General features: G+C 45.5%; 38 protein-coding genes and 1 other RNA gene. 8 read left to right on the plus strand and 31 right to left on the minus strand.

The annotated features are described in order from the left end of the window. On the minus strand, nucleotides 1-1,394 hold a 1,394-nt coding region (locus R7P67_RS20170), incomplete at its 3' end, for a DEAD/DEAH box helicase (RefSeq protein WP_411912812.1). Nucleotides 1,395-1,801: 407 nt separating this feature from the next. Between R7P67_RS20170 and R7P67_RS20175 the strand changes: the two genes are divergently transcribed. Further along, entirely contained in the window at nucleotides 1,802-2,260 is a 459-nt protein-coding gene (locus R7P67_RS20175) for a DUF721 domain-containing protein (RefSeq protein ID WP_033906094.1), read from the plus strand. A 113-nt stretch (nucleotides 2,261-2,373) separates the two neighbouring features. Here R7P67_RS20175 and lpxC read toward each other — a convergent pair whose 3' ends face one another. From lpxC to rsmI, 16 genes are all read right to left on the minus strand, one after another. Then, nucleotides 2,374-3,291 (minus strand): UDP-3-O-acyl-N-acetylglucosamine deacetylase, encoded by a 918-nt coding sequence (lpxC, locus tag R7P67_RS20180; RefSeq protein ID WP_005381871.1) that lies wholly within the window; start codon nucleotides 3,289-3,291, stop codon nucleotides 2,374-2,376. Nucleotides 3,292-3,392: 101 nt separating this feature from the next. After that, nucleotides 3,393-4,631, minus strand: coding sequence for a cell division protein FtsZ (ftsZ, locus tag R7P67_RS20185; RefSeq protein WP_017633617.1), 1,239 nt, complete (start codon nucleotides 4,629-4,631; stop codon nucleotides 3,393-3,395). A gap of 30 nt (nucleotides 4,632-4,661) precedes the next feature. Next, a complete protein-coding gene (gene ftsA / locus R7P67_RS20190; RefSeq protein ID WP_005372946.1) occupies nucleotides 4,662-5,924 on the minus strand; it encodes a cell division protein FtsA in 1,263 nt (420 codons plus the stop codon). Continuing rightward, a complete protein-coding gene (locus tag R7P67_RS20195) occupies nucleotides 5,917-6,699 on the minus strand; it encodes a cell division protein FtsQ/DivIB (RefSeq protein ID WP_005387393.1) in 783 nt (260 codons plus the stop codon). Before R7P67_RS20195 ends, ftsA begins: the two co-directional genes overlap by 8 nt. 192 nt (nucleotides 6,700-6,891) lie before the next feature. Next, nucleotides 6,892-8,349, minus strand: a complete 1,458-nt coding sequence (gene murC / locus R7P67_RS20200; RefSeq protein WP_005387395.1) for a UDP-N-acetylmuramate--L-alanine ligase — start codon at nucleotides 8,347-8,349, stop codon at nucleotides 6,892-6,894. Between the two features lie 23 nt (nucleotides 8,350-8,372). Then, nucleotides 8,373-9,440, minus strand: coding sequence for an undecaprenyldiphospho-muramoylpentapeptide beta-N-acetylglucosaminyltransferase (gene murG / locus R7P67_RS20205; RefSeq protein WP_031781122.1), 1,068 nt, complete (start codon nucleotides 9,438-9,440; stop codon nucleotides 8,373-8,375). Next, on the minus strand, nucleotides 9,427-10,623 hold the full coding sequence (gene ftsW / locus R7P67_RS20210) for a cell division protein FtsW (RefSeq protein ID WP_005372933.1): 1,197 nt from the start codon (nucleotides 10,621-10,623) through the stop codon (nucleotides 9,427-9,429). Before ftsW ends, murG begins: the two co-directional genes overlap by 14 nt. Nucleotides 10,624-10,641: 18 nt before the next feature. After that, on the minus strand, nucleotides 10,642-11,955 hold the full coding sequence (gene murD / locus R7P67_RS20215; protein WP_262652805.1) for a UDP-N-acetylmuramoyl-L-alanine--D-glutamate ligase: 1,314 nt from the start codon (nucleotides 11,953-11,955) through the stop codon (nucleotides 10,642-10,644). 39 nt (nucleotides 11,956-11,994) lie between these two features. Further along, nucleotides 11,995-13,077, minus strand: a complete 1,083-nt coding sequence (gene mraY, locus R7P67_RS20220; RefSeq protein WP_005372931.1) for a phospho-N-acetylmuramoyl-pentapeptide-transferase — start codon at nucleotides 13,075-13,077, stop codon at nucleotides 11,995-11,997. Beyond that, on the minus strand, nucleotides 13,077-14,441 hold the full coding sequence (locus R7P67_RS20225; protein WP_262652806.1) for a UDP-N-acetylmuramoyl-tripeptide--D-alanyl-D-alanine ligase: 1,365 nt from the start codon (nucleotides 14,439-14,441) through the stop codon (nucleotides 13,077-13,079). The genes mraY and R7P67_RS20225 overlap by 1 nt, the downstream gene beginning before the upstream one ends. Then, a complete protein-coding gene (gene murE / locus R7P67_RS20230) occupies nucleotides 14,438-15,919 on the minus strand; it encodes a UDP-N-acetylmuramoyl-L-alanyl-D-glutamate--2,6-diaminopimelate ligase (RefSeq protein ID WP_053306874.1) in 1,482 nt (493 codons plus the stop codon). The genes R7P67_RS20225 and murE overlap by 4 nt, the downstream gene beginning before the upstream one ends. Nucleotides 15,920-15,981: 62 nt before the next feature. Next, nucleotides 15,982-17,775: a penicillin-binding transpeptidase domain-containing protein gene (locus R7P67_RS20235; protein WP_005372922.1), complete on the minus strand. Its 1,794-nt coding sequence runs from the start codon at nucleotides 17,773-17,775 to the stop codon at nucleotides 15,982-15,984. Further along, nucleotides 17,772-18,089, minus strand: coding sequence for a cell division protein FtsL (gene ftsL, locus R7P67_RS20240; protein ID WP_005372920.1), 318 nt, complete (start codon nucleotides 18,087-18,089; stop codon nucleotides 17,772-17,774). Before ftsL ends, R7P67_RS20235 begins: the two co-directional genes overlap by 4 nt. A gap of 5 nt (nucleotides 18,090-18,094) precedes the next feature. Continuing rightward, entirely contained in the window at nucleotides 18,095-19,045 is a 951-nt protein-coding gene (gene rsmH, locus R7P67_RS20245) for a 16S rRNA (cytosine(1402)-N(4))-methyltransferase RsmH (protein ID WP_005372918.1), read from the minus strand. 175 nt (nucleotides 19,046-19,220) lie between these two features. After that, an RNA gene (gene rnpB, locus R7P67_RS20250) (RNase P RNA component class A) lies at nucleotides 19,221-19,602 on the minus strand. Nucleotides 19,603-19,769: 167 nt separating this feature from the next. Then, nucleotides 19,770-20,633, minus strand: a complete 864-nt coding sequence (gene rsmI, locus R7P67_RS20255; RefSeq protein WP_005372907.1) for a 16S rRNA (cytidine(1402)-2'-O)-methyltransferase — start codon at nucleotides 20,631-20,633, stop codon at nucleotides 19,770-19,772. A 68-nt stretch (nucleotides 20,634-20,701) separates the two neighbouring features. Between rsmI and R7P67_RS20260 the strand changes: the two genes are divergently transcribed. The 4 genes from R7P67_RS20260 to R7P67_RS20275 are packed head-to-tail and all read left to right on the plus strand — an operon-like array spanning nucleotide 20,702 to nucleotide 24,152. Then, nucleotides 20,702-22,513, plus strand: coding sequence for a penicillin-binding protein activator (locus R7P67_RS20260; protein ID WP_005372905.1), 1,812 nt, complete (start codon nucleotides 20,702-20,704; stop codon nucleotides 22,511-22,513). Continuing rightward, nucleotides 22,500-22,868 (plus strand): YraN family protein, encoded by a 369-nt coding sequence (locus R7P67_RS20265; RefSeq protein ID WP_005372903.1) that lies wholly within the window; start codon nucleotides 22,500-22,502, stop codon nucleotides 22,866-22,868. The genes R7P67_RS20260 and R7P67_RS20265 overlap by 14 nt, the downstream gene beginning before the upstream one ends. Nucleotides 22,869-22,871: 3 nt before the next feature. Further along, complete coding sequence (locus R7P67_RS20270; protein ID WP_005372901.1) at nucleotides 22,872-23,462, plus strand: phosphoheptose isomerase; 591 nt, start codon at nucleotides 22,872-22,874, stop codon at nucleotides 23,460-23,462. A gap of 21 nt (nucleotides 23,463-23,483) precedes the next feature. Continuing rightward, nucleotides 23,484-24,152 carry a BON domain-containing protein gene (locus tag R7P67_RS20275; protein WP_213868527.1) on the plus strand — a complete coding sequence of 223 codons (669 nt, stop codon included), beginning with the start codon at nucleotides 23,484-23,486 and terminating at the stop codon, nucleotides 24,150-24,152. A 71-nt stretch (nucleotides 24,153-24,223) separates the two neighbouring features. Here the strand turns inward: R7P67_RS20275 and sspB are convergent, their stop codons facing one another. The 8 genes from sspB to zapE all read right to left on the minus strand — a co-directional run bounded on the left by sspB (nucleotide 24,224) and on the right by zapE (nucleotide 30,933). Next, nucleotides 24,224-24,709: a ClpXP protease specificity-enhancing factor gene (gene sspB, locus R7P67_RS20280; RefSeq protein ID WP_262652810.1), complete on the minus strand. Its 486-nt coding sequence runs from the start codon at nucleotides 24,707-24,709 to the stop codon at nucleotides 24,224-24,226. A gap of 17 nt (nucleotides 24,710-24,726) precedes the next feature. Beyond that, entirely contained in the window at nucleotides 24,727-25,362 is a 636-nt protein-coding gene (gene sspA, locus R7P67_RS20285; protein WP_005372897.1) for a stringent starvation protein SspA, read from the minus strand. Between the two features lie 96 nt (nucleotides 25,363-25,458). Next, nucleotides 25,459-26,196: a cytochrome c1 gene (locus tag R7P67_RS20290; RefSeq protein ID WP_005372881.1), complete on the minus strand. Its 738-nt coding sequence runs from the start codon at nucleotides 26,194-26,196 to the stop codon at nucleotides 25,459-25,461. Beyond that, nucleotides 26,193-27,458 carry a cytochrome b gene (locus tag R7P67_RS20295; protein ID WP_005372880.1) on the minus strand — a complete coding sequence of 422 codons (1,266 nt, stop codon included), beginning with the start codon at nucleotides 27,456-27,458 and terminating at the stop codon, nucleotides 26,193-26,195. The genes R7P67_RS20290 and R7P67_RS20295 overlap by 4 nt, the downstream gene beginning before the upstream one ends. Next, on the minus strand, nucleotides 27,458-28,048 hold the full coding sequence (petA, locus tag R7P67_RS20300) for a ubiquinol-cytochrome c reductase iron-sulfur subunit (protein ID WP_005372877.1): 591 nt from the start codon (nucleotides 28,046-28,048) through the stop codon (nucleotides 27,458-27,460). Before petA ends, R7P67_RS20295 begins: the two co-directional genes overlap by 1 nt. Nucleotides 28,049-28,741: 693 nt before the next feature. Then, nucleotides 28,742-29,134: a 30S ribosomal protein S9 gene (gene rpsI, locus R7P67_RS20305; protein WP_005372876.1), complete on the minus strand. Its 393-nt coding sequence runs from the start codon at nucleotides 29,132-29,134 to the stop codon at nucleotides 28,742-28,744. 15 nt (nucleotides 29,135-29,149) lie between these two features. Continuing rightward, nucleotides 29,150-29,578, minus strand: coding sequence for a 50S ribosomal protein L13 (gene rplM / locus R7P67_RS20310; protein WP_005372872.1), 429 nt, complete (start codon nucleotides 29,576-29,578; stop codon nucleotides 29,150-29,152). Nucleotides 29,579-29,829: 251 nt separating this feature from the next. Continuing rightward, nucleotides 29,830-30,933 (minus strand): cell division protein ZapE, encoded by a 1,104-nt coding sequence (gene zapE / locus R7P67_RS20315; RefSeq protein WP_137281704.1) that lies wholly within the window; start codon nucleotides 30,931-30,933, stop codon nucleotides 29,830-29,832. A gap of 195 nt (nucleotides 30,934-31,128) precedes the next feature. Here zapE and zapG point away from each other — a divergent pair, with 195 nt between their 5' ends. The 3 genes from zapG to degS all read left to right on the plus strand — a co-directional run bounded on the left by zapG (nucleotide 31,129) and on the right by degS (nucleotide 34,395). Then, nucleotides 31,129-31,572 (plus strand): Z-ring associated protein ZapG, encoded by a 444-nt coding sequence (gene zapG / locus R7P67_RS20320; protein ID WP_005379861.1) that lies wholly within the window; start codon nucleotides 31,129-31,131, stop codon nucleotides 31,570-31,572. Between the two features lie 200 nt (nucleotides 31,573-31,772). Continuing rightward, the gene (locus tag R7P67_RS20325) at nucleotides 31,773-33,140 is read left to right on the plus strand and encodes a Do family serine endopeptidase (protein ID WP_025768400.1); all 1,368 of its coding nucleotides are present in this window, start codon (nucleotides 31,773-31,775) and stop codon (nucleotides 33,138-33,140) included. A gap of 190 nt (nucleotides 33,141-33,330) precedes the next feature. Beyond that, entirely contained in the window at nucleotides 33,331-34,395 is a 1,065-nt protein-coding gene (gene degS, locus R7P67_RS20330) for an outer membrane-stress sensor serine endopeptidase DegS (protein WP_017633606.1), read from the plus strand. Nucleotides 34,396-34,432: 37 nt separating this feature from the next. On the opposite strand, the gene parC is transcribed toward degS, so the two are convergent. The 6 genes from parC to nudF form a co-directional block, all read right to left on the minus strand. Further along, nucleotides 34,433-36,718: a DNA topoisomerase IV subunit A gene (gene parC, locus R7P67_RS20335; protein WP_262652812.1), complete on the minus strand. Its 2,286-nt coding sequence runs from the start codon at nucleotides 36,716-36,718 to the stop codon at nucleotides 34,433-34,435. 3 nt (nucleotides 36,719-36,721) lie between these two features. Continuing rightward, a complete protein-coding gene (gene parE, locus R7P67_RS20340) occupies nucleotides 36,722-38,602 on the minus strand; it encodes a DNA topoisomerase IV subunit B (RefSeq protein WP_005387417.1) in 1,881 nt (626 codons plus the stop codon). Between the two features lie 249 nt (nucleotides 38,603-38,851). Beyond that, nucleotides 38,852-39,436, minus strand: a complete 585-nt coding sequence (yqiA, locus tag R7P67_RS20345; protein WP_005379875.1) for an esterase YqiA — start codon at nucleotides 39,434-39,436, stop codon at nucleotides 38,852-38,854. A gap of 47 nt (nucleotides 39,437-39,483) precedes the next feature. Next, nucleotides 39,484-40,290, minus strand: a complete 807-nt coding sequence (gene cpdA / locus R7P67_RS20350; protein ID WP_005387419.1) for a 3',5'-cyclic-AMP phosphodiesterase — start codon at nucleotides 40,288-40,290, stop codon at nucleotides 39,484-39,486. A 61-nt stretch (nucleotides 40,291-40,351) separates the two neighbouring features. Next, the gene (locus tag R7P67_RS20355; protein WP_017633603.1) at nucleotides 40,352-40,795 is read right to left on the minus strand and encodes a DUF1249 family protein; all 444 of its coding nucleotides are present in this window, start codon (nucleotides 40,793-40,795) and stop codon (nucleotides 40,352-40,354) included. Continuing rightward, nucleotides 40,795-41,445, minus strand: coding sequence for an ADP-ribose diphosphatase (gene nudF, locus R7P67_RS20360; protein ID WP_258461151.1), 651 nt, complete (start codon nucleotides 41,443-41,445; stop codon nucleotides 40,795-40,797). Before nudF ends, R7P67_RS20355 begins: the two co-directional genes overlap by 1 nt. Between the last annotated feature and the right edge of the window lie 271 nt (nucleotides 41,446-41,716).

Here is a 41,716-nt window from a genome sequence, read left to right on the forward strand (position 1 = left end):
AGTTCTGATTTTTCAATCGATACTGTACCAACCAATGTTGGCTGACCTTTCGCAACGCGCTCTTTGATATCTTCAATGATTGCAGCAAACTTCTCAGCTTCGGTACGGTACACCACATCCGGCATATCGTTACGAATCATTGGTTTGTTGGTTGGGATAACCACCGTTTCCAAGCCATAAATAGATTGGAACTCAAACGCTTCAGTATCCGCAGTACCTGTCATACCAGACAGTTTTTCGTATAAGCGGAAGTAGTTCTGGAAGGTAATCGAAGCCAAAGTTTGGTTTTCGTTTTGAATCTTAACGCCTTCTTTCGCTTCTACTGCTTGGTGAAGACCTTCAGACCAACGACGACCTGGCATTGTACGACCAGTATGTTCATCAACAATTACTACTTCACCTTCGTCAGTAACGATGTAATCAACGTTGCGCTCAAACAACACATGAGCACGCAAAGCGGCATTCACGTGATGTAACATGCTGATGTTAGTCGGAGAGTAAAGTGTGTCACCCTCTTCCATAAGACCATTTTTCACCAACAGTTCTTCAACGTACTCTTGGCCCGTTTCTGTGAGGTATACTTGCTTTGATTTCTCATCAACAGTGTAGTGACCATCACCACGATATTCTTCAGAGTCTTCTTTGTCTTGCTTTTTAAGATGCGGGATCAAAAGGTTGATTCGGGTGTATAGCTCAGAGCTATCTTCAGCAGGACCAGAAATGATTAAAGGGGTACGAGCTTCATCAATTAGGATTGAGTCCACCTCATCGACAACTGCAAAGAAGCGTTCACGTTGTACGCGATCTTCGCTACGGAAAGCCATATTGTCACGAAGGTAGTCAAAACCAAATTCATTGTTGGTTCCGTATAGAATGTCAGCTTGGTACGCTTCTTTTTTCTCTTGAGGAGGCATGTTTGGCACGTTTACGCCAACAGTCATACCTAAAAATTCAAATAGAGGGCGGTTTGTCTCTGCATCACGTTTAGCTAGATAATCGTTCACTGTTACAATATGAACGCCTTTACCAGCTAGGGCATTTAGGTAAGCAGGAAGCGTTGCCGTCAGCGTTTTACCTTCACCCGTACGCATTTCAGCGATTTGACCCGCATTTAGAACCATACCACCGATAAGCTGGACGTCGAAGTGGCGCATACCGTAGACACGCTTAGATGCTTCACGAACCGTAGCAAAAGCTTCTGGAAGTAGTTTATCAAGAGTTTCACCCTTCTCTAGGCGCTCACGGAATTCAACCGTCTTTGCTTTTAGCTCTTCGTCACTTAGAGCCTCGAATGTTGGCTCATAGTTATTAATTTCTTTTACAATTTTTCTAAGGCGGCGCAGTGTTCGGTCGTTGCGACTGCCAATCACTTTTGTCAGTAGCTTAGTTATCATTTTTCGTGAATCTCTCTTTATTCAGACCGTTCCCGATCTACTCATAATGCCTTCAGTCTCTGCCAGTTTGGAACTAAGAATACTGAGATAAATCATTTATCAAAGATATTGAGTTCAAACATCCATATTTCAAGGCTAAGTTTTGAAACAATGTGGCTTAGTGTAAGGATTTTTAATCGATACAACCATAAATAGACGTATTTGTTTGAAGCACTCTGAAGTTTTTACTTAAAGTGGTGACTGATTAGCCGATATTGCATACCGCAATATGTGTAATCCATCCAGAGCAAACTTTGCTTTTTACCTTGCTACATTGTAAAACTGAAGCTAAAGACGTTAATGTAAACTATACCTTGATAGAAAGCTGCTCTAGAATAGCTATATCTCAACAAAATTAGATTTTACCTATGCGTGATCACCGTCCAACCTCGACTGAAGATGTTATTGCTGAGTCACAGTTCAAGCAGATTCAAGAACATGCTGGAGAAATCTTACAGCTTAACCAAGCTTTGCAAGAGGTCTTACCCACGGGGACGGCCGATCATTGCCGAGTAGCGAATGTTCGTAACGGCCATCTATTGATCGATGTCTCTAGTGCCGCGATCAAAATGAAGATCGATTACGATCGCCTCATGATCCTAAATAAACTTCGTACTCAAGGCTTTGCCAAGCTGATGAGCGTTGAAGTGAGGATCAATCCTTCACTATATCGAAACCGCTTTCAACAAGACGACAGACCTAAGCGTCCACCACTAACCGAATCTGCAGCAAAGTCATTAATGACGATTGCCGACATGGCGCCACCGAAAATTCAAGAGCGTTTAAAACGATTAGCCGATATGGCAGAAAAGGAAGATCGTAAGTGAACGTTATTTCAATATGCTGAAAGCTTGAATGTTATTGATAAATCCAGGATTAAAGCCAAATAGCAAAAAACCAGGCATAAGCCTGGTTTTTTATTAATTCTAATGCCAAGTATTTACGCAAGCACCATATTTGGTTCTGCGAATGCTACTGGTGAGCCGACTTCTTCTTCGAATGTAGTCCACTCCCACGCTTCCTGATCTGCAAGAACAGCACGTAACAGTTGGTTATTTAAACCGTGGCCAGATTTAAAGGCACGGAATTCACCAATGATTGGGTGGCCACACATGTAAAGGTCACCAATCGCATCCAACACTTTGTGAGTCACAAACTCATTTTCAAAGCGTAGACCTTCTTCATTAAGAATACGGTAATCATCCAAAACGATAGCATTGTCAAAACTACCACCCAAAACTAGGTTTTGAGATTGTAGATATTCGATATCACGCATAAAGCCAAACGTACGTGCTCGAGAAATCTCACGAACAAAGCCTTTTGACGAGAAATCAAACAGCAAACGTTGCTCGTCTGATTCAATCGCTGGGTGATTAAACTCAATTTCGAAGTCCATACGGAAGCCGTTAAATGGTACAAATTCTGCCCATTTATCACCATCTTCAAAACGAACTGGCTTTTTGATGCGGATGAAGCGTTTTGGCGCATTTTGCGTTTCGATACCTGCTTGTTGTAGCAAGTATACAAATGGGCTTGCACTACCATCCATGATCGGAATTTCAGGTGCGTCTACTTCGACAACAATGTTATCGATGCCCATACCAGCAAGTGCCGCATTCAAGTGCTCAACAGTTGAAATACGCACACCTTCATCGTTTACCAATGCAGTACAAAGCATGGTGTCACGAACCGAAGCTGGATCAGCTGGAAAATCTACAGGTGGATTTACATCTGTACGACGGTAAATGATACCTGTATTTGCAGCAGCCGGGCGCAGAGTAAGTGTGACTTTACGACCAGAGTGGAGACCCACACCAGTTGTTTTCACTATTTCTTTCAGAGTACGTTGTCTGATCATCTGCTTGCCTCTCAAAAATTTGCTACAAAACACGGCCGTCTGTAACGTCGACCGTGAATGCTACCATAATTTTGAGCCATGTCAAATTTATGGGTTAAAGATTAATCAGCCTGACGACGCAAAAATGCCGGTATATCTAAATAACCACTTTCCTTTTCTTGCTTTGGAGCCGCAGAACTTTGGCTCGACGAAGCTGGAGAAGAAGGAGCAGTGTTTGTCGGCTGAGGAGTTACCTGTGGCTTCTCTTGCACTTGATTATTTTGCAAGGTCTGTGCCGGTTTTTCTTCAGCTTGCGTTGCCGCTGCTTGTTGCTGTGGTTGAGCTTGCGGCGTCGGTGCCACTTTAGCTTTACCACCCGCAACTAGCGTGATATCTGGCTTTTTCTCATTACCAATACCTGTCGCTACAACTGTTACGCGGATTTCGTCAGTCATATCAGGGTCTAGAGAAGTACCGATAACAACAGTCGCATTGTCAGAAGCGAATGCCTTCACTGTATTACCAACCGTCTCAAACTCGTCAAGACGCATATCCAGACCAGCAGTAATATTGACAAGAACACCACGAGCGCCCGCTAGATCGATGTCTTCCAGAAGTGGGCTAGAAATTGCCATTTCAGCCGCTTCTTCAGCTCGGTCTTCACCTTTGGCGATGCCGCTACCCATCATTGCGTGACCCATTTCAGACATTACAGTTCTTACGTCCGCAAAGTCGACGTTGATCATGCCAGGGCGAGTAATTAGCTCAGCAATACCTTGAACGGCATTCTTAAGAACATCGTTAGCGCTTGCAAAAGCTTCTAGTAGTGTTACACCACGACCAAGTACTTTAAGTAGCTTTTCGTTTGGAATCGTGATCAAAGAGTCAACATGCTTAGACAGCTCATCGATACCTTGCTCAGCAAATGCCAAACGCTTTTTACCTTCAAAACTAAACGGTTTAGTTACTACCGCTACTGTTAGAATGCCAAGCTCTTTAGCCACTTCAGCAATAACAGGCGCTGCACCAGTACCGGTACCGCCACCCATACCAGCTGCGATAAACACCATATCGGCGCCAGTCAGGGAATCTTTAATTCGATCTCTGTCTTCGAGAGCTGCGTCACGGCCAACCTGTGGATTAGCACCTGCACCCAGACCTTTAGTGATATCACCACCGATCTGAATAACATTGCCAACGCTTGTCTTACGAAGTGCTTGCGCATCAGTGTTGACGCTGATGAATTCCACACCTTCGATGGATTCACGCACCATGTGTTCAACGGCGTTACCACCGCCGCCACCAACCCCAACGACCTTGATTACTGCATCGTCAGACATTTCCATCATCGGTTCAAACATGTGTTGTCTCCGTTTATCCTGCAACTCAGGTTAAAACTCTTTTTGTATCCAGTTACGCAATTTATCGAAAAAGCCAGTTACAGATGAGCGTTTAGGTTCATTATAATCGCTATCGTCGCTAGACTGCATGTCTCTTGCGTAATGAAGTAATCCAACTGCCGTAGAATGGTACGGCTCTTTTACATAGTCAGTTAATCCGCTGACTTCGAGCGGTTTGCCGACCCTTACTTGATTGCGGAATACGCGTTCCGCACATTCTACCACTCCGTCCATTTGCGCAGCACCGCCGGTGAGTACAACTCCCGCAGCCAGATGGTGCTTGATACCCTCTTCGCGCAATTTTGCTTGTACAGAGTCGATAGTTTGGTTAACCAGTCCCATAAGCTCAGAGTAGCGTGGCTCAATCACTTCTGACAACGTTTGACGTTGCAGGCTACGTGATGGTCGTCCACCTACGCTTGGTACATTAACCGTGTCATCCTTACTGACCAGTTCACTCAAAGCACAGCCATATTTGACTTTTATTTCTTCAGCATCGCTCACTGGCGTGCCAAAAGCAAAAGCAATATCACTGGTTACAGCATTTCCTGCGTACGAAAATACTTCTGTGTGACGTAACGCACCGCCAGTCCAGATGGCCACATCCATCGTGCCGGCACCAATATCAACCACACAAACTCCAAGCTCTCTTTCATCCTCGGTGATTACTGCATTACTAGCAGCAAGCCCAGAAAATACGAGTTGTTCTACTTTAAGGCCGCAGCGTTCTACCGCCTTAATAATGTTGCGTGCCATGTCATTATGGCATGAGATAAGGTGGACACTCACTTCCATTCTTACCCCAGATAAACCAAGCGGATTTTTGATTCCTTCTTGGTAATCAATGGTGAACTCTTGCGGGATCACATGAAGAATTCGCTGTTCATCACCGATTTTAATCGATTTTGCGGTATGGATAGCGCGATCCATGTCTTCTTGAGACACCTCTTCATCAGAAATCGTGCCCATACCTTTTTCAATTCGGCTTGCGATATGCTTACCAGACAACGAAATGAAGACTCGGCTGATCTGGCACTCTGCCATTAATTCAGCTTGATCAATTGCACGTTGTACTGATTTTACAACCGACTCCAAATCATTCACGCCACCTTTATCCATGCCGCGTGAGGGGCTACTACCTGCGCCAATAATATTAATTTGACCGTCTGGTAAAACCTCACCCACTAGAGCCGATACGGTTGCAGTGCCTATATCAAGACCAACAATAATGTTGTCATCAGCGGCCTTAGTCATCTGTACTCTCTTCTAACTCTTGTTCAGGAAACCAACCAACTGCGGCTCCTGTATCGTACCTAAGATCGATATAACTGATTCTTTGCGTGTCACTGCCAAGCTTGTTATAGAGCTTAAAAAAGCGCTCTATACGCTCAAGAAGAGACTCTTTTCCGAGCTCTAATCGAATACCGTTATCAAGGATGATTTGCCAAGCTCGTCGCTCGTTTAATACCAGAGACGATATCGCTAAACCCAATTGCTGAAACTTAGGACTCAAATCACGGTAAGTCTGTAAGACTTCCGGTCCGCTATCTTTGGGTCCGTACAGCTTCACTTTTTCTTCTTGCAACAGAGCAACATCTCCATCAAAAACGAACCCGTTTTTATCTAACAGTTCGTTGCCATTCCAAATGGCTTCTGGTTGATGCTCCGTCAAAAAAACTTTTACTGTATCCGGCCACTGCTTTCGGATTGCGGCATGCGCTACCCATGGCAGAGCTTCGACACTTTGCTGTAATACATCAATATCCTGAGACATAAATGTACCGATGTGATCAATTCGACTAAATGCAGCCTGCACATCGTCAGCTTGGACATACTCCAGTTTCCCCTGAAGTACTATTTTGGAGAGAGGTAACCTTTGGTCATCCCACATCCAACTGATCGCCGCGTACAAAACAGAACTAATTAAAGTCACAACCACAACGAAAAATAACGCACCCAAGATTTTTTCTTGGCGACCACGGTTGTTACCCGTGTTTGGTCGCTCGTCATTCAGTGCAATATTCAACAACGTCTTCGTTTCCTGACTTTTGTCGTGTACTTTTTACCCATATAATTACGCAGAGGTAAAAGTCTTGACTTTAACCTTGGGATTATACTGAGCTCTTGTAAACTATCAAACACTGATAGCAATAAATCACAATGATATTGACGCAAAATCGAGATCTGAGTCTTTATCTGTCCTTCGCGTCAACAATATGTGTCAGCCAAGCATCTTGTTTATATTCAATTTAAGACCTGCCAGCTGTTTCGCCACTTTACCAATATCACCCGCACCTTGCGTTAAGATTAGGTCGCCGTCTTGTATAACGTTAGCTAAAACTGAAGGTAATTGCTCGATTTCTGGAACAAAAATCGGATCTACCTTGCCTCGGCTGCGAATTGTGCGACATAAAGCGCGCCCATCAGCCCCTGCAATCGGCTTTTCACCCGCTGCGTAAACATCCAGCATGATCAATACATCTACCTGTTCAAGCACATTCGCGAAATCATCGTATAAATCACGAGTACGGCTATAACGGTGCGGTTGGAAAATCATCACCAAACGCTTGTCTTGCCAACCACTGCGTGCTGCATTAATGGTTACATCCACTTCTGTGGGATGATGGCCGTAATCATCAACAAGCATTGCATGGCCGTTGCCAGTATCAAACTCGCCAAGGTGATCAAAACGTCTTCCCGTACCTTGCGTACCAGCCATTGCCTTTAGGATCGCATCGTCTTCAATGTCATCTTCAGTAGCAACCGCAATCGCAGCAGACGCATTCAATGCATTGTGACGACCTGGAATATTCAGCGTGATATCTAAGTTAGCTCGCCCTTTACGTACTACCGTAAATTTGCCTTGCTGCCCCTCTTGACGATAATCTTCAATACGTACGTCGGCATCTTCAGAAAAACCGTAAGTTATCACTTGACGACTAATACGTGGGATTAACTCTCGAACCACAGGATCGTCAATGCAAACAATTGCTTGGCCGTAAAACGGTAGATTATGAAGGAAATCGATGAAGGTTTGCTTTAAGGTTTCAAAGTCACCACCATAGGTATCCATATGATCGGCTTCGATATTGGTAACAATGCTCACCATTGGTTGCAAGTGCAGGAATGACGCGTCACTTTCATCTGCCTCTGCAATTAGAATACGACTCGAGCCTAGACGCGCATTTGTACCTGCGCTTTTCACCAAACCGCCATTCACAAACGTTGGATCAAGACCGGCTTCAGAATAGATTTGAGTAACAAGAGCGGTCGTCGTGGTTTTACCGTGTGTACCCGCAACGGCAATACCGTGACGGAATCGCATCAATTCAGCCAACATCTCTGCGCGGCGTACAATAGGGATGCGTAATTCACGTGCCGCCATCACTTCTGGGTTTTCTTCGTTGATCGCCGTTGACACAACAACCACACTGGCTTTTTCTACATTACTGGCTTGATGACCAATAAATACCGTCGCACCTTTTGATACCAAACGCTCTGTCACAGCGTTCTCTGATAGATCAGAACCTGTGATTTGGTAGCCTTCGTTCAACAGCACTTCTGCAATGCCGCTCATGCCCGCACCACCAATACCGATGAAGTGGATGGATTTCACGCGGCGCATCTCTGGCACCATTGCGCGAATCTGAGCTAAGTCTTGTGTATGTTGGATTGTCATCAATTCTATTCTCAATAATTCGGTTAACGCTTTTCGGTCAAAGCGACAATGGCTTGTGCGACAACTCGGTCAGCATTCAATTTTGCAGCGCCACGCGCTTGCTCAGCCATTGTAAGTAAAGCTTGGCGATCCAATTGTTGGATCTGCAGAGTCAGAGACTCAACGGTTAAATCTGGTTGTTCAATCATTTTCGCCGCGCCGCAATCCACCAAGTGGTCTGCATTAAGTGCTTGCTGGCGGTCTTTGTGCATGAATGGAACAAAAATAGCGCCTACACCTGCCGCCGAGACTTCAGATACGGTTAACGCTCCAGAGCGACAAACTAAAAGGTCAGCCCATGCGTAAGCTTCTGCAACGTCATCAATGAATTCCATTACTTCTGCATTTACCACACCATTAGCTTGGTATGCTGCATTCACTTCTTCGGCGGCACCTTTACCCGCTTGATGACGAATACAGTAATCTTCGCCCAATTTCGACATCACTTCTGGCAGAGTTTGGTTAAGAATACGTGCGCCTTGGCTGCCACCCATCACCAAAATGCGAATTGGACCTTGGCGCTCTTGCATGCGCTCAGTTGGCGCTGCTAATTGAGTCACGTCTTCACGAACTGGGTTCCCAACCACTTCGGCATTTGGAAAAGCGCCTGGGAAAGCCTGAAAAACCTTCTTAGCGATTTTCGATAACCATTGGTTCGTTAAACCTGCTACTGCATTTTGTTCATGCAGAACAACAGGAATACCACTCATCCAAGCGGCAATACCACCCGGGCCGCTAACATAACCGCCCATACCAAGCACTGCGTCTGGCTGCCAGCGTTTCATGTGAGCACGAGCCTGCATAATGGCATTGATAATTTGAAATGGTGCTGCAAGAAGACGTTTAACGCCTTGACCTCGTAACCCTTTCACTTTGATAAAGTCGATTTCAATGCCATGTTTTGGCACCAAATCCGCTTCCATTCGATCCGCCGTACCTAACCAACGGATCTCCCAACCTTGTTCTTGAAGCTGTTTTGCTACCGCCAAACCTGGGAATACGTGACCGCCAGTACCACCAGCCATCACCATCAAACGTTTATTTTGTTTCATTAGCTTGTTGTTCTGATTGTTGTTGCTCGCGTTTCAAGCGGCATTCGTAATCGATACGCAGTAGTATGGACACTGCGACGGACATAATTATTAGACTAGAACCACCATAACTGATGAGTGGAAGTGTTAAACCTTTAGTTGGAACAATACCGGCGGCAGCTCCAACATTAACCAAGGTTTGAAACGCAAACCAAATACCAATTCCGAAAGCCAGATAACCTCCGAACATTTCGCCTTCTTCAAATGCACGCTTGCCGATGTAAACCGCTTTTAGCACCAAGCTAAAAATCAGCATTAAGACCAGCACTACGCCTACGAAACCAAGCTCTTCAGCAAGTACGGCAAACACAAAGTCGGTATGCGCTTCCGGTAGATATTCCAGTTTTTGAATTGAATTACCGAGACCTTGTCCGAACCATTCACCACGACCAAACGCCATCAAAGACTGAGTCAACTGATAGCCACTGCCAAATGGATCTTCCCACGGGTCAAGGAAGGAGGTTACTCGTCGCATACGGTATGGCTCGACGAGAATCAAACCTACCACAGCGCCGATACCTGCCACCATCAAGGCGAGAAACTGGGTTAGTTTTGCACCTGCGATAAAAAGCATGCCAAACAGCGTGACCAGCATCACGACCACCGTCCCCAAGTCTGGCTGACCAAGTAGTAATACTGCGAAGAAGGCAAACACCATGATTGGCTTCATAAAGCCACCAAAGAACGTTTGTCTTACTTCGTCTTGCTTTCGAACTAAGTAACCAGACATGAAGATAAACAGCGATAGCTTCGCGACTTCCGCTGGCTGAAGGTTAAACAGCCCGAGGGGAATCCAACGAGACGCACCATTAACCGACTTACCCGCCAAGAGCACGATGATCAACAGTGCGAAAGAAGCCCAAAGTAAGTAATGGCTCTTCTTAAACCACTCTTGCAAAGGCACTTGCAAAATAACAGCGGAGGTCCCTAACGCCAGCACGAGAAACGTCGCATGACGAAACATAAAGTGGAACGGCTGTTCCGTTAATCGAGAGCTGATTGGAAATGATGCAGAGGTTACCATGACCAAACCAGTCAACATCAAACCCAGTGCAATCCACACTAACTGACGATCAAACATCGCCTCTGGGGCTGGATGCTTGAGCCAATTGCCAATACTGCGTTTAACGTTACCTAAACCCACGAAGTGTGTAACCTTTAATTATGCATATTTCTGAGCAAGAGCAGCGAAAGCATCACCTCTTGCCATAAAGTTGTCGAATTGATCAAAGCTAGCACATGCAGGAGACAGCATCACCATATCACCTGGTTTTAACTGCGAAGATACTTGTTGAATCACATCTTCCATAGTGTTGAAACGTATTGCAGATTCATGCAGTGGCATAAATTCATCGCCATCAGCGCCAAAGCAACACAGTTGCAAGTTAAGCGTCGCGAAGATCGGTTTTAATGGCGAGAAGTCAGCACCTTTGCCAACACCACCAACGAGTAAGTAGAGCTTGCCTGTCGATTCCAAACCAGATAGCGCAGCCATAGTGCTGGCAATATTAGTTGCTTTAGAGTCATTCACCCATTTGACGCCTTGATTATCCGCAACCACCTGGCATCGGTGTGTCAGTCCCGTGTAATTTTTAAGTGCATTCAATGCGTTGTGATAGTTTACGTCCGCAGCTTTTAATAGCGCTAAAGCAACCAGAGCGTTAGATAAGTTGTGCTTACCAACCAACTTAAGCTCATCACTTGCGACAACTCGTTGACCGTGATCGAGCAGCCAAGTACGGTTGCCATCCACCTCGAGACCAAAGTCCTGATTGTCGCTGCCAAATGTCACCAATGGCATCTCTGCGTCTGGGAAGGTTTCTTGATCATCACGGTTCACGACTGCAAGAGCAGCATGGTTAAAAATACGCAACTTAGCTTGTCGATAGTCAGACATGCCTTGATAACGATCCATATGATCTTCAGAAAGATTCAGAAACGCAGCGGCTTTGAGCTTTAAGCTTGACGTCGTTTCTAACTGGAAGCTCGAGAGTTCGAGTACATATAGGTCTGCGTCTTGTTCTAACAAATCCAGAGCAGGCACACCGATGTTACCACCAACGCCAACATCCAAACCTGCAGCCTTAGCCATCACACCTGTGAGGTCGGTTACTGTGCTCTTACCGTTTGAGCCCGTAATCGCAATCACCGGTTTCTGCACCGCCCAAGCGAATAACTCGATATCACCTACTACTGCCGTACCTTTTGCTAATACGGCTTGGATCTCTGGTGTCGCTAGCGCAATACCAGGGTTGGTCACGATAAGATCCGCGTCAGAAAGCCAGTCTGTATTCCAACCACCACTATGCAGTTGAACATCTTCCGGCAAGCGCTCTGCACCCGGAGGGTTTACGCGAGTATCAATGACTTTGACCACAAGCTGTGGCTGATTTTTTCTTAGGTGTTTAACGACAGAGAGCCCGGTAATACCGAGCCCTACGACGACAACACTATGTATGTTTTGCCAACGTTCCATATTTGATCACACTGTAAATCTTGTTCTTGGAAAGTGCGATTAACGCACTTTCAATGTCGCAAGACCAATCAGAACAAGAACCATAGAAATAATCCAGAAACGCACGATTACGCGAGGTTCTGGCCAACCTTTCAATTCGTAGTGGTGGTGAATCGGTGCCATACGAAAAATGCGCTGACCACGCAGTTTGTATGAACCCACCTGTAGAATTACCGACAGCGTTTCCATCACAAACACACCGCCCATGATCACCAACACCAACTCTTGACGAACGAGAACAGCAATAGTGCCTAACGCGCCGCCAAGCGCTAGTGAGCCGACATCACCCATGAACACTTGTGCTGGATACGTGTTAAACCACAAGAAACCAAGGCCTGCACCGACGATTGCTGTACATACGACAACCAACTCAGAAGCATGTGGTAAGTATGGTATATGAAGGTATTCAGAGAAGTTAACGTTACCGGTCGCCCATGCAATAACCGCGAAGCCTGCTGCAACAAGAACCGTTGGCATGATTGCCAAACCGTCTAGACCATCAGTCAGGTTAACCGCGTTACTTGTACCTACAATGACAAAGTAAGTCAGAATGATATACATCAAACCAAGCTGCGGCATGATGTCTTTAAAGAATGGCACCACTAGCTGAGTTGCTGCTGTGTCTTTACCGTAAGCATACAATGCGAAAGCGACGACAAACGCGATCAACGACTGCCAGAAGTACTTCCAACGCGCAATCAAGCCATCGGTATTTTTACGTACCACTTTACGATAATCATCAACAAATCCGACCGCACCGTAGCCAAGTAAGACCGTAAGTACCGCCCATACGTAAGGGTTGGATAAGTCTGTCCATAGCAAAATCGTGATTGAGATGGCCGCTAAGATCATGATACCGCCCATTGTTGGGGTACCACGCTTACTAAAGTGAGATTCAGGACCTTCGTTACGCACTACCTGACCAATTTGCAGCATTTGCAAACGCTTGATCATGATTGGTCCCATCCATAATGACAGACCTAGAGCGGTTAATACGCTTAGGATTGCTCGAAAAGACAAGTATTCAAACAATCGGAAAAAAGACAGGTATGGCTGTAGCAGCTCGGCAAGCCAAATAATCATTAATAATACTCCTTCAAAGCAGCAGCGACTTCAAACATACGTGCACCGTTCGCTCCTTTCACCAATATCGTATGGTTTTCAGGAACGGCTTGGTCTAGATGCTGCTTGATGTATTCAATCATCTCTTGGTGCGTCTCAAAATGAATGCCTTGGCAAAGATCACTGATCACCTTGGCGTCTGCACCATATGTGAGAACATGTTCAAATTTTTGTGGGGCAGCATGTTCCCCGACTTGACGATGAAGTGCAAGACTTTCCTCGCCCAATTCCGCCATATTACCTAAAATCAGCCAGCGTTGACCTAGGAAAGCGGCCAATAAATCAACTGCCGCTTTCATGGCTGGCACGCTCGCGTTGTAGCTGTCGTCAATCAATTTTATCTTTTCGCTCAGCGCTTCAACCTCGACGCGACCTTTCACTTTGTTCAAATGTTTAAGGCCAGCACGAACCTCTTCTAATGTGGCGCCCATTTGTAACGCAATAATAGAAGCAGCGATCGCATTCGCAACGTTGTGTTGACCTATAATACCCAGAGACAGTTCAATTTCTTGTGAGCTTGCTGCGATATGTAAGTCAAAGCTTGCTTCACCTGCGGCGTTCAATACGATGTTAGAAGCGAAGAAGTCTGCATCAGTATTACTTTGTGAAAAAGTAATGACTTTCTTATCTGCTAACACTTCATCCCACTTGGCTTCACCATTGCTGTCTAGGTTAACAATCGCAATACCACCAGCTGAAAGGCCTTGGTAGATTTCACCTTTGGCTTGTTTCACGCCATCAATAGAACCAAAGCCTTCAAGGTGAGCGGCGGCTACATTGTTCACTAACGCGATATCTGGTTTTACTAACTGAGTCGTGTAAGCAATTTCACCTATATGGTTAGCACCAAGCTCAATCACGGCATAATCATCATCCTGCTGTGAGCGCAATAATGTCAACGGAACACCAATATCATTATTGAAGTTACCCGCCGTGAATAACACTTTGCCTTTCAATTGCAGGATACTCGCAACCATTTCTTTTACGGTCGTTTTACCGCAACTTCCGGTGATGGCAACGGTAGGTGTTTTGCATGCTTGATGCACCCAAGAAGCAAACTCACCCAATGCAAGTTTGGTATCCGACACCACAATTTGCGGCACATTCACATCTAAGCGTTTTTCTACGAGTAAAGCACCGGCACCTGCATCTACCGCTTGTTGGCAAAAGTTGTGCGCGTCAAAGCGCTCCCCTACTAACGCGACAAATAGAGCCCCACGATCAATCGTTCGTGTATCAGTAGAAACCGCGTCGATAAGTAGATCGTCGCCGAATCGCTCGCCACGAGTGATGTCTGCAATTTGAGATAACGTTACTTTGATCATGAGGTCAATCCTAAAAGTTGCATTGCGGACTCGCGGTCGGAGTAATGAATCGTTTCGCCATTACGAATCTGATAATCTTCATGGCCCTTCCCTGCTAACAAGATAATGTCGTTTGGCGAAGCATTTTCAATGGCATAAGACAGTGCTTTGAAGCGGTCATGCTGAACAATCGCTTCAGCAGGTTTTGACAGCCCAGCTAACATGTCTTTCACAATCTGAACCGGGTCTTCGCTGCGTGGGTTATCGTCAGTCAACACCACTCTGTCGCCTAGACGCTCTGCAATTTCCGCCATCATTGGGCGCTTACCTGCATCGCGATCGCCACCACAGCCAAAAATAGCCCACAGCTGGCCTTCACAATGAACTCGTAAAGCTTGCAGCGCTTTTTCTAAAGCATCAGGAGTATGGGCATAATCGACCACGACTTTGGCACGATCCTCAGTTTGGAATAACTCCATTCGGCCGAGTACAGGTTGCAGTTGACCTGCGGTTTCGAGTAACGCTTGTTTCTCTTTACCTAAGCTTAATAAGGTCGCAAAAGCGAGCATTAAGTTGGTTGCATTAAACTCACCAATCAATGGCGCGTGCAATTTACCTGAGCCAAACTTACCATCGAACTTAATAGTAATCCCTGACTCCGCGTAACTGACTTCCGTCGCCCAAATTGCGCTTTCAAATTCAGTGTTCGCCTTGAGCGAAACAGCGATCGCATTACTTAACTGCGACGCCCATTGATGACCTACTTCATCATCAACATTGATAATGGCACGTTCACATTGGTGTTGCGTGAACAACCCAAGCTTTGCATTGGCATACTCTTCCATCGTGCCATGATAATCTAAGTGGTCACGACTTAAGTTAGTAAACACGCCCGCCGCAAATGATAATGCTTTGACACGACCTTGCGTCAGGCCATGAGAAGATACTTCTAGCGCGGTGTATGTGGCTTGTTGATTTGCGAGAGAGGAGAGCGTTTTCTGAATTTCAACGGCATTCCCCGTTGTATTCGCAGCTTGTTGCAAGTTATTGAGGAAGCCATTTCCTGTTGTTCCCATTACCGCCGCTTTATGGTCAAGCAGTTCTAGCCATTGCGCTATTAACTGGGTAATGGTGGTTTTGCCGTTGGTGCCGGTGACACCAATCAAATCCATATCAGGGTAAGCATAGATCTTTCCAGCAATTGCGGATAAACGTTGGTCCAACCTATCAATGTAAATGACGGGAACATCATCAATGATTTCCACCGTACCATGTGTTTTGACATCGCAGGCTTGCGCAAGGGCTGCATTTGCACCTTGCTCAATTGCAGAGGCAATGAATTTACGCCCATCCACAACATGGCCAATCACTGCTACAAACGTGGTTCCAGGTTGAACTCTTCGGCTGTCGAGCTCCAATTCAGAAACAAGAACGGACGATAAGCTAGGGCAATCCACCCAAGGGGAAAGCAGCACGTCCATACTGATGGCTTTAGTCATATTTGTTCTCCGAGCTTTGGCTCAGGTTTTCTTAATTTTGTTTGCTCAGTAAACCACAGGGCTTACTGTTGGAATTTGTTTTCGTCAGGTGCAACATTGAGTATTTGTAGCGCGCCTTTCATGATTTCAGAGAAAACAGGAGACGCTACCGAACCACCATAGTAGTCATCACCTTGAGGCTCGTTTACGATCACTACTAAAGCAATTCGCGGATCGCTAACCGGAGCAAGCCCAGCCGTGTAGGTGATGTACTCGTCGCTGTACCCACCGGCAGAAGCTTTACGTGATGTACCCGTTTTCGCTCCCACTCGATAACCAGGAACTGCCGCTCTGCGAGCCGAGCCCCCTTTTTGAGTTACGGTTTCCAACATGTCTAATACTTGACGCGCATACTTCGCACTCACCACTTGACGTGACATGTCATGATCATTGCTTTCGATAATATGAATAGGCTCGTATTTGCCAAGGTTTCCAAGCGTCGCATAAGCATGGGCTAGCTGGATTGGTGTAATTGATAGACCATAACCAAACGCAATCGTGGCGCGCTCAATTGGCGACCAACGAGTTCGTGTAGGAAAAATACCCGTCACTTCCCCAACTAGGTTTAGGCCAGAAAGCTCACCAAAACCCACTGAACTGTACAGCCCAAGAAGCGCCTCTACCGGCATTTGCATTGCTAGCTTCGTCACACCGATATTACTCGACTTTTTAAGGATCGTGGTCAAGCTCGCTTTGCCTACGCGAGAGACATCTCTGACTCGACTACCACCTAAACGTAGGACACCATTACCGGTATCTACGATGGTATCTTTATCGGCTATCCCATTTTCTAAGGCGGCTAAAATAACGAAAGGCTTAATGGTCGAACCGGGCTCCATTGAGTCCGTGATCACTCGGTTACGCATTTGATAGCTTTGCCAATCGCTACGATTATTAGGGTTGTAAGAAGGAGCATTAACCATGGCCAATACGGCGCCCGTTTTTACATCCAACATGACAACGGAACCTGAAGTGGCGCGGTGGTCCGCAACGGCTTGCTTAATCGCACGATACGCAATCGCCTGTAGGCGCTGATCGATGGTTAACTGAAGTGATTTACCTTCTTGCTTGTCTTGCCAAGCAATGTTTTCCACAACACGACCATAACGGTCTTTACGAATAGTTTTCTTACCCGCCGCGCCAGTGAGCCACTCATCGTAGCTACGCTCCACACCTTCTAGGCCATGCCCGTCAATGCCTGTTACACCGACTAAGTGAGCACTAACCTCACCTGCAGGATAATAACGACGAGATTCCGACTTAAGGCCAACACCTGGCAGCTTTAGCTCACGAATATAGTTCGCCATGGCCGGACTGACCTGGCGCTGCAAGTAGATAAAGCGACGTTTTTCATTGCGCTTAATTTTGTCTATTAACCCTTGTCGGTCAATACCAAGAACATCCGCTAATGCATGCCAACTTTTGGTCTGGCTTAACGCGTTTTCTTTAAATATAGTGGCAGGATCTGCCCAAACCGCCTCAACCGGTACACTGACAGCAAGCGGCTCACCATTTCGATCCGAAATAATACCGCGAGCAGAAGGAATGGATTTAACACGAACCGAACGTAGGTCACCTTGTTTAATCAGGTTATCTGGCTCAATGATTTGGATGTAGGCTACGCGTGCCACCAAAAGGGCAAATGCACAAAAAACAAAAAACAGTAATAGATGGAAGCGCCAACGAATCAAGAAAGATTCTTCGACCGCCACTTTCACTGCTTTATTATCGTTTTTCTTATCCCCCGTAGCCGCTTTCTCTTTTGCTACAGGTTTACGCTTATTGGCTTGTTTCGTGTTGGATTTTTTTCTAATCATTTGAGCGTGACAACCACTTCTTTATCGCCATCAGGTCGTTTCATTTCAAGTTCTTTTTTGGCAAGGTCTTGAACACGACTGTGTTCCGCGAGGGCAGTTTCTTCCAACATTAAGTTGCGCCATTCGCTATCTAATCGTTCTCGTTCAACCAACGTATGGTCTTTCTCGGTGATCGCTTGACGCGCATGGTGGGTAGCAAATACCACTCCCATTGCCGATGCCACGATCAATAGCAACAACAGTAATGGCCAGCGACCAACAGTGAGGAGATCTGTTGCAATCAACTTAGCAAGATTAGGAGTGGATTTCGTCATAATAATTAAAGCTTTTCCGCAATTCTTAACACAGAGCTGCGCGAGCGAGGGTTCATTTCAATTTCTTGTTTGCTTGGCTTAATCGCTTTGCTCACCGCTTTCATATTCGCACTACCAAGAGCACGAATTTGCTCTTCCGTCATTGGAATACCGTGTGGCACTTCAGGCCCTTTGCTCTCTTTACGGATAAAACGTTTGACCATACGGTCTTCCAGAGAGTGAAAGCTAATCACAGATAAACGGCCTTCAGGAGCCAGAATGCTCGCCGCGCCTTTAAGTGCCGTATCAATTTCTTCTAACTCACTGTTGATGTAAATACGAAAAGCCTGGAAAGCACGAGTCGCAGGGTGTTTTTTCTCTTTAAAACTTTTCGGTGCGGCATCTGAAATCAATTTTGCCAGCTGACCAGTGCGAACCATTGGCTCATTTTCTTCATCTTCACGGTAGGCAACAATCGCTTTTGCAATACGGCGCGCATGTTTATCTTCCCCAAACTCGCGAATGACCCAAGTGATATCATCGAGGTCTGCTTCCATCAACCATTGAGATACTGGAACACCTGATGTCGGGTCCATACGCATATCTAGCGGACCGTCTTTCATAAAGCTAAAGCCACGCTCTGCGTCGTCTAACTGAGGAGAAGAAACGCCTAAATCCAGCAGAACACCATCCACTTTTCCAACTAGCCCATACTCTTCAGCATACTCAGCAATACCAGAAAATGGACCATGAATAATGGTGAAGCGAGGGTCATTGATTTTGCCTGCCTCAGCGATCGCTTGAGGGTCACGGTCGATACTGTACAGTCGGCCATTTTCACCGAGTTTAGATAGAATTGTCCGGCTGTGACCGCCACGGCCAAATGTTCCATCAATATAGACGCCGTCTGGTTTGATAGCTAAGCCATCAATGGATTCATTTAATAACACGGAAATATGTTGGAAGGTTTCGGTCATAGCTTTCTCGTTGAATGATCTTGAAGCGATTCTTTAGTGTACTGATTTCCTACATCATCGCCACCACAAGTCTAAAGTTAGACGTGATTTACGCCAAGTTTATTGGTAATGACATAGTTTGCGTCAATTAAATGCAAAAAACCCATCACTACCGAAGTAGAGATGGGTCTCGAATAGGTGGAGCCGACACATAAGCCGGGTTCTGTTCCGCTTGCGCGGCGGTAGCCATTCGTCTAGGCCAGCAATCACTCACTGGCTCGAGCAACCTACCCGCCTCCTTACGCGAGCAACGCAATGTGGAGGCCTATTTGGTCTTGCTTCAGGTGGAGTTTACCCTGCTACGAACTATTGCTAGTCGTCCGGTGCGCTCTTACCGCACCCTTTCACCCTTACCTGTACCCTTACGGGCCATCGGCGGTCTTCTCTCTGCTGCACTTGTCGTAGGCTTGCGCCCCCCAGGCGTTACCTGGCACCTTGCTCTATGAAGCCCGGACTTTCCTCCCCTTTGTCAGTCTCCCGAAGGACATCAACAAAGCAGCGACTACCCAGTCAGCTCCGAGGGCGGATTGTATAGAGTTCTCACTTCAGAGTCTAGTTAGATCACAGATATGATGAAATGAATGCACTAAGTGATGACTTTTTAGTCAACGTGCCAAAAATAGATAATAAAAAGGCCGATGCCTAAACATCAGCCCTCATTGACCATTTATCTCGCTAGTGGCACTTAGTCTAAGTTTTCTAAGCCCCATTTATATAACGCATTCTTCTTCAAGTTATGTATTTCTGCCACCAAAGCAGCTGCTTTTTTCAAAGGCAGCTCTTTGGTCAAAATGCCTAACGTGCGTAAAGCATCTTCAGGTAGTGAGTCGTCTGTTGTTTCACGATGGCCATGTACCAACAATACCATTTCACCACGCTGTTGGTTATCGTCACTTTTCACCCATTCAATCAGCTCACCTAACGGCATGCCTTGAATGGTTTCAAAGGTTTTTGTTAGCTCTCTTGCCAACACAACTTCTCTATCTGGGCCAAGAACGTCTAACATGTCTTGTAGAGAGTCTAAAATACGGTGCGGTGACTCGTAAAAAATACACGTACGCTCTACCGAAGCAATCTCTAGGAATTTATCCTTACGACCTTTGCTTTTCGGTGGTAAAAAACCTTCGAAGCTAAAGCGATCCGATGGCAAGCCAGAGGCACTTAACGCCGTAATGACCGCACAAGCACCTGGAAGAGGCACAACTCTAACGCCCGCTTGACGACATTTTGTCACCAAATGGTATCCTGGGTCGCTGATAAGTGGCGTACCAGCGTCAGAAACTAATGCGATAGACTGACCGGAAAGCAGCTTTTCTACCAAAACTTGTGCTTTTTGCTGCTCATTGTGGTCATGTAGAGCAAAAGTTTTGGTTTGAATATTGAAGTGAGACAGTAATTTGCCCGTATGTCGAGTATCCTCAGCGGCAATGATGTCCACAGTCGACAGAATTTCGATAGCACGTTGGGTGATATCCGCTAAATTTCCGATTGGAGTCGGTACGATATAGAGAGTTGGCCCCTCATTCGGCAACTTATTTTTATCTGTCATTTGTTTACCATCACTTCAACGATTAATATAGAGACAATTTTGTACAAAATTATAGAGAACTCACGGCAATGATTAACCATAAGAGACTCAGTGTACCACGCATACTTACTCCTGTTGCACTAGCAATTACGCTCGCCGCCTGTTCTTCAGGTCCAAGACAGCCTGATGGCGTTGATGTAACACTTGAGCCTACTCAGTCTGTTCAGAACTATATGATCCAAGCTGATAGCACGGAAGGCAGTTTACAAAATGACTGGTTGATCATGGCAACCAAAGCCGCGATTCAAGCAAACCAGTTTGATCAAGCAGAAATGTTGATCAAGCGCCTGGCTCGTCAACAGTTAACCGAAGTTCAGCAAGCAGAGTGGCAACTAGCGCGTGCGACCATACAGCAAAAACAGGGTAATTACTCTCAGTTGCTGCAATTGTTGAATTTTAAACCTTGGTGGAAGTTGCCAAATGAGCAATGGAAAGACTATTACTTGATGCGTGCCGACGCTTATCAAGGTCTTAACCAAGCGTTTGAGGCAAACCGCCAACTGGTTGCATTTGGCCAATATGCATCGTCCGCGGAGCAGAGAGAGATTTCTAGCCGTATTTGGATGAACTTTGGCAGCTACTCCGAGTACGAACTGACCTCATTAGAAACAGAGCCAAATGAAGATGTTTTGGATGGTTGGCTACAACTCGCTATTTATGCGAAAACGCTGTCGGGCAACTTATCCCAACTAAAAAATACCCTAGAACGCTGGTTAAACGAGAACCCATCGCACCCAGCCGCTATCTACACACCAGAAGAGATTCAAAACATTCTCTCTCTAGACATCGTTAAACCAAACAACACCGCTTTGTTACTGCCGCTTACTGGTAAATTCTCGCCACAAGCGCAATTAATTCGTGATGGTTTTGTGTTTGCGATGATGAATGATCGTAACCGTGATCCAAGCGCTACCCTCACGGTAATAGACACTAATGCGTATAACGCCGACCAAATTAAACAACGTTTGATCAATGAAAACATCGATTTTGTTGTTGGTCCTCTAGAAAAAGAGAACGTTGAGCTATTGCACACAACCATGGATGGCTCAGAAAATGGTCCTACGATTCCAGCCCTTGCGCTAAATATTCCCGAAGATGTGCAACCAGATAGCAATATTTGCTACTTGGCATTATCACCGGAACAAGAAGCCGCACAAGCAGCGAAACACTTGTTCAGCGAAGGCTATAACTTCCCTCTGATTCTGGCACCAAAGGGCAGCTTTGGTGAACGTGTAACTGAAGCGTTCAACAAAGAGTGGCGCAAGTACAGCTCTAATAAAGTCGCAGCAAGTTATTTTGGTGACAAGCGCCAACTTCAAAAAGACATCAATGAAGTATTTGGTCTGCAAGAAAGCAAACAACGTATTGCTCAGATGCAATCACTAATGCGTATCAAGCTTGAAACACAGCCACGTAGCCGTCGTGATGTCGATGCGGTTTATATTGTTGCTAGAAGCACGGAACTGACTTTGATTAAGCCGTTTATTGAGGTAGCGATTAATCCAGACGCCAAAGCGCCACAAATTTTCTCTAGCTCGCGTAGCAACAGTGGCGGCGCGACTTACGAAGATCTAACAGGCATCATCTACAGCGATATTCCATTGCTGATTGACCCAGACCCTAGCGTGACCGCTGAAATGAACGAGTTGTGGTCAGAGCAATCTAACATGGAAAAACGTTTGAAAGCACTGGGTATGGATGCGTATAAATTGATTGGGGAGCTGCCACAAATGAAGGTCGTTCCGGGCTACTCAGTTGGCGGCCAAACCGGTATTTTAAGTATCGACAATAATTGTGTTGTACAGCGTGAGCTAAGCTGGGCTGAGCGTGGGGCTCTTTAGCAAGCGCCAAATCGGAAATCAATATGAAGCTCTGGCGAAGCAGTATTTACAACGCCAGGGCTTAAACTTTATTGAACAAAATTTTCTGACTAAGGTCGGTGAGATTGATTTAATCTTCCAACAAGGTGAAACTATTGTGTTTGTTGAAGTCAAATACCGTAAGAACAATCACTTTGGCTCGGCAGCAGAAATGGTGACGCACGCTAAAATGCGCAAGCTAGTCAAAACCGCACAAGTTTGGCTTAGCCAACAAAAGCGCTTAAAACACAATATCGATTATCGATTTGATGTCATCGCCATTCATGATAATGGTCGAGATATCAACTGGATAGAAAACGCAATCTCTGAAGGATAAGCGATGCTAGACAGCATTAAAGACAGCTTTACAGAAAGTATTCAAATTCAAATCGCAGCAGCAGAGGCGCTGCCTGATGCCATTACTCATGCAGCTCAAGCGATGGTGTCGAGCCTGCTTAATGGCAATAAAATTTTATGTTGTGGTAATGGCGGCAGTGCTTCAAACGCTCAACAATTTGTTTCTTGTCTTTTAAACCGTTTTGAAACTGAGCGCCCTAGCCTACCAGCAATGGCCTTAACCGCCGATAATACTACCCTAACCGCAGTGGCCAACGATTACCACTACCAGGAAATCTTCTCAAAACAGGTACGAGCGTTTGGTCAACCAGGCGACATTTTGCTTGCCATGTCGACTAGCGGTAACAGTAAAAATATTATCAAAGCGATGGAAGCAGCCGTAACTCGAGACATGACGATTATCGCGCTCACAGGAAAAGATGGCGGAGAGATGGCAGGACTGCTAGGTGAGAACGACGTCGAAATTCGTATTCCATCACACCGCACTGCACGTATTCACGAAGTACATATGGTAACACTCCATTGCCTTTGTGATCTTATTGACCAGGTGCTTTTCCCTGCTCACGAAGAGTAACCAAGACTGAGAGTCAGAATTATGATACGTAGCCTTGTTATCTTATTAACAGCATTGAGTTTAAGTGGTTGCGCAGGTTTGTTTATCGCAGGTGCAGCAACCACAGCGAATATTGTCACGGACACACGCACGACAAAACAAATCTGGCAGGACAATAACATCGAATTCGAAGTTGCGGCGATCGGCAATAAAGCACCGTTTAAAGGTGAAGTTCGTGTCGTTGCCAGTTCATATAATGGGACTGTAGTCCTTATGGGACAAGCTCCGACACAAGACGTTATCCTTGCTTTAGAGCGAAGGGCTCGAGAAGTTAGTGGTGTAAAAGTCATACACAATCAAATCAAACAAAAAGAGCCACTCACTGTTACCCAGATTAGCAATGACAGCTGGATCACAACCAAAGTAAAGTCAGCTTTGCTTACTGATTCTGAGCTTAATGGTGTTAAGGTTAAAGTGATCACCGAAGATGGCGACGTTTTTCTGTTCGGTTATGTCACGCCAGAGCAAGGCGATCGAGCGACAGAAATCGCGCGTAATATCTCAGGCGTAAAACAAGTCATTAAAGGGTTCCAATACGGCGAAATGGAGCCTGTTGAAGTAGACTTACCGAGTGACGGTGTACAAACAATAGAAAGTGAGGCAAGTACAGAAAGTGAAGAGAACGTCGAAGTCTTTACGATTAGTGAGTAATTTCCAAAGTCTGGCTTGAAATCATCTTCAACAAGTTAAAAAGAAAAAAGCAGCGTTACGCTGCTTTTTTATTATTTAATCACTCTTAAGCTTGGTTTGCCTTTTGGTCGAGGAGCATCGTCCTCTTCGGCATCTGAATCAGAAACTAACTCAGAAGGCTCATCGCTAACCGTTGTGAACGATGGGGATGATTCTTCCTCGGTCATCGCTTCTTCTTCGATGTGAGTGTACGCTTCTTCTGGTTCAAACATAGTACCAGCACCATTCTCACGTGCATAAATAGCTTGAACAGCATACACAGGCACGATCACTGAGTGCGGACGACCGCTAAAGCGAGCATGGAAGGTAATCGCATCATTACCTAACTCAAGATTACCCACTGCACGTGGCGCAATATTCAAAATAATTTGACCATCTTGAATAAATTCAACCGGGACACGCACCCCTGGCATTATTGCATCCACAACCAAGTGAGGAGTCAAGTCATTGTCTACTAACCAATCGTAAAATGCGCGAAGCATATACGGGCGGCGAGCAGTCATTTTTGCAATATCCATAACGTGTTTTAAATCGCTTAGCGAACTAGGCGCATTTCACGTTCAGCTTCAGTCAAAGAAGCAAGGAACGAATCACGTTCAAATACGCGGTTCATGTATACCTTGATTTCTTTTGAACCAGGGCCAACAAGATCGATACCAAGTTGAGGCAAACGCCACAATAGTGGTGCTAGGTAACAATCGATCAAGCTGAATTCTTCGCTCATGAAGTACTCATATTCAGCAAAAATTGGCGCTAACGTCAGAAGATCATTACGCAGCTTTGTGCGTGCTTTTTCTGATTCTTCCGCATTACCTTTCATCACTTTTTCAGCGAGTGAATACCAGTTGCGTTCGATACGGTACATCATCAAGCGGCTGTTGCCACGAGCAACAGGGTAAACCGGCATTAGAGGTGGATGAGGAAAGCGCTCGTCCAAGTACTCCATGATGATTTTTGAATCGTAAAGAGCTAGCTCACGGTCAACAAGAGTTGGCACTGATTTATATGGGTTTAGCTCAACAAGCTCAGCAGGAAGGTTTGCTTCGTCAACAAGCTCAACTTCAACACTTACGCCTTTTTCAGCTAGTACAATGCGAACCTGATGGCTATACAAATCTGATGCACTTGAGAAAAGAGTCATCACAGAACGTTTATTGGCAGCTACAGCCATGGAGCCCTCCAGTACACTTACAAATAAAAACAATGGAGGCTAAGCCTCCATTGTACATCAATTAAAATTGGGAATTAGCACGGTATTTTAGCACAATTAATGCACATCGCGCCAATACTCTTTCTTGAGCATCACAACAACGATGGTTAGAAGCACTAAGAAGCCCATTACCCACCAGCCTAGAGCATGACGCTCAAGCTGCACTGGGTCACCTGAATAAACTAAGAAGTTAACGAGATCGCCAACCGCTTTGTCATATTCGCCTTCACTCAGCTCACCCGTGCCATCGGTTTCAGTACCAACAACAACTTGTACTTCTTCGCCATCTACGATTTTCGTATCGTAAATCGGCGTCGGGATGCCCTGTAGCTCTTCAAGCACATGCGGCATACCAACACTCGGGAAGACGATGTTGTTCACGCCGAATGGACGAGATGGATCAACATAGAAAGAGCGTAAGTAAGTGTATAACCAATCAGCACCACGAACTCGTGCAACCAACGTAAGATCTGGTGGTGGAGCACCAAACCAGTTTGCCGCTTGCTTCGGTGGCATAGCATTGACCATTAGATCACCGATTTTCGCTTCAGGATTGAAAATCAGGTTTTCTTTCATTAAGTCTGTTGGAATTTCCAAGTCTGTTGCTACACGCTCGTAACGCTGGTATTGCGTAGAGTGACAAGCAAAACAGTAGTTCATGAACAACTTCGCGCCGTTTTGTAGCGAAGCTTTATCCGTAAGGTCAACATTCGCTTTATCCAGCGGAACATTGGCCCCAGCTGCCATCGCTAGTGATGGCAACATAGCAAATAGAATTACAATCCACTTCTTCATTTGAATGTCACCCTCTCTGGTAATGGTTTGGTTGCTTCATTTTTGCTGTAGAAGAACAGCAACACAAAGAACATGAAGTAACACAAGCTAAAGATCTGAGATAGTAGTGTGTACGTTGGTGTCGCTGGTAACGCACCTAAAATACCTAGAGCGATAAAGGCGATAGTGAACTGTACAATATTCAATAGATGAAGTTTGCTACGGTAACGGTATGAACGAACTTTACAACGATCCAACCAAGGTAGAACAAACAGCACTGCAATTGACGCACCCATTAGGATAACACCTAATAGTTTGTCTGGAACCGCACGTAGGATTGCGTAGAACGGCGTGAAGTACCATACCGGAGCAATATGCTCTGGTGTCTTCAATGGGTTTGCAGCTTCAAAGTTAGGCGGCTCAAGGAAGTACCCACCCATTTCTGGGTTAAAGAACAGCACGTAACAGAAGAAGAACAAGAAACCAGCAACACCGACCAAGTCCTTAACCGTGCCGTACGGATGGAAAGGAATCGAATCAATGATGTCATATTTCTTCGTGTAGTAATCGTGGAACTTGAATTGCGTTTTGTAATCGTCGCCCATTGAGCCTTTTGGCAGCTTAGTTTCGATACCATCCGGGTTGTTTGAGCCTACTTCGTGCAGCGCCAATACGTGCAGAACAACAAGAAGAAGCAAAACGATAGGCAGTGCAATAACGTGTAGTGCGAAGAAACGGTTTAGCGTTGCACCAGAGATGATGTAGTCACCACGAATCCAAAGTGTTAGGTCATCACCGATAACAGGAATAGCACCAAACAGGGAAATGATTACCTGCGCACCCCAGTATGACATCTGACCCCATGGAAGTAGGTAACCCATGAACGCTTCAGCCATGAGAACTAGGAAGATCAACATACCGAAGATCCACAACAGTTCACGAGGTTTTTGGTATGAACCGTAGATCAAACCACGGAACATGTGAAGATACACAACAACGAAAAACGCTGACGCTCCAGTGGAATGCATGTAACGCAGAAGCCAACCGTACTCTACATCACGCATAATGTATTCGATAGACGCAAATGCACCGTCACCTGAAGGAACATAGTTCATCGTTAGCCAAATACCCGTTAGGATTTGGTTAACAAGAACCAGCATCGCCAGAGAACCGAAAAGGTACCAAAAGTTGAAGTTCTTAGGCATTGGGTATTCAGACAAATGCTTTTTATAAGCATTCATTGCAGGAATACGCTTTTCAACCCAATCTAACATTGCTTGCATTATGCATCTCCCTCATCAACACCCACAATGAGCTTGGTATCGCTCAAATACATGTGCTTAGGAACGACAAGGTTCAACGGAGCAGGTACTCCTTGGAACACTCGACCAGCCATGTCGAACTTAGAACCATGACAAGGACAGAAGAAGCCAGATCTTACGCCCTGCACCTGCTCTGAGAAAGAGTCAGGTAGATAGGTTGGTGAACAACCTAAGTGGGTACAGAAACCAACTGCGACGAAAAACTCTTCCTTAATCGAACGAAACTCATTCTGAGCGTACTCAGGCTGCTGCTCCATTTCAGATTGTGGATCGCGAAGCTTATCACCGATCGATTTTAAGTTATCCAGAACGCTTTGAGTGCGGCGAACAATCCATACAGGTTTTCCCTGCCACTCAACACGAACCAGCTGACCTGGTTCAATTTTACTTATATCCACTTCCACCGGTGCGCCCGCCGCTTTGGCTTTAGCACTCGGATTCCATGATTTGATAAAAGGCACGGCGACGGCGACTGCCCCTAACCCACCAACAACTGCCGTTGTAGCGGTTAGAAAACGCCTGCGACCGTTATTTAAAGGCGCGTTGCTCATCCAAACATTCTCCCATTTGCTCCCTTTGGATCGTTATTATTCCGCTTATAAGAGCATGGCTAACAAATAATGAATTTAGTTCTATTTATTGGAGGGAAATGATAAAGAAAACCCTACTTTTTGACAAGATAAAGCTACCTTTTTGTAACATTTGTGAGGCAAATCGCTCGCGTCGTCACAAAAGCGGCAGAATTATAAAAAATTGATGTGATTTGTAACAAGAAAGCACCACATAGAAGCCCCGCTGAAAGCGGATAAAACCTTTTATCTTGGTAGTTTTCAGTTAATTACACAGAGAAATATTTCGTATTACGCGTTCAGCTTACTGTGTTTATATTTTCAATTTTGTAGCACGCAGAATGCTCAAAAAGGAACGTAAGTCATTTTAAAACATGTTACAGGAAGAATAAGATACGAAGACATTCCTGCTGATGAATACATCTATGCTGCATCGCAAGAGAAAGCGTGGTGAGTCGCGATTAAATAAGGCACACATATAAAACGGCACTGACAACCTTTCGACGAAGAGGACGAATAAGAAGGCCTGCTCGGAGTGTGATGATAAGTGAAGGCTGTTCGTTGCTTGAAGACAAGTATGATGTCTTTAAATACAAAAAAGCCCGGCATAGAGCCGAGCTTTTGGTACACAGTTTCCAGAGTAACTCTGAAAGCATAATTCCCGATAAGAGGAAATTAACGCTTAGAGAACTGTGGACGACGACGTGCTTTACGTAGACCAACTTTCTTACGTTCAACGCAACGAGCGTCACGAGTAACGTAGCCAGCTGCGCGTAGAGCAGGACGTAGAGACTCATCGTATTCCATAAGCGCGCGAGTGATACCGTGACGGATAGCACCAGCTTGACCAGAAATACCGCCGCCTTTAACTGTTACGTAAAGGTCTAGCTTTTCAGTTAGTTCAACTAGCTCTAGAGGTTGTTGTACAACCATACGTGCTGTTGGACGACCGAAGTATTCGTCAAGGTTACGCTTGTTTACTACAATGTTACCGCTGCCTGGTTTAATGAAAACACGTGCAGCTGAGCTTTTGCGACGGCCAGTGCCGTAGTATTGATTCTCTGCCATTTTCGAAATCCCCAATTAGATGTCTAGTACTTGTGGTTGTTGAGCAACATGGTTGTGCTCAGCGCCCGCGTAAACTTTTAGCTTACGGTACATAGCACGGCCTAGAGGACCACGTGGAAGCATGCCTTTAACTGCAAGCTCAAGAGCCATCTCAGGTTTACGATCGATCAACTTTTCAAAAGTGATAGATTTTAGACCACCTGGGAATTCAGAGTGACGGTAGTACACTTTGTTCTTAGCTTTGTTACCAGTTACAGCAACTTTCTCAGCGTTGATAACGATGATGTAATCACCAGTGTCAACGTGAGGAGTGTATTCAGCTTTATGTTTGCCACGTAGGCGAGATGCAATTTCACTTGCTAGACGGCCAAGAGTTTTACCTTCAGCGTCTACAACGTACCAGTCGCGTTTTACAGTTTCTGGTTTAGCAACGAAAGTTTTCATGCTAACAATAACCCGTTAATTAAATTTTAAACTTTAAAGGAACACCCAATAGTGCTCCCACACTGTCTAAGAGCCCAGTCATCACCCCTTCGAGTCGTTGGTACTCTCGACCTTCAATTTCGAAATAACTTCGATAATCAGGTCTGCAGTAACGGTGGGTCGCAGGATTATAGAGAAGAGCGAAGAAAAAATCACCTTTTTTTGCGCCAAATCACTAATTTTTTCTTCACTTTTTTAAGAACCCATTGGATCTAGGCCAAATGTTCACGCGCGAGATACTCATGACTTTGCATCTCAGTAAGCCGAGACAAACAGCGCTTAAATTCGAACTCTAACTGCCCGTCAGCATATAAATCGGCCATTGGCACTTCAGCAGAAATAATCAACTTAACATTGCGCTCGTAAAACTCATCGACCAGCGCGATAAAGCGTCTCGCCGCATCATCTATTTTTCGGTTCATTTGTTGAACATCTGCCAGTAATACCGTGTGGTAAATACGAGACAATTCAATGTAGTCATTTTGACTGCGAGCAGTTTGACACAACTGAGCAAACGACGCATGCAGCACCCCATCGCTTGCTTCAATCACCGCTAGTTGACGGTGGTTAACTTCGATTTGATGAGCAACAAACTGACGCTCTCCAGTCAGCTGCTGATAATATTTGTTAAGGTTTATGCTAGCCTGCTCATCAAGCGGGTAATGGTATATTTCAGCCTGTTCTAACGTTCTTAAGCGATAATCAACGCCACTATCGACATTCAACACTTCACAACGTGCCAAAATCATATCGATCGCGGGCAAAAAGCGCGCTCTTTGCAAACCGTTACGATATAAGTTCTGCGGCTCAATGTTTGAAGTCGCGACTAGGATCATCTGCCGCTTGAACATTTCTTGAAGTAGCGTTGCAAGGATCATCGCATCAGTAATGTCGGAAACAAAAAATTCATCAAAGCAAACCACATCGGCTTCTTCTTTAAATTTATCCGCCACTTTTGATAGCGGATTTTCGACATCACCTAACAGCTTCAACTCATCATGTACTCGATACATAAATCGATGGAAGTGGACGCGCATTTTTCTTTGGGTCGGTAAAGCATCAAAAAATGCGTCCATAAGGTAGGTTTTACCGCGACCTACCCCACCCCAAAAGTAAAGACCTTTTGGTGGTTCAGGCTTGTCGATTTTTTTCCCCATTAGCTTTTGCCATTTGGAAAGCTGAGGAACAGGCGCTGACTGAAATTCAACGATAGCATGGTAAAGCTTGTCTAATGCAACGACCGCTTGATACTGAGCTTCATCACGCTGAAACCCGTGTTCTGCTATGTCTTTTTGATATTGTTGTAGTGGTGTCATCGTATTAAGTCGTATAGAGGTATAGAGAAAAGGGTTACCTCGGGGTCAACTTTGAGAATAGAGAGAAGTAGTTATCAGTCCCCGAAGACATACTGCTATTTTTCTTTATCGGCTGTTCAAGCCATAGTAACATGGACGAGCACCGCGTGTAACTAAGTAGTAAAAGACTTGTTAAAACAACTATAAGGAGCAGTTATGCCTTGGATTTATGCCATTGTGGGTTTGCTGGTCGGTACAATCGTAGGCGTAGTCATTAGTAGACTAACCACCCCTGAATACAAGAAACAAAAGTCTGTGCAGAAAGAACTTGAAGCGGCCAAGTTTGAATTAGAGCAACAACGTCAAGAGCTCGTCGATCACTTTGCACAAACCGCAGAAATGTTGGACACCCTAGGTAAAGATTACACCAAGCTATACCAACATATGGCCAAGACCTCTTCTGAGCTTTTGCCAAACTTACCAGAACAAGACAACCCGTTTGATAAGAAAACGGCAATGTCGTCTGAAACCATTGCAGAAGATCAACCAGAGTTTAACGAACAACCAAAAGACTACGCTAATGGCGCCACCGGTCTTTTGAAGGATCAAGAGAAAGAAATCATTAATGCTCCCGAAGCGGTAACCGCAAAAGCATCATAATCCTCTCTTACTTCTATCTAGGGCCGATACATTTGTATCGGCCCTTTTTTGAACTTTTTCCCCTCACCCTCGCTCTAACTTGGGTGTGCACTGCCTCCCCTTTTGATTGTCCGAACTAGACCCTATATTAGTTATTAACAAAGTGAACTAACCGTTCGGATATTTCTTTTTGGCAGACATGTTTCAAGAGGAGTTATTGGATGAAAAAACCACTGCTTGCGCTCACCGTTCTATCTCTGAGTTTGGGTTCGATTATTGCCCCAGTTCAAGCCACTGCCGCATTACCTTTGAATGTGGATGGCCAACAGTTACCTAGCTTGGCACCAATGCTTGAGAAGGTGACCCCAGCTGTTGTGAGTATTGCTGTAGAAGGTAAACAAGTACAAACCAGCCGCATTCCCGAGCAATTTCAATTTTTCTTTGGCCCAGACTTTCCTATGGAACAAAGGCGAGAGCGCCCGTTCAGAGGTTTAGGGTCTGGTGTCATTATTGATGCGAAGAAAGGCCATATTGTCACTAACTACCATGTGATCAAGGGCGCAGATGAGATTCGAGTTCGCCTCTTTGACGGGCGCGAGTATGACGCTACGCTCGTTGGCGGTGATGAAATGGCCGATGTTGCGTTACTTAAATTAGAGAAAGCGAAAAACTTAACGCAGATTAAAGTCGCGGATTCCGACAAACTGCGTGTCGGTGACTTTACGGTTGCGATTGGTAACCCATTTGGACTCGGTCAAACTGTGACTTCGGGTATTGTTTCAGCCCTTGGTCGTAGTGGCTTAAACGTTGAAAACTTCGAAAACTTCATCCAAACCGATGCCGCAATTAACAGCGGTAACTCTGGTGGTGCATTGGTCAACCTTAATGGTGAGCTGATCGGTATTAATACTGCGATTTTAGGCCCTAACGGCGGTAATGTGGGTATTGGCTTTGCGATTCCATCAAACATGATGAAAAACCTCACTGATCAAATTCTAGAGTTTGGTGAAGTCAAACGCGGCATGTTGGGTGTGCAAGGTGGCGAAGTAACCTCTGAGCTAGCTGATGCATTGGGTTACGAGTCAAGTAAAGGGGCCTTTATTGGTCAAGTCGTACCGGACAGCGCAGCCGATAAAGCAGGGTTAAAAGCCGGTGACGTAATTGTATCGGTGAACGGCAAAGCGATTAATACTTTCTCAGAGCTCCGCGCAAAAGTGGCAACACTGGGCGCAGGTAAAGAAATCACATTAGGTGTGGTTCGAGATGGTAAGAATAAAACCTTTGATGTAACGCTTGGCGAATCTACGAATATGAAAGCTAAAGCGGAGACATTACATGAGGGACTCAAAGGTGCGGAGTTAAGCAATACAACACCAAGTGATGTAATCCAAGGTGTTAAAGTATCGAGCGTTGCAGATAACTCTCCGGCTGCTCAATATCAATTACAACAAGGTGACATTATTATCGGTGTGAACCGTCAACGAGTGAAAAACCTTGCCGAGCTTCGTACAATCGTAGAGAAACACAAAGGTGTACTGGCTCTTAATATTCAACGTGGTGAACGTACTATTTATCTTGTCATTCGTTAACCACTTTCGAAGTGATAGGAAATAAGGTTTTCGATGCATAGTACTGAGTGATAAGGCTCGATCACTTTTCCTTATCGCTCAATAACTAATGAAAAGGGCAGCGCGATGACGTGCTGCCCTTTTGTTATTTTTCAATGTAATGCTATTCTTCATCTTCGATGCCATTTTGGCGCTCACGCATGGAGAGGATATGCTCAGCTTTTTATTACGTTCTGTCTTTTTAGGCTTGGCTACTGCCGCAGTGGTATTACTGGCGGTTCCATCTTTGCGCAACAACGTAATTCCTGCCGCGCTTGATCCTCAACCTGTTAATATCGCATCAGTCGAGTTGACGTTTAATCAAGCGGTCCGAAGAGCAGCGCCTGCAGTGGTAAACATCTACAGCCGTAAGTATGTTGAGAATGATCGCAGTAAACTCTCGACTCAAGGTCTGGGGTCAGGTGTCATTGTTAGTGAGAAAGGCTACATCATTACTAACTATCATGTGGTTGCTCAAGCTGATCAAATTGTTGTGGCATTACAAGACGGCAGAGCCGCAGCGGCTCAGCTCGTAGGGACAGATAAACGTACTGATATAGCCGTGCTGCGTGTCGAAGGTTCGAATTTGCCCGTAATCCCTCTGAACTCTAATTACAAACCACAAGTGGGCGATGTAGTACTAGCCATCGGTAACCCATACAACCTTGGACAAACCACAACGTTCGGCATTATTTCTGCCACAGGTCGTTCATCTATTAGCGATGGTCGTCAAGCATTCATTCAAACCGATGCCGCCATCAATGAAGGTAATTCTGGTGGAGCCCTAGTGAACACACAAGGCGAGCTCGTCGGCATTAACACCGCCTCTTTTCAGCAAGCGACAGACTTAGAAACTTACGGTATTTCTTTTGCGATCCCTGCGCCGCTAGCCAGTAAGATCATGCAGAAAATCATCGCTGATGGCCGCGTGATTCGTGGTTATATTGGAATCGACGGCCAAGACATTAATGCGGTCACTGCTCGCCTACTTGGAAATGAACACATAGGTGGTATTGTCGTACTTGGTATTGATCCAAATGGCCCAGCCAATGCGGCTGGCTTTCAAAAACAAGATATCATTATCAGTATTGATGGCAATAAGGTTCAGGGGCGTCAGAGCGTTATGGATATCGTCACCGATTTACGTCCTGGCACCACCGTGGACGTCGGTATCATTCGCAAAGGAAAAGAGATGACCTTGAAAGTCACCATTGCTGAAGACAAGCAAGAAGCATAAAAAATCCCAGCCATTGGCTGGGATTTTTATTTGTGCGTTACTCGCTATCGCTCGGTGTTTCCGTCGTATCGGAATCATCCAGCTCAACTTCAATGCGAGTGACTCGCTGCAAACCTCTCGGTAATAACCCACCTCGGCGACCACGTTCGCCACGGAAGTTATCAAGGTCAGACGGTTTAAGACCCAACTTTCGCTTACCCGCGTACAGCGTTAACGATGCACCTTTTGGTAAAGACATTAAGTGAGATAGTACTTCTTCTCGCTCTTTTGCTTTAGCAGCAGGAATGTTGATGATCTTATTCCCTTTACCTTTCGCCAGTTGTGGCAAGTCTTTGATTGGGAACAGCAGCATGCGACCTTGGTTAGTGATTGCTAAGATTTCATCAGAGTCTAAATCTTCAATCTCTTTTGGCGTCATGATCTCAGAGTTGGCAGGTAAAGTGACGAGCGCTTTACCACTGCGGTTTTTAGACAGCAAGTCCGCGCCTTTACATACAAAGCCGTAACCTGCATCTGAGCCCACCAGCCACAGCTGCTCTTCTTCACTCATGATGACTTGGCGAATACTGCTACCAGCCGTAATATTCAAGCGACCGGTAATCGGCTCACCTTGACTACGAGCAGAAGGCAGTGAGTGCGATTCCAGAGAGTAACTTCGACCGTCACTACCTAGGAATACCGCAGGCTGATTACTCTTACCTCGAGCATGCGCTAAATACTTATCACCCGACTTATAGTTTAAGCCTTCGGCATCCACGTCATGGCCTTTCGCGTGACGAATCCAACCTTTCTCAGAAAGCACAACCGTGATTGGCTCACTTGGTACGAGGTCACGTTCAGTCAGCGCTTTTGCTTCTGCACGCTCAACCATTGGAGAGCGACGGTCATCACCGTATTTCTCTGCGTCTGCTTTGATTTCTTTTTTCAGTAGTGTGTTCAGACGACGCTCAGAACCGAGTAGCTGTTCTAGCTTCTCACGCTCTTTCTCTAGCTCGTCTTGCTCACCACGGATCTTCATCTCTTCTAGTTTTGCTAGATGACGAAGTTTGGTATCTAAAATTGCATCCGCTTGGATATCGGTAATACCAAAGCGTTCCATCAGCACCGCTTTTGGATCGTCTTCAGTACGGATGATCTCAATCACTTCATCTAGGTTGAGGTAAGCAACTAACAAACCTTCCAAGATGTGTAGACGAGCCATTACTTTGTCTAGGCGGTGTTGTAGACGACGACGCACAGTCGTACGACGGAACTCGATCCACTCAGACAGAATTTGCACCAGACCTTTAACTTGAGGACGGTTATCCAAACCAATCATGTTCAAGTTAACGCGGTAACTGCGCTCAAGATCCGTTGATGCGAACAAGTGGTTCATCAACAAATTACAATCGACGCGGTTTGACTTAGGCACCACAACGATACGCGTTGGGTTCTCGTGATCCGATTCGTCACGAAGATCGTCAACCATTGGCAGCTTTTTCGCACGCATCTGGTTAGCGATTTGCTCAAGCAGTTTGGCACCCGATACTTGGTGAGGCAAAGAAGTGATAACAATATCAGAACCTTCTTTATGCCAAACCGCGCGCATTTTGATGCTGCCACGACCGTTGCGGTAAATCTTCTCGATATCCGCTTGCGGCGAGATAATTTCTGCTTCTGTTGGGTAATCTGGACCTTTGACATACTGCATCACGTCCGGCAGTTCTGCTTTCGGGTTGTCGATCAAATGAATAGTCGCATCTGCGATTTCACGAACGTTGTGCGGTGGGATGTCTGTTGCCATACCAACGGCAATGCCGGTTACACCGTTAAGCAGGATATGAGGCAGACGTGCTGGCAACATTTGTGGCTCTTTCATTGTGCCATCAAAGTTAGGTTGCCATTCAACCGTGCCCTGGCCAAGTTCGCCAAGCAATACTTCAGCAAACTTAGACAGTTTTGCTTCGGTATAACGCATTGCCGCAAATGATTTCGGATCATCTGGCGCACCCCAGTTACCTTGACCATCCACTAATGGATAGCGGTAAGAGAATGGCTGAGCCATCAATACCATCGCTTCGTAACACGCTGAATCACCGTGCGGATGGTATTTACCTAGCACGTCACCAACGGTACGTGCAGATTTTTTGTATTTTGCTGATGCAGAGAGACCAAGCTCTGACATCGCATAAATGATGCGTCGTTGAACCGGCTTTAAGCCATCACCAATGTATGGCAAGGCGCGGTCCATGATTACGTACATCGAGTAGTTCAGATAAGCGTCTTCAGTGAACTTGCGCATTGGCAATTGTTCGACGCCATCGTAGGTAATTTCTGTAGACATCCGTTACACCTCTGCCAAGTCGCCGTTGTTTTGTAGCCAAGAACGACGGTCATCTGCACGCTTTTTACCTAGCAGCATGTCCATCATTTCCATGGTCGCCGTAGAGTCGTCAATGGTTAACTGCACTAAGCGACGCGTGTTCGGATCCATGGTGGTTTCACGCAACTGAAGTGGGTTCATCTCACCCAGACCTTTGAATCGTTGCACGTTGATTTTGGCTTTCTTCTTCGACAAGCGCTCTAAAATGCCATCTTTTTCATCGTCATCGAGGGCGTAGAACACTTCTTTCCCGCAGTCGATTCGATACAGAGGCGGCATCGCCACATAGATATGACCCGCTTCCACTAGTGCGCGGAAGTGACGAGTAAATAGAGCACAAAGCAGCGTTGCGATGTGAAGACCATCCGAGTCCGCATCGGCAAGGATACAGATCTTACCGTAACGAAGACTCTCCAGGTTGTCGCTATCTGGGTCAATACCCAAAGCAACAGAGATATCGTGTACTTCTTGAGACGCAAGAACTTGATCGGCAGAGACTTCCCACGTGTTCAAGATCTTACCACGCAGTGGCATCACAGCTTGGAATTCACGGTCACGTGCCTGTTTTGCCGAGCCACCCGCAGAGTCACCCTCCACAAAGAAGATTTCCGTGCGACTTAAGTCCTGTGCAGAACAGTCGGTCAACTTACCTGGCAGTGCCGGGCCGGACGCCACTTTCTTACGTACGACTTTTTTCGCCGCTCTCATACGACGGTGCGCGTTAGCGATACAGACTTCTGCCAATTGCTCTGCGAGCTGAGGCTTTTCGTTCAGCCAAAGACTGAACGCATCTTTGACTACGCCAGAGACAAATGCCGCGGTTTGACGAGAAGAGAGACGTTCCTTGGTCTGGCCTGCAAATTGTGGATCTTGAATTTTAACCGACAGCACGTAAGAACAGCGGTCGAAAACGTCATCACCCGTTAGCTTCACACCACGAGGTAATAGATTACGGAACTCACAGAATTCGCGCATCGCTTCCAACAAGCCTTGGCGTAAACCATTAACGTGTGTACCACCTTGAGCGGTTGGGATCAGGTTAACGTAGCTTTCGGTGATCATCTCACCGCCTTCTGGCTGCCAAATTACCGCCCAGTTTGCCGCTTCAGTATCCGCCAAGAACTCACCAGTAAATGGTTCTTCAGGAATAACTGGATAGCCTTTTACACCTTCCGCAAGATAGTCTTTCAAACCATCTTCGTAGTACCACTTATAGTCTTTGCCATTAACTTTGTCGGTTAATGTGATTTCTAAGCCCGGACACAAAACCGCTTTTGCGCGCAGGTTGTTGACTAGGCGCGTCACAGAGAAGTTAGCCGAATCGAAGTACTTCGCATCAGGCCAGAAATGTACGCTGGTACCGCGATTGCGACGACCACATGTGCCAGTTACGGTCAGATCAGACACTTTCTCGCCGTGTTCAAATGCAATTTCATACACTTGACCATCACGACGAACTGTTACTTCAACGCGTTTTGACAACGCGTTTACTACAGATATACCTACCCCGTGCAAACCACCAGAGAATTGGTAGTTTTTGTTAGAGAACTTACCACCCGCATGTAGCTTACATAGAATTAGCTCTACGCCTGATACTTTCTCTTCTGGGTGGATATCAACAGGCATGCCTCGACCATCATCGATCACTTCGAGTGATTGGTCAGCATGTAGGATGACTTGTACTTTTGAGGCATGTCCGGCTAGCGCTTCATCGACACTGTTGTCGATAACTTCTTGGCCCAAATGGTTTGGGCGCGCTGTATCCGTATACATCCCTGGTCGGCGACGTACTGGCTCTAAGCCATTCAGTACTTCAATGGCACCAGCATTATATTGTTCAGTCATAATACGGAATTATTCTCAAAGTTTACTTGTTGCCTGAGTATCACCAATGGGCGTACCCATACTCAGGAAACGAAAAAGCCACCCTGTTCACATCACTAAGAGTTTGTAAACATGATGCATAACAAAGTAGCCAGGGTCCTCGACCCTTAAGATCTTTTGGCAAAACATAGTCGGAAAGCATACCGCCCATGTCAAGAAACGGTTGGATATATCAATAAAAACTATGAGCCTTTTCCAATCGCTTTCGAATTACAGTTCTAGAAATTCGATAATCTGTGCAGGATAACGCTCAAAGCCTACAAAACTGTGATCACCGCCTTGTTCTACTGTTTGCTTAGCGTCTGCAAACTTATCTACCGCTTGTCGATAGTCTAAAACCTCATCTTCTGTTTGTTGCAATAACCAAAAAGAATGTGGCGACGCGATGCTTTGTACATCAAGAGCTTTTAACTCGTCAATATGACAAGCTTCAAGTGTATAGGTTTCATGCGTATATGGGTTAGTTTGCTTACCCAAATAATCTACTAGCAACTCATAAGGCTTGACTGCGGGGTTGACCACTACCGCTTTAAACCCAAACTTGTCATTTAGCCACGTTGACATAAAACCGCCTAATGAACTGCCCACTAGACCAATTTTATAGTCGTCTTTATATTGCTCGATAATATCCAACAACATTTTCGCCGCTTGCTGAGGGTAACAAGGTAACTGGGGAACAATCACCTTGATATCAGACCTATGTTGCTCGCAGTAGGCTCTCATCACATTCGCTTTCATGGAGAGTGGAGAGCTATTAAAGCCATGGATATAGAGAAGAAGTGAAGGTTTACTCATAGATATCTCGCACAAAAAAGCGAGCCCGAACAGAGAGCTCGGGCGCGTTAGTAGCCGTTAGAAGAGAAGTCTGGTTGGAACTGGCCATCAGGAAGCCGACCTACTTGGGTCGTAATATCGCCACAAGCGTGTAGTTGCAGCTCCCGCCAACCAGGCGAAGTGGTATCAAGGGCAAAATCATCCGAGTTAGGCTTAAACTGAACACAAGTTGAGGGTGTTGCCATCACTCGAATGCCCTTGTGAAGCACATTCATATCTTGATGAACATGACCACAGAGAATGCCTTTCACGTTATCAAAACGCTCGACAACCTGCCAAAACGCTTCGGCATCTTTTAAAGTATGTTGATCAAGCCACGCGCTTCCCACCAGTAACGGGTGATGATGCAACAAAACAAGTGTGTGTCTTTCTGGGTGTTCGGCTAGCTTTTCTTCGAGTAGCGTTAATTGCTGATCACTCAAGCGCCCATGAGGAACGCCAACCACTTGCGAGTCTAAAAGAATTAACTGCCAATGCTCGCCAAGCAACACATGCTCTGCGGCTTTGATTTGTGGCGAAGGCAAAACACTGCCCATATTAGGCTTGTAATCATGATTACCAGGTAGCCAAAAACAGTCTTTCTCTAGCGGTTCAATGCCGTTGGCAAAGCGCTGATAAGATTCTGCACTATGGTCTTGGGAAATATCGCCCGTCGCCAAAATGTAATCAAACGCCACGTTGCGGCGTAAAACATCAGCAACAACAGCATTAAAGCTATCGACTGTTTTTACGCTTAGCAAACTTCCCTCATCGGCAGCAAACAGATGAGTATCCGTAATTTGTAAAAGTTTGATGCTGTCACTAGATGATTGCAAAATGAAAACCTGATTCGTCCACTATATCGTTATTTGTTATTTTCCTTTAGTGACGTGACGATCAATTGAAGGCAAGTGGTGTTCTACTGATACCACTTCGTAAACAAAACGTCAGCCATTCACCGAGGAATGTGTTTAATTGATGCTTTTCATCTTTCTGCATCAGTTGGTCATTGGGATAATCATACTTAGCTTTTATGCGAGAGAACTCTCCGCTTGAGCATACTTCGGCTACTCTCGCATCATGATAAAGCCTGACAGACATCGTCGGTAAAGGAAACACTGGCGTTTCATCACTCTGACATATCTCAACAACTGTGGTGTATTTTGTGATTTCATTCACGGTCAATTGGTAAACCATGTTCGCCGCTTGGTAGCAACGTACATCCCCAACTTCGGCAGAAGCAGGCAATAAGGCGTTCAACTTAGCGTAGTTGGTCTCATACGTTCTCATAAGACCAGCTAAATCAACATGATATTGTTGTTTTTCAGCCAATTGTGCCATTACTCACTCTCCACCGTTTGGGATTGTCCCCATTCTGACTTTAACTCTTGATGGTGTAATTGCAGCCATTGCAACGCAATAATCGACGCACCATTTTCAAATTTTCCGTCCTTCACCCATTGATACGCCGTTTCACGACTCATGACATGAACTCGGATGTCTTCATTCTCATAGTCTAAACCATGAATGCCGTGCGCTTTAGACGCATCCACTTCACCAACAAAGACGTCTAGCTTTTCCGAGCAACCACCAGCCGAAGGATAATAAGAAGTGACAGGTATAACTCGCCCCACCTGAATCCCCGCTTCTTCGACAGCCTCTCGACGAATTACGGCTTCAGCAGATTCATCGCGGTCAATCATACCGGCGACAATTTCTAGCTGCCAAGGGTGCTCATGTTCCAACGCGCCAATACGAATCTGTTCAATGATTACGACCTGGTCCGTATTGGGATCATAAGGAAGCATCGCTGCTGCGTGACCACGCTCGAACATTTCTCGTTCGACAACTCCACTCCAACCACCAGCAAATAGCCTATGCTGAAAGCGGTATTTCACCATTTTGAAAAAACCTTCAAATAAGGTTTCTTTCGAGATGACTTTTACATCTCGCGAAGTAAAATCTTGTTGTTGTTTGTCACGCTGTTGCATTCAACACCTCTCTGAGTGAATCCTGTAGTTTACTCATTGTTATTCGCTTGCTCAAAGGACTTGGCTCAACTTTTTGTATAATAGTTACAAATTAATTTAAGTCTTTGCTAAAAATTTATTGCACAAGTGGATAATTACGTGTAAAAAAGTGCAAACTTTAGAGTAAATATCGTGCAAATTGAGTTAAACTACTGAGAATTAACCAATCTATGGACCGCGGGAATAGAAAATGAAAAAATTGCTTCCACTATTTATCAGTGCAGCGCTAGGT

The sequence above is a fragment of the Vibrio sp. Vb0937 genome (assembly GCF_033338855.1).

Bases quoted from the DNA above. Each gene is read 5' to 3' on its own strand.
- R7P67_RS20175 (WP_033906094.1), top strand. From the start codon at position 1,802: ATGCGTGATCACCGTCCAACCTCGACTGAAGATGTTATTGCTGAGTCA.
- lpxC (WP_005381871.1), bottom strand. From the start codon at position 3,291: ATGATCAGACAACGTACTCTGAAAGAAATAGTGAAAACAACTGGTGTG.
- ftsZ (WP_017633617.1), bottom strand. From the start codon at position 4,631: ATGTTTGAACCGATGATGGAAATGTCTGACGATGCAGTAATCAAGGTC.
- ftsA (WP_005372946.1), bottom strand. From the start codon at position 5,924: ATGACTAAGGCCGCTGATGACAACATTATTGTTGGTCTTGATATAGGC.
- murC (WP_005387395.1), bottom strand. From the start codon at position 8,349: ATGACAATCCAACATACACAAGACTTAGCTCAGATTCGCGCAATGGTG.
- murG (WP_031781122.1), bottom strand. From the start codon at position 9,440: ATGAAACAAAATAAACGTTTGATGGTGATGGCTGGTGGTACTGGCGGT.
- murD (WP_262652805.1), bottom strand. From the start codon at position 11,955: ATGGAACGTTGGCAAAACATACATAGTGTTGTCGTCGTAGGGCTCGGT.
- mraY (WP_005372931.1), bottom strand. From the start codon at position 13,077: ATGATTATTTGGCTTGCCGAGCTGCTACAGCCATACCTGTCTTTTTTC.
- R7P67_RS20225 (WP_262652806.1), bottom strand. From the start codon at position 14,441: ATGATCAAAGTAACGTTATCTCAAATTGCAGACATCACTCGTGGCGAG.
- murE (WP_053306874.1), bottom strand. From the start codon at position 15,919: ATGACTAAAGCCATCAGTATGGACGTGCTGCTTTCCCCTTGGGTGGAT.
- R7P67_RS20235 (WP_005372922.1), bottom strand. From the start codon at position 17,775: ATGATTAGAAAAAAATCCAACACGAAACAAGCCAATAAGCGTAAACCT.
- ftsL (WP_005372920.1), bottom strand. From the start codon at position 18,089: ATGACGAAATCCACTCCTAATCTTGCTAAGTTGATTGCAACAGATCTC.
- rsmH (WP_005372918.1), bottom strand. From the start codon at position 19,045: ATGACCGAAACCTTCCAACATATTTCCGTGTTATTAAATGAATCCATT.
- rsmI (WP_005372907.1), bottom strand. From the start codon at position 20,633: ATGACAGATAAAAATAAGTTGCCGAATGAGGGGCCAACTCTCTATATC.
- R7P67_RS20260 (WP_005372905.1), top strand. From the start codon at position 20,702: ATGATTAACCATAAGAGACTCAGTGTACCACGCATACTTACTCCTGTT.
- R7P67_RS20270 (WP_005372901.1), top strand. From the start codon at position 22,872: ATGCTAGACAGCATTAAAGACAGCTTTACAGAAAGTATTCAAATTCAA.
- R7P67_RS20275 (WP_213868527.1), top strand. From the start codon at position 23,484: ATGATACGTAGCCTTGTTATCTTATTAACAGCATTGAGTTTAAGTGGT.
- sspB (WP_262652810.1), bottom strand. From the start codon at position 24,709: ATGGATATTGCAAAAATGACTGCTCGCCGCCCGTATATGCTTCGCGCA.
- sspA (WP_005372897.1), bottom strand. From the start codon at position 25,362: ATGGCTGTAGCTGCCAATAAACGTTCTGTGATGACTCTTTTCTCAAGT.
- R7P67_RS20290 (WP_005372881.1), bottom strand. From the start codon at position 26,196: ATGAAGAAGTGGATTGTAATTCTATTTGCTATGTTGCCATCACTAGCG.
- R7P67_RS20295 (WP_005372880.1), bottom strand. From the start codon at position 27,458: ATGCAAGCAATGTTAGATTGGGTTGAAAAGCGTATTCCTGCAATGAAT.
- petA (WP_005372877.1), bottom strand. From the start codon at position 28,048: ATGAGCAACGCGCCTTTAAATAACGGTCGCAGGCGTTTTCTAACCGCT.
- rpsI (WP_005372876.1), bottom strand. From the start codon at position 29,134: ATGGCAGAGAATCAATACTACGGCACTGGCCGTCGCAAAAGCTCAGCT.
- rplM (WP_005372872.1), bottom strand. From the start codon at position 29,578: ATGAAAACTTTCGTTGCTAAACCAGAAACTGTAAAACGCGACTGGTAC.
- zapE (WP_137281704.1), bottom strand. From the start codon at position 30,933: ATGACACCACTACAACAATATCAAAAAGACATAGCAGAACACGGGTTT.
- zapG (WP_005379861.1), top strand. From the start codon at position 31,129: ATGCCTTGGATTTATGCCATTGTGGGTTTGCTGGTCGGTACAATCGTA.
- R7P67_RS20325 (WP_025768400.1), top strand. From the start codon at position 31,773: ATGAAAAAACCACTGCTTGCGCTCACCGTTCTATCTCTGAGTTTGGGT.
- degS (WP_017633606.1), top strand. From the start codon at position 33,331: ATGCTCAGCTTTTTATTACGTTCTGTCTTTTTAGGCTTGGCTACTGCC.
- parC (WP_262652812.1), bottom strand. From the start codon at position 36,718: ATGTCTACAGAAATTACCTACGATGGCGTCGAACAATTGCCAATGCGC.
- parE (WP_005387417.1), bottom strand. From the start codon at position 38,602: ATGACTGAACAATATAATGCTGGTGCCATTGAAGTACTGAATGGCTTA.
- yqiA (WP_005379875.1), bottom strand. From the start codon at position 39,436: ATGAGTAAACCTTCACTTCTTCTCTATATCCATGGCTTTAATAGCTCT.
- R7P67_RS20355 (WP_017633603.1), bottom strand. From the start codon at position 40,795: ATGGCACAATTGGCTGAAAAACAACAATATCATGTTGATTTAGCTGGT.
- nudF (WP_258461151.1), bottom strand. From the start codon at position 41,445: ATGCAACAGCGTGACAAACAACAACAAGATTTTACTTCGCGAGATGTA.